Origin of the sequence: Ralstonia pickettii (assembly GCF_030582395.1) — a bacterium.
Classification (GTDB): Bacteria; Pseudomonadota; Gammaproteobacteria; order Burkholderiales; family Burkholderiaceae; genus Ralstonia; species Ralstonia pickettii_D.
The window spans coordinates 3325970-3382123 of the sequence record NZ_CP104381.1 but is presented as its reverse complement, the minus strand read 5'-3'; the positions used below and the strand labels follow the sequence as shown (position 1 = coordinate 3382123).

52 protein-coding genes, 1 pseudogene and 2 riboswitches (2 of these 55 only partly in view) are annotated in these 56154 nt (G+C 64.7%); of the genes and pseudogenes, 20 read left to right on the top strand and 33 right to left on the bottom strand.

Translation table 11 applies throughout. The annotated features are described in order from the left end of the window. Positions 1-738 carry the 5' portion of a lytic transglycosylase domain-containing protein gene (locus tag N5B55_RS16300; RefSeq protein WP_304538694.1) on the bottom strand. 1215 nt of this gene lie to the left of the window's left edge, so the window shows 738 of its 1953 coding nt (coding positions 1-738); it begins with the start codon at positions 736-738; its stop codon lies beyond the left edge, outside the window. 86 nt (positions 739-824) lie between these two features. On the opposite strand from N5B55_RS16300, the gene N5B55_RS16295 reads away from it, so the two are divergent. Together N5B55_RS16295 and N5B55_RS16290 are read left to right on the top strand one after the other, a co-directional pair. After that, the gene (locus N5B55_RS16295; protein WP_154207779.1) at positions 825-1418 is read left to right on the top strand and encodes a 5-formyltetrahydrofolate cyclo-ligase; all 594 of its coding nucleotides are present in this window, start codon (positions 825-827) and stop codon (positions 1416-1418) included. A 17-nt stretch (positions 1419-1435) separates the two neighbouring features. Next, a pseudogene (locus N5B55_RS16290) lies at positions 1436-2051 on the top strand (pyridoxamine 5'-phosphate oxidase family protein). 4 nt (positions 2052-2055) lie between these two features. Here N5B55_RS16290 and N5B55_RS16285 read toward each other — a convergent pair. The 10 genes from N5B55_RS16285 to N5B55_RS16240 all read right to left on the bottom strand — a co-directional run bounded on the left by N5B55_RS16285 (position 2056) and on the right by N5B55_RS16240 (position 12945). Next, positions 2056-2514: a TfoX/Sxy family protein gene (locus N5B55_RS16285; protein WP_015856053.1), complete on the bottom strand. Its 459-nt coding sequence runs from the start codon at positions 2512-2514 to the stop codon at positions 2056-2058. 30 nt (positions 2515-2544) lie between these two features. After that, entirely contained in the window at positions 2545-3375 is an 831-nt protein-coding gene (gene metF / locus N5B55_RS16280; RefSeq protein ID WP_015856052.1) for a methylenetetrahydrofolate reductase [NAD(P)H], read from the bottom strand. A 10-nt stretch (positions 3376-3385) separates the two neighbouring features. Then, positions 3386-3730, bottom strand: coding sequence for a phage holin family protein (locus N5B55_RS16275; RefSeq protein ID WP_004628357.1), 345 nt, complete (start codon positions 3728-3730; stop codon positions 3386-3388). Between the two features lie 55 nt (positions 3731-3785). Further along, complete coding sequence (gene ahcY, locus N5B55_RS16270) at positions 3786-5210, bottom strand: adenosylhomocysteinase (protein ID WP_065860055.1); 1425 nt, start codon at positions 5208-5210, stop codon at positions 3786-3788. 108 nt (positions 5211-5318) lie between these two features. After that, positions 5319-5392, bottom strand: a riboswitch (S-adenosyl-L-homocysteine riboswitch). Between the two features lie 237 nt (positions 5393-5629). Further along, positions 5630-5983 carry a hypothetical protein gene (locus N5B55_RS16265; RefSeq protein ID WP_304538693.1) on the bottom strand — a complete coding sequence of 118 codons (354 nt, stop codon included), beginning with the start codon at positions 5981-5983 and terminating at the stop codon, positions 5630-5632. Positions 5984-6021: 38 nt separating this feature from the next. Then, positions 6022-7137, bottom strand: a complete 1116-nt coding sequence (locus N5B55_RS16260; protein ID WP_304538692.1) for a T6SS immunity protein Tli4 family protein — start codon at positions 7135-7137, stop codon at positions 6022-6024. Further along, entirely contained in the window at positions 7134-7490 is a 357-nt protein-coding gene (locus N5B55_RS16255) for a hypothetical protein (protein WP_304538691.1), read from the bottom strand. The genes N5B55_RS16260 and N5B55_RS16255 overlap by 4 nt, the downstream gene beginning before the upstream one ends. A 70-nt stretch (positions 7491-7560) precedes the next feature. Next, entirely contained in the window at positions 7561-8670 is a 1110-nt protein-coding gene (locus tag N5B55_RS16250; protein WP_304538690.1) for a T6SS immunity protein Tli4 family protein, read from the bottom strand. Continuing rightward, on the bottom strand, positions 8667-10307 hold the full coding sequence (locus tag N5B55_RS16245) for an esterase/lipase family protein (protein WP_304538689.1): 1641 nt from the start codon (positions 10305-10307) through the stop codon (positions 8667-8669). Before N5B55_RS16245 ends, N5B55_RS16250 begins: the two co-directional genes overlap by 4 nt. A gap of 40 nt (positions 10308-10347) precedes the next feature. Further along, positions 10348-12945 carry a type VI secretion system Vgr family protein gene (locus tag N5B55_RS16240; protein ID WP_369812413.1) on the bottom strand — a complete coding sequence of 866 codons (2598 nt, stop codon included), beginning with the start codon at positions 12943-12945 and terminating at the stop codon, positions 10348-10350. Positions 12946-13556: 611 nt separating this feature from the next. Here N5B55_RS16240 and N5B55_RS16235 point away from each other — a divergent pair. The 5 genes from N5B55_RS16235 (at position 13557) to N5B55_RS16215 (ending at position 18542) form a co-directional block, all read left to right on the top strand. Next, complete coding sequence (locus tag N5B55_RS16235; protein ID WP_304538687.1) at positions 13557-15014, top strand: alkaline phosphatase; 1458 nt, start codon at positions 13557-13559, stop codon at positions 15012-15014. A 17-nt stretch (positions 15015-15031) separates the two neighbouring features. Next, complete coding sequence (locus N5B55_RS16230; RefSeq protein ID WP_304538686.1) at positions 15032-16426, top strand: alkaline phosphatase; 1395 nt, start codon at positions 15032-15034, stop codon at positions 16424-16426. Between the two features lie 75 nt (positions 16427-16501). After that, positions 16502-17197 carry a hypothetical protein gene (locus tag N5B55_RS16225; protein WP_304538685.1) on the top strand — a complete coding sequence of 232 codons (696 nt, stop codon included), beginning with the start codon at positions 16502-16504 and terminating at the stop codon, positions 17195-17197. A gap of 59 nt (positions 17198-17256) precedes the next feature. Next, positions 17257-18168 (top strand): bifunctional hydroxymethylpyrimidine kinase/phosphomethylpyrimidine kinase, encoded by a 912-nt coding sequence (gene thiD, locus N5B55_RS16220; RefSeq protein ID WP_304538684.1) that lies wholly within the window; start codon positions 17257-17259, stop codon positions 18166-18168. 14 nt (positions 18169-18182) lie between these two features. After that, the gene (locus N5B55_RS16215) at positions 18183-18542 is read left to right on the top strand and encodes a DUF4369 domain-containing protein (protein WP_065860049.1); all 360 of its coding nucleotides are present in this window, start codon (positions 18183-18185) and stop codon (positions 18540-18542) included. Between the two features lie 18 nt (positions 18543-18560). On the opposite strand, the gene N5B55_RS16210 is transcribed toward N5B55_RS16215, so the two are convergent. From N5B55_RS16210 to thiC, 8 genes are all read right to left on the bottom strand, one after another. Further along, the gene (locus N5B55_RS16210; RefSeq protein WP_304538683.1) at positions 18561-20159 is read right to left on the bottom strand and encodes a hypothetical protein; all 1599 of its coding nucleotides are present in this window, start codon (positions 20157-20159) and stop codon (positions 18561-18563) included. 9 nt (positions 20160-20168) lie between these two features. After that, positions 20169-22562: a T6SS effector phospholipase Tle3 domain-containing protein gene (locus N5B55_RS16205; protein ID WP_304538682.1), complete on the bottom strand. Its 2394-nt coding sequence runs from the start codon at positions 22560-22562 to the stop codon at positions 20169-20171. Between the two features lie 170 nt (positions 22563-22732). Further along, positions 22733-23212, bottom strand: a complete 480-nt coding sequence (locus N5B55_RS16200) for a VOC family protein (protein ID WP_027678719.1) — start codon at positions 23210-23212, stop codon at positions 22733-22735. A gap of 125 nt (positions 23213-23337) precedes the next feature. After that, the gene (locus N5B55_RS16195; RefSeq protein ID WP_304538681.1) at positions 23338-24492 is read right to left on the bottom strand and encodes a thiamine phosphate synthase; all 1155 of its coding nucleotides are present in this window, start codon (positions 24490-24492) and stop codon (positions 23338-23340) included. Continuing rightward, positions 24489-25316: a thiazole synthase gene (locus N5B55_RS16190; RefSeq protein WP_304538680.1), complete on the bottom strand. Its 828-nt coding sequence runs from the start codon at positions 25314-25316 to the stop codon at positions 24489-24491. The genes N5B55_RS16195 and N5B55_RS16190 overlap by 4 nt, the downstream gene beginning before the upstream one ends. A 9-nt stretch (positions 25317-25325) precedes the next feature. Then, on the bottom strand, positions 25326-25541 hold the full coding sequence (thiS, locus tag N5B55_RS16185; protein WP_027678722.1) for a sulfur carrier protein ThiS: 216 nt from the start codon (positions 25539-25541) through the stop codon (positions 25326-25328). Further along, on the bottom strand, positions 25538-26683 hold the full coding sequence (locus N5B55_RS16180) for an FAD-dependent oxidoreductase (protein ID WP_304538679.1): 1146 nt from the start codon (positions 26681-26683) through the stop codon (positions 25538-25540). Before N5B55_RS16180 ends, thiS begins: the two co-directional genes overlap by 4 nt. Before the next feature lie 13 nt (positions 26684-26696). Next, positions 26697-28604, bottom strand: a complete 1908-nt coding sequence (gene thiC / locus N5B55_RS16175; RefSeq protein WP_065860046.1) for a phosphomethylpyrimidine synthase ThiC — start codon at positions 28602-28604, stop codon at positions 26697-26699. A 99-nt stretch (positions 28605-28703) separates the two neighbouring features. Then, positions 28704-28805: riboswitch (TPP riboswitch) on the bottom strand. 215 nt (positions 28806-29020) lie between these two features. Between thiC and N5B55_RS16170 the strand changes: the two genes are divergently transcribed. The 4 genes from N5B55_RS16170 to N5B55_RS16155 all read left to right on the top strand — a co-directional run bounded on the left by N5B55_RS16170 (position 29021) and on the right by N5B55_RS16155 (position 34159). Continuing rightward, positions 29021-30169 carry an NAD(P)H-dependent flavin oxidoreductase gene (locus N5B55_RS16170; RefSeq protein WP_304538678.1) on the top strand — a complete coding sequence of 383 codons (1149 nt, stop codon included), beginning with the start codon at positions 29021-29023 and terminating at the stop codon, positions 30167-30169. A gap of 188 nt (positions 30170-30357) precedes the next feature. Next, positions 30358-32019 (top strand): acyl-CoA dehydrogenase family protein, encoded by a 1662-nt coding sequence (locus N5B55_RS16165; RefSeq protein WP_304538677.1) that lies wholly within the window; start codon positions 30358-30360, stop codon positions 32017-32019. Between the two features lie 124 nt (positions 32020-32143). Further along, positions 32144-33040, top strand: coding sequence for an amino acid ABC transporter substrate-binding protein (locus N5B55_RS16160; RefSeq protein ID WP_369812412.1), 897 nt, complete (start codon positions 32144-32146; stop codon positions 33038-33040). A 210-nt stretch (positions 33041-33250) separates the two neighbouring features. After that, positions 33251-34159 carry an amino acid ABC transporter substrate-binding protein gene (locus tag N5B55_RS16155; protein WP_065860042.1) on the top strand — a complete coding sequence of 303 codons (909 nt, stop codon included), beginning with the start codon at positions 33251-33253 and terminating at the stop codon, positions 34157-34159. Between the two features lie 307 nt (positions 34160-34466). Here the strand turns inward: N5B55_RS16155 and N5B55_RS16150 are convergent, their stop codons facing one another. Then, positions 34467-36197 carry a GMC family oxidoreductase gene (locus tag N5B55_RS16150; RefSeq protein WP_304538676.1) on the bottom strand — a complete coding sequence of 577 codons (1731 nt, stop codon included), beginning with the start codon at positions 36195-36197 and terminating at the stop codon, positions 34467-34469. Positions 36198-36547: 350 nt separating this feature from the next. On the opposite strand from N5B55_RS16150, the gene N5B55_RS16145 reads away from it, so the two are divergent. Next, positions 36548-37972, top strand: coding sequence for a coniferyl aldehyde dehydrogenase (locus N5B55_RS16145; protein WP_304538675.1), 1425 nt, complete (start codon positions 36548-36550; stop codon positions 37970-37972). A gap of 59 nt (positions 37973-38031) precedes the next feature. Continuing rightward, the gene (locus N5B55_RS16140) at positions 38032-38919 is read left to right on the top strand and encodes a LysR family transcriptional regulator (protein WP_304538674.1); all 888 of its coding nucleotides are present in this window, start codon (positions 38032-38034) and stop codon (positions 38917-38919) included. Between the two features lie 60 nt (positions 38920-38979). Here N5B55_RS16140 and N5B55_RS16135 read toward each other — a convergent pair whose 3' ends face one another. The 3 genes from N5B55_RS16135 to N5B55_RS16125 form a co-directional block, all read right to left on the bottom strand. After that, a complete protein-coding gene (locus N5B55_RS16135) occupies positions 38980-39264 on the bottom strand; it encodes a hypothetical protein (protein ID WP_012436805.1) in 285 nt (94 codons plus the stop codon). A 457-nt stretch (positions 39265-39721) separates the two neighbouring features. Beyond that, a complete protein-coding gene (locus tag N5B55_RS16130; protein WP_009239453.1) occupies positions 39722-39943 on the bottom strand; it encodes a hypothetical protein in 222 nt (73 codons plus the stop codon). Positions 39944-40052: 109 nt separating this feature from the next. Further along, a complete protein-coding gene (locus N5B55_RS16125; RefSeq protein WP_304538673.1) occupies positions 40053-40496 on the bottom strand; it encodes an acyl-CoA thioesterase in 444 nt (147 codons plus the stop codon). A 284-nt stretch (positions 40497-40780) separates the two neighbouring features. Between N5B55_RS16125 and N5B55_RS16120 the strand changes: the two genes are divergently transcribed. The 3 genes from N5B55_RS16120 to N5B55_RS16110 all read left to right on the top strand — a co-directional run bounded on the left by N5B55_RS16120 (position 40781) and on the right by N5B55_RS16110 (position 43297). Beyond that, positions 40781-41170, top strand: a complete 390-nt coding sequence (locus N5B55_RS16120) for an RT0821/Lpp0805 family surface protein (RefSeq protein ID WP_065860038.1) — start codon at positions 40781-40783, stop codon at positions 41168-41170. Between the two features lie 145 nt (positions 41171-41315). Then, entirely contained in the window at positions 41316-41981 is a 666-nt protein-coding gene (locus N5B55_RS16115; RefSeq protein ID WP_065860037.1) for a response regulator transcription factor, read from the top strand. Then, positions 41957-43297: an ATP-binding protein gene (locus N5B55_RS16110; protein ID WP_369812411.1), complete on the top strand. Its 1341-nt coding sequence runs from the start codon at positions 41957-41959 to the stop codon at positions 43295-43297. Before N5B55_RS16115 ends, N5B55_RS16110 begins: the two co-directional genes overlap by 25 nt. A gap of 18 nt (positions 43298-43315) precedes the next feature. On the opposite strand, the gene N5B55_RS16105 is transcribed toward N5B55_RS16110, so the two are convergent. Both N5B55_RS16105 and N5B55_RS16100 read right to left on the bottom strand, forming a co-directional pair. Further along, positions 43316-44179, bottom strand: coding sequence for a DMT family transporter (locus N5B55_RS16105; RefSeq protein ID WP_304538672.1), 864 nt, complete (start codon positions 44177-44179; stop codon positions 43316-43318). Positions 44180-44537: 358 nt separating this feature from the next. Continuing rightward, positions 44538-44810, bottom strand: coding sequence for a metal/formaldehyde-sensitive transcriptional repressor (locus tag N5B55_RS16100; protein WP_015856024.1), 273 nt, complete (start codon positions 44808-44810; stop codon positions 44538-44540). 318 nt (positions 44811-45128) lie between these two features. On the opposite strand from N5B55_RS16100, the gene N5B55_RS16095 reads away from it, so the two are divergent. Next, positions 45129-45437 (top strand): hypothetical protein, encoded by a 309-nt coding sequence (locus N5B55_RS16095; protein ID WP_304538671.1) that lies wholly within the window; start codon positions 45129-45131, stop codon positions 45435-45437. A 58-nt stretch (positions 45438-45495) separates the two neighbouring features. On the opposite strand, the gene N5B55_RS16090 is transcribed toward N5B55_RS16095, so the two are convergent. Continuing rightward, positions 45496-46392, bottom strand: a complete 897-nt coding sequence (locus N5B55_RS16090) for a LysR family transcriptional regulator (protein WP_178959661.1) — start codon at positions 46390-46392, stop codon at positions 45496-45498. A gap of 101 nt (positions 46393-46493) precedes the next feature. Here N5B55_RS16090 and tam point away from each other — a divergent pair, with 101 nt between their 5' ends. Further along, positions 46494-47273, top strand: coding sequence for a trans-aconitate 2-methyltransferase (gene tam / locus N5B55_RS16085; RefSeq protein WP_304538670.1), 780 nt, complete (start codon positions 46494-46496; stop codon positions 47271-47273). 86 nt (positions 47274-47359) lie between these two features. Here tam and N5B55_RS16080 read toward each other — a convergent pair whose 3' ends face one another. Continuing rightward, the gene (locus N5B55_RS16080; RefSeq protein ID WP_178959659.1) at positions 47360-48196 is read right to left on the bottom strand and encodes a bifunctional allantoicase/(S)-ureidoglycine aminohydrolase; all 837 of its coding nucleotides are present in this window, start codon (positions 48194-48196) and stop codon (positions 47360-47362) included. A gap of 138 nt (positions 48197-48334) precedes the next feature. Continuing rightward, positions 48335-49267, bottom strand: coding sequence for an N-acetyl-gamma-glutamyl-phosphate reductase (gene argC / locus N5B55_RS16075; RefSeq protein ID WP_304538669.1), 933 nt, complete (start codon positions 49265-49267; stop codon positions 48335-48337). 124 nt (positions 49268-49391) lie between these two features. Between argC and N5B55_RS16070 the strand changes: the two genes are divergently transcribed. Together N5B55_RS16070 and N5B55_RS16065 are read left to right on the top strand one after the other, a co-directional pair. Then, on the top strand, positions 49392-50267 hold the full coding sequence (locus tag N5B55_RS16070) for a LysR family transcriptional regulator (RefSeq protein ID WP_304539811.1): 876 nt from the start codon (positions 49392-49394) through the stop codon (positions 50265-50267). A gap of 173 nt (positions 50268-50440) precedes the next feature. Further along, the gene (locus N5B55_RS16065; RefSeq protein ID WP_304538668.1) at positions 50441-51742 is read left to right on the top strand and encodes an MFS transporter; all 1302 of its coding nucleotides are present in this window, start codon (positions 50441-50443) and stop codon (positions 51740-51742) included. A gap of 4 nt (positions 51743-51746) precedes the next feature. Here the strand turns inward: N5B55_RS16065 and N5B55_RS16060 are convergent, their stop codons facing one another. The 5 genes from N5B55_RS16060 to N5B55_RS16040 form a co-directional block, all read right to left on the bottom strand. Beyond that, the gene (locus N5B55_RS16060; RefSeq protein ID WP_065860027.1) at positions 51747-52178 is read right to left on the bottom strand and encodes a polyketide cyclase; all 432 of its coding nucleotides are present in this window, start codon (positions 52176-52178) and stop codon (positions 51747-51749) included. Positions 52179-52226: 48 nt separating this feature from the next. Further along, positions 52227-52664 (bottom strand): carboxymuconolactone decarboxylase family protein, encoded by a 438-nt coding sequence (locus N5B55_RS16055; RefSeq protein ID WP_304538667.1) that lies wholly within the window; start codon positions 52662-52664, stop codon positions 52227-52229. 79 nt (positions 52665-52743) lie between these two features. Beyond that, a complete protein-coding gene (gene pdxR / locus N5B55_RS16050) occupies positions 52744-54201 on the bottom strand; it encodes a MocR-like pyridoxine biosynthesis transcription factor PdxR (RefSeq protein ID WP_304538666.1) in 1458 nt (485 codons plus the stop codon). 71 nt (positions 54202-54272) lie between these two features. Then, positions 54273-55487, bottom strand: a complete 1215-nt coding sequence (locus N5B55_RS16045; protein WP_304538665.1) for an NnrS family protein — start codon at positions 55485-55487, stop codon at positions 54273-54275. Positions 55488-55507: 20 nt separating this feature from the next. After that, a protein-coding gene (locus N5B55_RS16040) for a globin domain-containing protein (protein ID WP_304538664.1) crosses the window boundary here: on the bottom strand, positions 55508-56154 show its 3' portion. Its footprint extends 556 nt past the window's final position; 647 of the gene's 1203 nt are visible here — the last part of the coding sequence; its start codon lies beyond the right edge, outside the window — the gene reads right to left on this strand; the stop codon is at positions 55508-55510.

The window sequence follows — 56154 nt, the reverse complement described above, 5'->3', positions numbered from 1 at the left end:
CGCCATGCGCGTCACGTTGGCCAGCGTGTCGTTGTCCACGCGATCGCCGTCCGGCAGCACCGCCGCAATGCGCGACGCCTGCGTGACAAGGTTCTGCTCCAGCGACAGCCGCGCCGCCCACGCCACATCCGCACGGGTGAACTGGTTGGACTGCGCCAGATAGCCGATCAGGTCGACACAGCCTTCGCCATAGCCCTTGGGATCCGACAGCGTGTTGCGCGCGTCGGCGGCTACGTTCTGGCCCTTCATCGCGCGCGAGAGCAGGGCATAGCACTCGACCTGCGTGTCGTCCTTCAGCACGAAGTTCGGGTACTCCGCGTCGAAGGTCGCCCAATCTCGCTTCTTGCCCAGCACGAGCAGCCAGTCGTTGCGCAAACGGTCGGCAATCGCCTCGCCCTTGTAGCGTTGCAGGAATGAGCGGATCTCGTCTTCCGGCGCGTCGGTGCGGGCATAGCCGCTGGCATCGTACAGCTGGGGCTTGATGCGGAAATACTGCACGTACGACTGGATCGGGTAATCGGCGAGGCTGTCCGCCAGCTCCCAGCTGCGCGACACATCGTTGCGGCGCGCCGCGTTGCGCAGCTCGACAAATGCATCGTCCGGATTGGCCGGAATGCCTTGCGGCGCCTGCCGCTTGGCGGCCATCGCCAGCGGCGTCGGGCCGACCACGCTCATGCCCACCACGCCCGCAAAAGCCAGCGCGACCGCGCGATATACTGCCTTGGCCTTCAATGTCATCTCCTGCCCCATCCAATCACTGTTAGGTCTGCCGAATTATCCCACGCTAGCCTTAGCGCCAATCCACCGGCGAGAGGCCACATCCGATGAGCACGCACGATCCGGCCAATCCCACCACGCCAATCGAATCGCGCCGCACGCTGCGCACCATGTTGCTCGATGCGCGCACTGCGCTGCCAGAGCGCATCGCTCACGATGCCGCACTGGCGCATCACCTGGCGGGGCTGCTCAACGCATTGCCCGTCAAACGCCTGGCCGCCTACTGGCCAACGCAGGGAGAGTTCGATGCGTTGACCGTGCTGCGCCACTGGTTGGCGGCCGACGCCACGCGCCATGCACTGCTGCCAGTAGTGACAGACAAATTCTCGCCCTTGCAGTTTCGGCGATGGACGCCCGATTGTGAAATGACGCCCGGCGCGTACAACATCCCCATCCCCCGCTCGGGTGAGATCGCAACGCCCGATGCCTTGCTGATCCCGTGCGTGGGCTTTGACGCGCAGCGCTATCGCATCGGCTACGGCGGCGGCTTCTACGACCGCACGCTCGCTGCGCTGCATGCCGCGGGGCACCGCCCGCGCACGATTGGCGTGGCATTCGAAGTGAACCGCGTGGAATCCATCGCGCCGCAACCGCACGACATTGCGCTCGACTGCATCGTCACCGAGCGCGGCGTGTTTTAACCCTGCACAGGAAGCCCATGTTCCACACGCTGAAAACCGTTGCCGACCTTGAAGCAGTGTATGGCGCGCCGAACCCGCGCTCGCTGCTCAAGGAGATCGACCATCTGAACGCCGACTACCGCGCGTTCGTGGAGGCTTCGCCGTTTATCGTGCTGTCGTCCGTGGGTGCCGGCGGCACCGATGCCTCGCCCAAGGGCGATGCGCCGGGCTTCGTCCGCATCCTGAATGAACGCCTGCTGGCGATTCCCGATCGGCCCGGCAACAACCGCATCGACAACCTGCGCAACATCGTCGAAGACGGCCGCGTGTCGGTGCTCTGCATCGTGCCGGGGCGTGGGTGAAACGCTGCGCGTGAACGGCACGGCGACCATCTCCGCGGATCCGGAATTGCTTGCGTCATTTGCGGTGCAGGGCAAGCTGCCGCGCAGCGTGATCCTTGTGCAGGTGCAGACCGTCTACTTTCACTGCTCGAAGGCGCTGGTGCGCTCAAAGCTGTGGGAACGCGGCGCGCAGGAAACCAAGCCGGCCGTGCCCACCGCAGGCAAGATCCTGCAGCACATCAGCGGCGGCGCGTTCGATGGCGACGCCTATGATCGCGAACTGCCCGAGCGCCTGAAGACCACGCTGTACTGAGCGTTCAGCGCTTGGCTGTCTTTTTTGCGGCGGCCTTCTTGGTCGCCGTTGTCTTTGTTGCCTTGGGCGCCTTGGCAGTCTTGGCTGCGGCGCGCTTCGGCTTGGCCGCCTTGGCATTGGCGTCGCGCAGTGCGGCCTCAATGGCCAGCCGCGCCCAGTCGCGCAATGGCTGTCCACCATCGAGCGCCTCTGCCGGCGTGCTTAGGTAGCCGGTCATGCTGATGGTGCGGCCGTTGCGCTCGTAACTGAACGGCGTGCATTTTTCAGCGAGAAAACGTTCGCGCGTGAGGTCGTCCACGCGCAGGTAAGACGTGCCGCGCAGCACCAGCGCAAACACGATGTCGTCGTAATACAGCGCCGCGCCGCTGAACATCCGGCGGGCGCGGATCTCGCCGATCTGTGCGGCGAGCGGCCGGAGTTCGTCAAGCAACCAGGCGATCAGCGGATCGGGTGCGGCGGCCATGACGATCTCCTTTGCCTTGCGCTATCAGCGTTACAAGCCCAGACGCTGCCAGATCGCTCGCGTAGAGCCGGCGGCATTGAGCGTGTAGAAATGCAGGCCCGGCGCGCCGCCCTGCAGCAGGCGGTCGCACATGGCCGTCACCACGTCCAGGCCGAACGCGCGGATCGATTCACGGTCGTCGCCAAAGCCTTCAAGGCGCTTGGCGATCCAGCGCGGCACTTCCGCACCGCACATCTCGGAAAAGCGCATCAGCTGCGACGAATTCGTGATCGGCATGATGCCGGGCACGATGGGCACGTCCACGCCGAGCTTGCGTGCGTCGTCGACAAACTGGAAATACGCGTCGGCGTTGAAGAAGTATTGCGTGATGGCGGAGTCCGCACCGGCCTTCACCTTGCGGGCGAAGTTCTCCAGATCGTGCCGGGCGGAGCGCGACTGCGGGTGGTATTCCGGATACGCCGCCACCTCGATGTGGAATGCCTCGCCGGTTTCCTGGCGGATGAACTCGACCAGCTCGTTGGCGAAGCGGAATTCACCGATCTCGCCCATGCCAGAGGGCATGTCGCCGCGCAGCGCGACGATGCGGCGGATGCCGTGTTCGCGATACGTATTGAGAATGCCGCGGATGCTCTCGCGCGACGACCCCACGCACGACAGGTGCGGCGCCGCCTCGATGCCTTCGCGCTGGATTTCCACCACGGCGTCGAGCGTGCCCTGCTGCGTGGTGCCGCCCGCGCCGAACGTCACGGAGATGAAGCGCGGCTTGAGCGGCGAGAGCTGGGCGCGCGTGTTGCGCAGCTTCTCGGCGCCTTCCGCCGTCTTGGGCGGGAAGAATTCGAAACTGAATTGACGATCTTGCATGACAGAAACCTTAAGCCTCGCGCAGCAACAGGCTCGAGAGCAGCCACGAGATCACGCTGTACAGGATGGAGCCCAGCAGCGCGGCGCCAAAGCTGGCCACCTGAAAGCCCGCCAGCAGGTTGCCGACAAACAGGAACAGCAGCGCGTTGATGATGAAGATGAACAGCCCGAGCGTGAGTAGCGTCACCGGCAGGGTGAGGATCACCAGGATCGGGCGGATCAGCGTGTTGACCAGACCCAGCACCAGCGCTGCGATCAGCGCGGAGCCGAAACCGTTGACGTGAATGCCTTTGAGCAGATAGGCGACAAGAAGCAACGCCAGCGCGTTGATGACCCAGACAGCGAGCAGTCTCATGGAGCAGTCCTCGGTGATAGTGCCGGCGGCGGGGAATGCCGCCGGCAGGTACGGCTTAGTAGCGGTAGTGGTCGGCCTTGTACGGGCCTTCCTTGCTCACGCCGATGTAGGCCGCTTGCTGGTCCGTCAGCTCGGTCAGTTGCGCGTTCAGCTTCTTCAGCTGCAGGCGCGCGACCTTCTCGTCCAGGTGCTTGGGCAGCGTGTAGACGCCCACCGGATACTTGTTCGAGCCCTTCACCGCTTCGGTCCACAGTTCGATCTGCGCGATGGTCTGGTTGGCGAACGAGCTGCTCATCACGTACGACGGGTGGCCCGTGGCGCAGCCCAGGTTCACCAGGCGGCCCTTGGCCAGGATGATGATCTTCTTGCCGTCGGGGAAGATCACGTGATCGACCTGCGGCTTGATCTCTTCCCACTGGTACTTCTCGACGGAGGCGATGTCGATCTCGTTGTCGAAGTGGCCGATGTTGCAGACGATGGCCTGGTCCTTCATCTTGGCCATGTGGTCGTGCGTGATGACGTGGTAGTTGCCCGTGCAGGTCACGAAGATGTCGCCGTGCTCGGCGGCGTAATCCATCGTGACCACGCGGTAGCCTTCCATGGCGGCCTGCAGCGCGCAGATCGGGTCGATCTCGGTCACCCACACCTGGGCCGACAGCGCGCGCAGTGCCTGTGCCGAGCCCTTGCCCACGTCGCCGTAGCCGGCCACGACCGCAACCTTGCCAGCGATCATCACGTCGGTGGCGCGCTTGATGCCGTCGACCAGCGATTCACGGCAGCCGTACAGGTTGTCGAACTTGCTTTTGGTGACCGAGTCGTTGACGTTGATGGCCGGGAAGCGCAGCTCGCCGCGCTGGGCCATCTGGTAGAGGCGGTGCACGCCCGTGGTGGTTTCTTCGGTCACGCCCTTGATGGCGTCGAGGTTGCGGCTGTAAAACGTTGCGTCCTTGGCCAGCTTTTCCTTGATGGCGGCAAACAGGAAGGTTTCTTCTTCGCTGCCCGGATTGGCAAGGACGGAGGCGTCCTTCTCGGCCTTGGCGCCCAGATGCAGCAGCAGCGTTGCGTCGCCGCCGTCGTCCAGGATCATATTGGGGGTGCCGCCGTCGGCCCATTCGAAGATGCGGTGGGTGAAGTCCCAGTATTCCTGGAGCGACTCGCCCTTGAACGCAAACACCGGCGTGCCCGTTGCGGCAATCGCGGCGGCAGCGTGGTCCTGCGTCGAGAAGATGTTGCACGAGGCCCAGCGCACGTCGGCGCCGAGTGCCTTCAGCGTCTCGATCAGCACGGCGGTCTGGATCGTCATGTGCAGCGAGCCGGCAATGCGCGCGCCCTTGAGCGGCTGGCTCGCGGCAAATTCCTCGCGAATCGCCATCAGACCGGGCATTTCGGTCTCGGCAATGGCGATTTCCTTGCGGCCCCAGTCGGCCAGCTTGATGTCGGCGACGAGGTAATCGTGTTTCAGTTCGGTGACAGCGTTCATTGGATCACTCCGGAAAAGAAGGGTGACCGCACGCGGGGAGATGACCACTGAGACGGGGCCCGTGCTGGGGCCCCGGATAGATGCGTTCTCGCCATCGTGTCAGCCACGATACTGCGAGCGCCGTTTGAACTTCCGAGCCTGGCGGTGGGACTGAGCCGACCGTTGCAACGCTCCTCGGAATGGGATGGATTGTAGCGGATTTGGGTGGGGAACTTCTACCGAGTCGATTGCGATTTTCAGGGGCAAAGTGCCTATGCGATCACTAAATTACTGACCGGCCCCACCGCCCGGCTCCTCACATGTTCCAGCGGGCTTATCGTTTACAGCAGTGTCCCAGCACTCACCTGACGACGGTGTACGCACCATTCCTCATCAAAAGCCGAACCCACAGCGAGGATGCGATTGCACGACGAACGCCATCAAGTAGCTACAACAAACAAGCCAACAGGAACTGCAGCGCCCATACCAATCACTGAAGTCCCTCGGCGAAGAAGCATGTATGGCTCAATTGAGAATGATGCCAAAATCGCTGCCAAATTTCCCAGTACGGCCATAGCTGAAACCCAAGGAACTGCAATCACAAACATGATCATGAGGGCGAGCGCGTACCCCCACCCGTCGGATCCGCATCCGAATGAATAATAGCCAGCGATTGCAACCCACACCGCAAACATCAGCGCCAGCGGAAGGAATATCGCCCATTTAATACGATGAAACATATCGGTATCGCAAAAACGTCTTAAAGATAATTCTCCGATTTCCGGTCGAGGCATGCGAAGTTTCGTCTGCGGCAACTGCCCACACGAACGCCTCAGCGTTTGGTCATGGCTTTGCCTGATGGACCAACCGCTCCCGGTCTCACCCGGATTGAATTCACGATCTTATCCCACAGGCGCACCGCGTCGTCGTTGTTCAGCGAGGTGCTAACGTATTCGCCCCCGTTGAGCTGGCCGCCGGTACTCATGCGCATTTGCATGCTTGGTTTCTCATAGGCAGGAAGATCACGCCGGGTTTCGACTACAAATATCTGTTGCTTGGCCTTCTGCTCGGTAAAGTCATGCAGCGATTCTTCTGCCTGCATTCCCGCCACTTGCCGGATACCTTTTCGCAGGGTATGAAAGCCCGCCCAAAACCCCGCTGGCGCACCCTCCATTCGCTCTTCGGCGCGCGCGTGCAACCCCTCATCTTGCTCAGTCAGTGCTTCTGTGTAGATATCGAAGCCCACGTCCTTGTGGAAGGAGCTGCCAAACTCGAATTTGCCGCGCTCGTCGTCGTGTTTGTCATTGAGCACAACGCCGTTGACACAAAAGCCCGGCCCCACTCTTTCTGCGTTGGTGTACGCACGCGTATTGGCGGCGAGATTCTTTAGGCGGGCCTCCACTATTTCGGCGGATTCGTTATATTCTCCGACGCGCGGCGTATATATGTTGGCCCCAAGCACAACGTACCGAACACCGTCTGCCAGCAGATGTATCTCGCTATAGAAAGACTGTGGTAACTGCGCATTGTCATAGCGCCGAATCAGTACAGCGCTCTTCCCCACCGGCGTAAAGGAGACCAGCATGGGCGCCTTTGTCGTCTCGTTCAGTTCCGCGCGCAACTCGCGCTTGCGCTCGCGTACGGCCTGCTCAAACTTCTCCCGCAATAGCGTCGGCTCGACTTCGGGCTGCCGTTGCTCGGGAACGACTACGTCAACGGTTCTAAAATTCTTGTCCCGCCCATAAAAGAGCCGAACATAGCCACCCGGCAAGCTGTCGGGAAACCGATGAAACTCTTCAGGCAGATCGATCAACATGCGACCCACGCAGTGGGTCTTGAATGGCTGGTTCAGGTTCATGGGCGGAAACGGGCTAGGGGTTGCGCGCTGGCAACCGGCAAGTAACAGGCTGGCAAAGAATGCGATGCAAACGGAACGGGCGGCCATCATGCGCTGGCCCTCTTCGGTTCGCGTGCTTGTGCAGTTAGTTTGACAATGGCGTACAACGTAGCCACACGGGCACTGTTGTCTTTATAGGCGGCGTCGTGCGCGAACCCCTTCAGTGCAAACCATTGTTTGACATTGGCCGCTCCAGCGGGCATCCGGCCCGAACTGGTGGGTACCGTGTCGTCTCCGCCGCCATCTTGCTTTGCGGCATGCAGTTCGTAATGGCTTCGCTTGCCTTGGCCGCCCACGTATTCCGGGGTACTCCCCTCTATACGCACCGTCTGCGGCGACATCTGCATCACGTTTTGCGGGCTTGGCTTGTGCGATCCATCATTTGGTTGCAGCCCTTTCTTCATGCGCCACTCGACATGCTCGAAGCTCCCTTGCTCGGGATCGGCGCCGTGGAATACTGTTGTTACCAAGGGTTCAGCGCTTACCTGTCTGTCCAACCGCACCCGGCCGCACTCGAATCGAATTCACGATCTTGTCCCACAGGTGCATGGCGTCATCGTTGCTCAGGGACGTGCTAACGTATTCGCCCCCGTTGAGCTGGCCGCCGGTACTCATGCGCATTTGCATGCTTGGTTTCTCATAGGCAGGAAGATCACGCCGGGTTTCGACTACAAATATCTGTTGCTTGGCCTTCTGCTCGGTAAAGTCATGCAGCGATTCTTCTGCCTGCATTCCTGCCACTTGCCGGATACCTTTTCGCAGGGTATGAAAGCCCGCCCAAAACCCCGCTGGCGCACCCTCCATTCGCTCTGCGGCGCGCACGTGCAACCCCTCATCTTGCTCAGTCAGTGCTTCTGTGTAGATATCGAAGCCCACGTCCTTGTGGAAGGAGCTGCCAAACTCGAATTTGCCGCGCTCGTCGTCGTGTTTGTCATTGAGCACAACGCCGTCGACACAAAAGCCCGGCCCCGCACTTTCTGCGTTGATATAGGCGCGCGTGTTGGCAGCGAGATTCTTTAGGCGAGATTCGACTACTTCGGCAGTTTCCCCATCTTCGCCATACATGCCCCCAATGGGATAAATCGCTGCCCCGAAAACAACATACCGAATACCATCAGCAAGCAGATGTAGCTCGCTCACGAAAACATCGCCCAACTGCGCACTTTCGTACCGTCGGATCAGCACGCCGTTCTCCCCAACCGGCCCGGAAGACACTAGCATCGGCGCCTTGGTCTTCTCGTTCAATTTCGCACGCAACTCGTCTTGGCGCTCACGCACGGCCTGCTCAAATTTTTCCCGCAAAAGCGTCGGCTCGACTTCGGGCTGCCGTTGCTCGGGAACGATCACGTCAACGGTTCTGAAGTTCTTGTCCCGCCCATAAAAGAGCCGAACATAGCCACCCGGCAAGCTGTCGGGAAACTGATGAAACTCTTCAGGCAGATCGATCAACATGCGACCCACGCAGTGGGTCTTGAATGGCTGGTTCAGGTTCATGGGCGGAAACGGGCTAGGGGTTGCGCGCTGGCAACCGGCAAGTAACAGGCTGGCAAAGAATGCGATGCAAACGGAACGGGCGGCCATCATGCGCTGGCCCTCTTCGGTTCGCGTGCTTGTGCAGTTAATTTGACAATGGCGTACAGTGTGGCCACACGGGCACTGTCGTCCTTATAGGCGGGTTCGTGCTTAAACCCCTTCAGGGCAAACCACTGTTGGACGTTCGCCGCGCCGGCCGGCATGCGGCCCGAACTGGCTGGGACTGTGCCGTCTCCGCTGCCATCCTGCTTTGCGGCATGCAGTTCGTAATGGCTTCGCTTACCTTGGCCGCCCACGTATTCCGGGGTACTCCCCTCAATACGCGCTGCCTGCGGCGACATCTGCATCACTGACTGCGGGTTGGGAGGCCGCGATCCATCGGTGGGCGACTGCCCGATCTTCATACGCCATTCGACATGCTCGAAGCTGGCCTGCTTGAGATCGGCGCCATGGAAGCCGTAGGTGTTTGCGTGGTAGCTGTTGATAATGCTGGCGTGAAACTCCTTGGCCTTACGTATATTCGTTACCGCATCAGTCCACTGCAAATTCGTTCCGCCCTCCGGTGCCAACCACTCCTCCTTGATCAAGCCCCACCACTTGTCCTTGATCCCGTAGATTCCTTCATAGGGATCGGCAATGGGGGGCAGCATGTCGGTACCGGACGGGTCTTTTACGCGCAGCCAGTGGTTGTTGTATTGCCCGGATGGCAGCAACTCGAGCGCGCCGGGGGATTGGGCGAACACAGCGGTCACGTCCTGGCCATTATTGCCGATCACGAGACCTGCTTTGTAATCCTCGTCCCACATGCCCACCTTGCAACGGCGGTACGCGACCGGCGCACCTGTGGTAGGCATAACGCCGTGCACAATGCCTGCAATCCTGCCGGCCATGCCTTGCAGTTGTGCACAGGCGCGCGCCACCAGTCCGCCCATGGAATGGGTGATCACGAGAACCTGCTCGCATTGCCCGAACCCTTGGTTGTGGGCCCGGATCACGCTTTCGATTCGTTTCTTGAGCGTCTGGGCAGATTCCTTGTTGTCTTGCAGCCAGTTGTAGCCGCATGCATACACGGGGTAGTGCCACCGCAGGGCCTGATTGATGTCGGACACGTGGCAAGGCTCAAACGGTTTGACTGCACCGAGCGCATGTCCGTTATTGTCAAAGGCTGCCTTGAGCGTCTCCTCCAGCTTCCGGTTGTAGGACTTAGTGCTGCTGTTAAGTGCCTCTTCCAACCACACCAGAAAGCTGTGGTAGCTCGCCTCACCCACCTCCCCCCAACCGCGTGCCATATATTCGGCCTGGCTGCGTATGCTGCCCGCAGGGCGCGAGGGAAGCGCACCCTCGTTGTCAACGACGGTCGTGCTGGGGTTCAGCGCGGCTTGCCGCTCGCCTGCCTTCTTGAAGATCATTTCTTTCGCCAGCCCTAAAGGCTTACCGCTCCCGGCTACATCATTTAACCGCCAGACAGCGGTCCCCTTGTCTCGCCCGCTCGGTTTGCTCTTTAGGTTGCTCCCCATAATGCCCGGCACAAAAATAATGGGCAGCACCGGTACCGGTTGAAGTCTCAGTTGAACCAGATCGGTCAGGTCAGTGGATGTCAGGTTCCAGCTATACCGCATCGACCCGTCGGGGCTGGGGTGGCCCGTTGCAACTCTGGGGCTTGTGGTCTTGTTTGGTTGGTCTGGCATGTCACTCATAAGCAGTTCTTTGGATTCTTTGGTTTGGCTCTCACAGAACACGTCCGAGAATGCGCAATTCCAGCGCTTCTGCAATCTCGCTGCGCTGTTGTAAGAGATGACCGTTATGGTCGGTCACGCCTGGAATCACGGTACCGTCTTGCCGGATGAGTTCGTAGCGATATTGGGCAAGTGGGGTACCCGCATCGTCCCGCAATTGGAAACTTTCATTGAAAGGGGTGTGGCTCCAGTCGTTCATGGCCGCAGAAATCCCCTGCGGCCCTGGCGCATCAAAGTCAGCGGTATGCGCATGCACGCGTGTCGGCCCAAAGATGTCCACGCAGCCGTCGGCAATGCGGATGCCGGCGTTGCCGCTCATGATCGTGATACCCGTCTTGGCGTTGAGCAGCACCGTGCCGTCAGTGGCCGTGATGACCACGTCGGTCTTGGCATTGACCTCGATGCTCTTGGCTTGTGCCTGCAGTACAAGTTGGCCCCGGTGGGCGATCGCCTTCCAGTCACCACTGTGGGCAAACAGGCTGATCCCAGTGCCGCCGTTGACAACGTACTGCTGACCAGCGGTGTATTGCTGGTTGAGCTTCGATATGGTGTCGATATGCTTGCCGGCGTAGCTGGTCAGCGTCTCGGGTGTAGCGAAGGCCATGCCGGCCGGGGCGTAGGCGCCGATGATGGGTTGGCCGCCCTGTCCTCCCGCGTCCTTGTGATTGTTGGCGCCCGCGTCCCAGTCTTCAATGGCTTGGGTGAGCTGGGATTGCGGATCGGTGTCGGTCTTGAGCGCTTCGTGCTGGCTGCTGTAGTTGCCCAGAGATTCGGCCGCCTCTAGCGCTGCGCGCATGCAACGGATAAATTCGTCGCGCGTAAGGTGGCCGCCAACGGCAGCGATTTGCCCCTCTGCGGTAAAGAACAGGCCCCTGCCTCCTCGCAGGCTGCCCTGGCCATCGGTGCGCAGATCGAAGCCCTCGCCCCGGGCATCCTTTCTGCCGGGGTTGCCGGGGACGCTAGTCAGATAGCCCAGGTTGAGTTGGGATGTCAGATGGTCAGACGACAACTGGGCCTGGATCTGGCCCTGCGTGTCGTCCATCAGCAGGTGGTTGCGCCGCTGCCCAAAGAGCTCTTTGCTGGCAACACCGGACAAGGCGTGCTGGGTGGGCAGACTCCAGGGCGGTGTGTTGAGCTGGTTGGGGACGCGCCCGACGATGATGGGCGTGTTCGGATCGCCGTTGAGGTAGTCAACGAGGACTTCCTGCCCAATGCGGGGAACGTGCATGGTGCCGAACTGGTCGCCCGACCAGCCGTTGGACACGCGCACCCAGGGTGACGAATTCTCGTCGTATTGGCCGTACCGATCCCATTCGAACTGGACTTTGACGCAGCCGTGGTCGTTGGTCCAGATCTCTTGGTTCTCCGGGCCTGTGACGACGGCGCGCTGGATGCCTTGGACGCGGCGCTTGTGCGCCGTGAGTGCGGGACGCAAGACTTCATCCGTCGGCTGTGCTTCGAAGCTGACGCGGCAGGTGTATTGCTGAGTGCCGCCGCTGTGGATGCCCACGTCTTCGAGCAACAGCTCGGTGCTCACAATCAGGACTTCGCGGTTGAGCGCGTCGTGGTCGTGGTTGGCAATATGATAGGTGTTGCCGGCCGTGACACCACGCAGATTGCCGACGCCACGCATGCGCCGGCCTTTGGCGCGGTGCGTTTCCATATGGATGCAGGCGTGCAGGCTGCCAATGTCTCGGCTGGCGTAGAGGCCGGGTTCGTATTCGTAGCGCTCGAACTCGGAGAACAGCGTGTCGCGCGGGAGGCTGTCGTCGGTGGTCAGATCGGCTTTGGGCTGGCGCGGGTCGTAGTCCTTGAACGTGACTTTGCCAGTGCACAGGCGGTTGATAGCTTCGAAGCGCGTGAGGTGCTCCTGGTCGACCTTAAAGCCTTGCGGGTAGATCGGCAAGGTGTGATATGCCGCACTGGGAAACTTGCGCCAGGCGCCCGATTCAGAAACGAGGACTAGGCGATGATGTCCGCCGTCGTGTTCGAAGAAGTAGCTGATGCCCCATTGTTCGGTGAGGCGTTGGATGAAGTGAGCGTCGGTTTCGCCGTGCTGCACTTCCCAGATCAGTTTGGGGTAGACGCTGGTGTCCAGACGCTTGTCGACGCTGAAGTTGTAGTCGGCGAGGACTTCATCGAGGATGTCGATGACGGTTCTGTTCTGGAAGGCTTTGTAGTCAGAGGTCCTCGTCGCCAACCAGAGCCAAGGACGCAGGGTGTAGCGGTAGCGCCGGTTGTCGTCCACGCCGCCGATGAGTTCGATGGCGGTGATGAGCCCGGTGATTTCTCGCGTTCCTGCACCGACGCCGCCAAGCAGGCCAGCGCCCATGCCGTCCAGTCCAATCGACAAAGTCATCTCGTGGCCGATGGCGGCATCCAGGTCGGATTCGAGCATGGATTGGTCGGCGGCGAGGGAGACGGGGCGCAGATCGATCGTGTAAGTGAACAGCTCGCTCAGGGCTTCGCGGCCAACTACGCGGACGAATTCAAGCTGTGGCACCCCGAGCAGGTCAGGAATCGCGCTGCTCGTCGCCCTGACTGTACGGTAGCTGCCGATCATGTTGGACATGCGTTCTGCTGCGCCCATCTCTGTGCTCCTCGTGCGTGAAACGCTAACTTCGTGATGACGTGCATGGTGTTGTGGTTAGCCGTTACGGTAACGCGCGTAGTCTTGGAAGCAAATCAGATTGACGAGCAACTGCGTTAAGAGTTGTCACGCACAGACTGCGCTCGACTGCTGCCTTCCCGGCATCCGCATCGCACAACCCATCATCGCTATAACCCGCATGTCATGGCTCTTGCGATGGCCGGGTTTAGCAGCCCACCAACTTCCAGACGGACAGTCGCCTTTCGCGCGGCGTTTTCATGTCCGGTGCTTGTGCACGCCTACCGGCATCCACCCGCCGGAATTTAGGCGCGGGTTTCTCGATGCCATCGGCGCGTTCGTGCTAACACCGCTGGAAGGCTGTCAGGTCAACCCTGAAACGTGGGAAGTGCTCACCGCCGTAGAACGGGCTGGCGAGAACCAGTAAGAATGAGAAAGACATATCCTCAGAGACGGGCTGGGGATATACGACGCGGCTGTCAATCCACCAGCGGGTCGGAAACCTTGCGATCCGGTTAGGAAGTGGCGCACCCGCATCACGGATGTGCAACACGCGGCCACCAAAGTGCCGGGCATCGTTCAGGGAGCCAACGATGCACAACCACAAACTTACGAAGTACGCCGCCGCCGTGGCAGCCGCCCTCGCCATGGCAGCGTGCGGCAGCGACGGCACGTCCAGCAACGCCGGCACTGCCGCGCCGGATGCCGGCACGCCCACCACGCCCGCCAAGAACGTCGTGTTCTTCCTGGGCGACGGCATGGGCCTGACCACCATGACCGCCGCGCGCATCTACAAGGTGGGCGAAGACGGCGAGCTGACCATGGACACGCTGCCGGAAACCGGCTTCGTGCGCACGTTCTCGAACAACGCGCAGGTGACCGACTCGGCGCCGTCGATGTCGGCCTACATGACCGGCGTGAAGATGAACAACGAGGTCATCTCGATGTCGCCGGACACGATGGCCTATGACGCTGGCGGCAAGGATTACCTCTCGGGCGCCGACAGCACTTGCCCCAGCGGCAACGGCAAGCCCGTCACGACGCTGCTCGAACTGATGAAGGCAGCGGGCTATGGCACGGGCGTGGTCACCACCACGCGCATCACGCACGCCACGCCGGCCGCCACGTATTCGCACATTTGCCATCGCGACGGCGAGAACACCATCGCCGCGCAACTCACGCCGGCCGGCAAGGGCTTCAACGCTGCGCTGGGCGATGGTGTGGACGTCGTCTTCGGCGGCGGCCGCAAGCACTTCCAGCCGACCACGGCAGGCGGCGCACGCACCGATGGCCGCGACCTGATCGCCGAACTCAAGGCGGGCGGCTACCGCTATGCCAGCAACAAGGCCGAATTCGACACGCTGCAAGCCACCGACGGCAAGGTCGTCGGCCTGTTCACCAGCAGCCACATGTCGTACGACCTGGATCGAGACCCGAGCAAGGAACCGAGCCTGGGCGAGATGACCAACAAGGCCATCGACGTGCTGGCCGCCAAGAAGAAGGGCTTCTTCCTGATGGTGGAAGGCGGCCGCATCGACCACGCGCTGCACGAGACCACCGCCCGCAAGGCGCTGCAGGACACGGTGGCGTTCGACTCCGCCATCCGTGGCGCGATCGACAAGCTCAACACGATCGACCCGGGCCTGAAGAACACGCTGATCGTCGTGACGGCTGACCACGACCACACGCTGGTGCTCAACGGCTACGCCAAGCGCACGGGCCCGACCAGCGACAGCAACCCCGGCGTGCTGGGCCTGCTGAAGAACTACGTGACGGGCGCCAACGCCACCGACACGGGCGGCAACCCGTTCACGATCATCGGCTTCGGCACCGGAGAGAACCGCCCGGCCACGCGCGGCGCACTGACCGATGCCGCCGTGTACGACAAGAGCTACCACCAGGAAGCCGTGATCCCGGTTGCACCGGGCGGCGAAACGCACGGCGGCACCGATGTCTTCATCGGCGCACGCGGCCTGGGCGCCGAGCGCTTTACCGGCACGATGGACAACACCGAGGTCTTCGGCCTCATCAAGCAGGCCGTGGGTCTGTAAGAGGGAGAGGGCACATCATGAACACGCAATCGAACCGTATCCTGCGCGCCACGCTGCTGGCGCTGGCAGCCGGTGCCTGCGCCCAAGCGCACGCCGCCGGTGAAGCCAAGAACGTGATCTTCTTCCTGGGCGACGGCATGGGCCCGACCACCGTCACCGCCACGCGCATCTACAAGGTGGGCGAGGCCGGACGCCTGACGATGGAATCGCTCAAGCGCACGGCACGCATCAAGACGTACTCCAACGATGCGCAGACCACCGACAGCGCGCCGTCGATGTCGGCGTACATGACCGGCGTGAAGATGAACAACGAAGTCATCTCCATGTCGGCCGACACCAAGGCCAGCGACGCCACCGGCAAGGGGTACGTGAGCGGTGCAGACAGCACGTGCCCCGCCAACAACGGCACGCCGGCCGTGACGCTGCTCGAACTCGCCAAGGCTGCCGGCAAATCGGTGGGCGCGGTGACAACCACGCGCGTCACGCACGCCACGCCGGCCGCCACGTACTCGCACATCTGCCACCGCGACGGTGAAAACCAGATCGCCGCGCAGGGCACGCCCGGCAACGCGCTGTACAACGCCGCGCTCAAGGACGGCCTGGACGTGCTGCTCGGCGGCGGCCGCCGTCACTACCTGCCGCAAGGCACGACGGGCAGCAAGCGCACCGACGCGACCGACCTGACCGCGCAGTTCCAGACCGCCGGCTACACCTACGTGACCACTGGCACGGCACTGACGGCCGTCAATCCGGCCACGACGAACAAGCTGCTCGGCCTGTTCAACCTCGACCACATGAACTACGAGCTGGACCGCAAAAAGAACAATGTGGATGAGCCCAGCCTAGCCGACATGACCGAGAAGGCCATCCGCGTGCTGCAGAAAAACGGCAAGGGCTACTTCCTGATGGTGGAAGGTGGCCGCATCGACCATGCGCTACACGGCACCAATGCCAAGCGCGCACTGGAAGACGCGGGCGCGTTTGACGAAGCCATCAAGCGCGCGCTCGGCACGGCGGATCTGTCAAACACGCTCATCGTCGTCACAGCCGATCACGACCACACGATGACGATCAACGGCTACCCCCGCAAGGGCAACCCGATCCTGGGCGTGTCGAACGACATCAAGACCGGCCAGCCGCAATTGGCCGCCGACGGCCTGCCGTACACCACGCTGGTGTTCGGCAACGGCGGCACAACGCGCAAGGCCACCCGCGACAACGTGGCCGCGGTCGATACGGCTGCAGACGATTACCTGCAGGAAGTGGGTGTGCAGCTCGGCACGCCTGGTTCGGAAACGCACGGCGGCGGGGATGTGATGCTGTTCTCCTCTGGTCCGGGCAGCGCACCGCTGAAGGGCACGCTGGACAACACGAAAGTGTTCGGCGTGGTCAAGACGGCCATGGGCCTCTGATTCCTGCGTTTCCATTGATGCGCATGCCGAGGCAATCGGCATGCGCTTTTTTCGTTTCAGCCTGACCGCATTCGTATGACCCGATCTGTCCGCATTCTGTTTTCGTTTGCCCTCGCTGCGCTCGCTGCCACGGCACAGGCCGCCGGGCCGGCTTCGTCCCACTCGCTGACCGCCCTGCGCGTCGAACACCGACTGTCGTCGCTCGGCACCGACGGCATCCAGCGCGACGTCCGCTTTGCAGAGCGCGTCTATCGCCAGGGCGACCGTGTCTGGATCGCGCGCGAACTGCCGCCCGCGTCGGCGCACGCCGAGCATGACCACGCCAACGCCCACGCCGGCCACAAGCACGCCGATACCGACACCGCACCGCGCTGGATCGAACGCGACGCCCAGGGCACGCTGACCGTGCGCGTGGTGAGCGAATCGCAACAAAAGAACTACGCGGTGGAACCTGCCGAATATTCCAATATTGGCTTCGACGGCTCGTGGGCGACGGCGTATCACTTGCTCGACCCGGCCGCGCTCAAAGGCATGCGCGCCGAAGGCCCGGTACGCAATGGCGTGCAGACCTACCGCTCGACGCAGGGCGAGCGCACCGTCACCGTCGATTGGGACGTGGCTGGCCAATACCCGCGTCGCGTGGAATCGCGCAACGCCACCGGCACCCAACGCAAGCTCACTCGCGTGACGGCATTGCCGGCGCCCGCCGCAGCCCCGTGGGAGCGTGCCCAGCGCTACACTGCCGCCGATTACACCGACCTGATGGACTGACCCTTCGGTCGGTGCGTGATAGCGCTATAGTGCGAACACCCCCAACGTTTGCACGCGCCATGACGATCACCGACCCGACCCTCGCTGCGTTTGCCGCTCCCGCCTCGCACGTGCCGCGCGTGCTCACCATCGCCGGTTCGGACAGCGGTGGCGGTGCGGGCATCCAGGCTGACCTGAAGACGTTTGCCGCGCTCGGCTGCTACGGCATGTCAGCCATCACGGCCATCACCGCGCAGAACACGCTGGGCGTGACGGCAGTGGAATCGCTCACCCCCGACATCGTGGCCGCGCAGATCGACGCCGTGGCAAGCGACATTGGCGTGGACGCCGCCAAGACCGGCATGCTGGGCACGCCGCAGGTGGTGGAAGCCATTCTCTCGGCGCTGGACCGCCACCCGATCGCCAACCTCGTCGTCGATCCGGTCATGGTCAGCACCAGCGGCGCGCAACTCGGCAGCGATGCCACGGCACAGGCGATGGCGAAATGGTTGTTCCCGCGCGCGCTGCTCGTCACGCCCAACCTGCCGGAAGCCAGCGCGCTACTTGGCCGACAAGTGCGCACGGCCGACGACATGCTGCCCGCCGCGCGCGACCTGCTGGCGCTCGGTCCCCGCGCCGTGCTGCTCAAGGGTGGGCATCTGAGCGCCGCTTCCAACGCGGGCGAAGACGGCGTGCTGCAAGACGTGCTTGTCACCGCCGATGGCACCGAACGCGTCTACGCCCATACCTACATCGACACGCCGCACACGCACGGCACGGGCTGCACGCTGTCCGCCGCCATTGCCGCACATCTGGCACGCGGCGATGCGCTGCAAGTCGCCATCGAAGCCTCGCTCGATTACCTGCTGCACGCAATCGGCGCGGGCCGGCACCTAGCCCTCGGGCGGGGGGCGGGTCCGTTGAACCACGGGTTCGCGCCGCGGCCGCTCGCAGCGCCGCGTTCGCTCGACGTGGATGTCGAGGAAGACTGATCAGGGGAGCCGCCATGAAACGCCTGCCGATCCCGCGGGTGCGCTGCCTGCCAGTGGCAGCGCTGTGCGCCCTGCTCGGTGCCTGCAATGGCTACATCAGCCTGGGCTCGCCCATCGGCAGCGCCTTCTCGATTGGCGGCACGTTGTCCGGGCTGCCCGGCGGGCAGTCGATCGTATTGCTCAACAACGGCCGCGATTCGCTCACGCTGGCCGCCAACGGCCCGTTCGTGTTTGGCGGGCTGGTGCCGTTCGACGGCAGCTATGTGGTGACGATCAGCACGCAGCCCCCATCGGCCAACTGCGTGGTGACCAACGGCAGCGGCAGGGTCAATGGTGACGTGAACAATGTGCAGGTGACGTGCCAGGCGCGTTGAACCTGTCTCGTACCGGTTTCATTGAACGTTGGCCTTATTGCCGTCGGTCCGCTCTCCAAACCACGCCCAATACGCCCGGTTCTCGCCTCGTGCACGCGGCCAGTACGTCACCGGCGGCTTGGGTTGCCAGCCCGGCGGCGGCCCGATCAGCACTGCCCAGCTATCGGTCGCATCGGCCACGCTGGTGACGACGGCGCTCTTGCCGCTCTGGTTTGCGTAAGCCGCCGCAAACGCGGCATTCACGGCAAAGCTGGCTGCCCGCGCGGGCCCCTCCATATGTTCAGCTACGCTGTGCACGTTGTCGATCTGGTCCAGGTCGGGCCACTGCTGATGAATCGCGGCGCGCAGCGGCCCCATCAACGAGGTGACATTGCCTGCATGCCTGGGCACGTCGTAGTAGACGCGTTCGACAGGATGCTGTTCTGCGGCCTGTGCCTGCACGGCTTGCATGAGACCGGTCCACGCGCCGCCGGGATTGGCGGCCTTGTTGCCGATGGCGCCTTGGTGTTGATGCGGGGTGTAGAACGAGGCCAGTGCTGTGTAGCCCCAGTCGGCGCTCGGGTGGCCGAGGATCAGCAGGGCGGTGTTTTCGTTGGTCTGCTCGCCCATGGGGTAGTTGGGCGCGTCTACGTTCCATACCCACGCCAGCTTGTCGGGGTGTTGTGCCAGGAACTTGAGGGCGTCTTGCAGGTTGTAGAAGCCGACGTTGGTGTCGCCTGCCGACACCGTGACGTTGGGTAACTTGCCTTCGGGGTTGAGCAGCATGCTTTTGGCTTGGGCATCGCTCGCGATCTCGTGAAACACCAGCCGCCGCACTGCCTGCAGTGACAGGGTGCGCTCGCCAATAATCATTTCTGGAAAGACGCGCGTACCGCGCACGGTCCTACCCCTGTCGTCTTTGTGCAGCGTGACCCAGTAGTCGCGCATACGTTCTTCGGCATGGGCGGCGTCGTAGGCGAGGATGCTGGGCGCGGGCATGCCCATGGCCTTTTGCTCTTCAAGAAGGTCTTTCTGGCCCGTACTGGGGTGAGTGTCGTCAAGGTAGGTTGGCGTGTTCAACCACTCGCGCGGCAAGCCAAAGAACACGTTCGGGTCGAAGTAGTTCGGGCGGCTGGTACCCCGCTTGAGGGAATAGAAGTAGTTCGGGTTTTCCAAATAGTCGTTGAAGGTGAGCAGCGGGGCGGTAATCAAATCACTCAATGCCGTCTCGAATCTGTCACGCTTCACATGCGGCAAATCCTCTAGGTTCTTGTAGCGAGCCACGCCACTGGTCACTTGGCCCACTGCATCGCCCAGCTTGAAGCGCTTCGCCTGCAGGTCGTCGTCATTGGGCTGTGCGAGCCCTTGTGCCCACAGCAGATTCCATTGGGTTGGGTAGTCCCGCCACATCAGCGGGTTAAGCCATTGCACCCCCAGCAAGACGGCGGCGGGGCTCTGGGCCGAATCGCCTTGTTGTGCTTGCGTTTGCATGCGCGGCCAGGCGATGGGTTGGCGGTAGTAGGTTTTGTTATTGGGCATCTGGACTCCGGATTGACAGGCAGAAAGCAACAAGCAGGCGGCTGCGAGCACGTGGGTGACGGCACGCCGATAAACGATGAGATGAAATGAATCGCGCATGTGGTTTCCTCAGGCGTAGCGTGGTCCGTCTGGCGGCATGTGGTACGCATCTAAGCGCCCCGGATTGCGCGCGTCGTCAATGGCGATAGCCCTGACAGCGCCCTTGGTAGCCGCTAGGTTTTTGTGTTGCTCCAACGGGCCGTTGTCGTAGAGCGCCGCCTTCGTGCCGTAGTACGTGAACTCGCTGTCGTTCTTGAGATCGCGCCCCGGTGGGTACTCGTCATCGTCCATCGGCTTGCACCACCGCCAATCTGCCATCCGCCGCAACTGGTTCATCAACAACTCATCGAAGTGGCACATGCCCACGTCCACGTCATAGGCGAGCACATGCTCCGCATGCATGGCGTTGGTGAGGATGGTGGAGTGGTTGGTGGCTTGCGCGTCTTCACCGTCCTTCATCAGGGCGGTGCGCTCTTGCTGTTCGAAAGCGCCAAACGTGGTGCCGCGCAAGGTGTGGTGTTGTGCGGCGTTCATCTTCTTGACGTCGTCTTCCGCAAAGGGCGCGCCCTTCCTGGCGGTGCCGTCGTCGTTGTAGAGTTCGCGCCGCGCGCGCTGGCGCACCCCCGCGTTCTGGTCGTAGCGCATGGCGGCTTCGCTGGCGGCATTGCCGTGGCCGGTCTTGCGTTGCTCGGCGTAGGGGTCGAACTGGCCTTCAGGGATGCTCCGCTTGCGGTTCAGCGCATCGCTGGCGGATTCCTTGTGCGCGTTGAAGGGGCCGATGGTGCGCACGCCATCCGGATGTGAGGTCTCGCCGGGTCGGGGCCTGCCGTGCGGCAGGTAAACGGCCTGGGGCACGATGCCGCCGCTGGGCACCTTGGGGGCATTGACCAGCACGGTCCAGTCATCCGCTGGGTCGGCATTGACGTGGGTGGCGCCCTTGAGGGCTTGGCCAGCCCACATGATGGCTTGGATCGGAACGCCGGCTGCGCTGGCGACAAGCTTGCCCCAAATGCTCTTGCGCGAATCACCCCAGATCCTGGCGAAGGAAACACTCGCGGTGTCAGGGGACGGCGTCCAGAAGGTGGGGTTGGTGTTCCGCGGTTTGAAGGTGCCGGTGGTGTCATCCCAACCGCTGCCCACATCGGCCGGTGTGGCGCCGATGGTGTCATGCCAATAACGGTAACGGTAGCCGGGTTCTGCGCCCACCTTGTACGGGGTGCCCGGCTTGGTTTGCGCCCACACGCGTTGGAACAGAATGCCCTGAGCCCCGGTGGCTTGCACATCCTTGTCGTTCAAGCCAAGCCAGCCCATGCCCTGCACCGGTGAGACAGAGATGACGCGGTCGTGCGGGCAGCAATAGAGGAAGACGCGCCCCCGGGTCTGGTGGTCAGCGCTGTCCTGTGCGGCAGTGCGCGGGGTGTCGCCATTCTGGGGGCACGCGTTAAATCCGAGCTGATCCACGGCGTGGTGGCTGTAGTGTTGGGCCCGGGCCTGGAAGTGGCGCACGATGTCGAAGAAGCCCTTGAGGCCGGCAACGCGCGCGTCGTAGGTGACGCGGCCTGCGCCATCAAATTGGCTGAAGTTATCCAGGCGACTACCGCGCAGGCTGTAAGGCGGGTTGGCGAGGACGTAGGTGTCGGCTACGCCCAATGATTGGAACTCGGGATGGTTAGCTCCGAAGTAGGCAGACGCCAAGCCCACCATGTTGCCCTGGCTATGGCAGACGACGGTGACGGGGCAATCGCGTTCGAAGATGTCGCGGTGCAGCTCGCGGATGCGAGCGACCAGCTTGGCTAACCGCCACGCGGCAAAGGCCTGGTAGTGGCGCGTGGGCGCGCTGTAGATTTGCCGGTCGCTGGTTTGCAGGTGCTGAAGTTCAAACAGACCGCCCAAGACTTCGCTGTCAGTGCCCTTGCCGAACAGATCTGGCAGAGCGGAGGCGCCATTGACGAACGGACCGCCGCCCCAGGCGTTTTTCTCGTCGAGCAGAATATTGCCGCCCACACTGGCAAGCTCGTTGCGGACGGTGCCATCTTCCTGGACGACGTCTTCGCTGCTGGCTTTGTAGCCCCAGCGGAAACGGATGACGGGGCTGGTGCCGCTGCCCGGTTCAATGAAGGTGTTGGCTTTGAGGTCGCGGCGTATATAGCCGTCTTCCGTCACCTCGGCTGTATAGCGCATGGGACGCAGCTTGCCGCTCTCCTTGGGGTAGGCCATTTGTCCGTCATTGCGTTGCAGGCGGGCATTGAGCCCCTTGCAAAGGCCTTCCTCTGCGGCATCGAACCATTCGCCGGTGGAGTTGACGCCATGCACGAAGATGATGACGCCGGGCAGTGGTGCGGGATAGACGACCTTGCGGCATAGGCCGCCGGGCAGGGTGATGTCCGTCACCTTGATGCCGTAGAACGAGCGACGGCGGGCGGTGACGGTAGTTTCGGGCAGAGCCTGTTCAAGGATAGTCATCGTGCAGGACCTCAGGGTGGAAGATGCGAATGCACACAGATCCACCAGTGTCGGAGCGTCGCGCACGAAATCGACGAGACTCAACACTCTTTGACGTCATCGCCTCCGAGGCCCGCACGAGAAAAAAAAGCGCGGCTCTCGTCCGCGCTTTTTTCTTTGCATCGCCGATGTCAGGCCGATGCCGCCGCCTGCTCCTTCGTCCACTTCTCCATGCGTTTTGCCATCTCGTCGGGCGCCACGTCTTCGACATGCGTGGACACGGTCCACACGTGGCCGAACGGGTCTTTGAGCGTGCCGGAACGGTCGCCGTAGAACTGGTCCACCACGGGGCGGACTTCCGTGCCGCCGGCCTTCAGCGCATTGGCAAACACGGTGTCGACGTTGGGTACGTAGATCATCATGCCGACCGAGGTGCTCTGCAGCGTGTCGGGGCTGGCGCAAGCCATGTTGGGGAATTCATCGGCCAGCATGATGGGCGAATTCCCGATGCGGATTTCTGCGTGCGCGATGGTGCCGTTGGGGCCGTTCATGCGCATGATCTCGGTGGCGCCGAAGGCCTGCTTGTAGAAGTCGATGGCGCGCGCGGCGCCTTTGATGCTCAGGTACGGGGTGACGCTGTGGTAACCCTCGGGAATGGGCTGGACCGCCATGTCTTGTCTCCTGCAGCGTGTGTTGGAAAGCCGCTGCGGCGGCAACCGCAGCGGCGCACGAACAGGATAGGTCAGCGAAAACGCGGGTGCGCGGCGCAAGCGCACAGACGTGCGGCGGACGATGCTTACGCGCGCACGTGCGCCGCGAACGTCGCTTGCAGTGCGTCCACCGCAGCCGGCACATCGGCCGCCTGGGTGATGGCGCGCACCACCGCCACGGAGCCCACGCCCGATTCCAGCACGCGCGGCATCGCTGCCAGGTCGATGCCGCCGATGGCGACCAGCGGCGGCGCCGGCACGCGCGTGCGCATGGCCGCCGCGTACGCGAACAGGCGGCCGAGGCCCTGCGGCACGGTCGGCATGGTCTTGGTGGGCGTGGCGAACACCGCGCCCAGTGCGAGGTAGCTCGGGTTCAACGGTGCGACGCGCAGCATTTCGGCAAAGCCGTGCGTGCTGATGCCAAGGCGCAAACCGGCCGAGCGGATCGCCACGAGGTCGGCATCGTCGATGTCTTCCTGGCCGAGGTGAATGCCGTAGATGCCGCTGCCGGGCACCTGCGCATGCACGTCGAGCGCGACTTGCCAGTGGTCATTGATGAACAGGCGCGTGGCGCTGCCGCGTGCGGCGGCTTCTGCGCGGCGCACTTGGTCCACCACGGCCTGCGCGTCGTCCGACTTGAAGCGCAACTGCACCGTCGGCACCTTGAGCGCGACGAGGCGCGCCACCCAGTCCGCATCCGGCACGACGGCGTAGATACCGAGCTGCGTCGGGCACGGCGCAAAGGCAAGGTCGGCTGCGGTCGGGCACGGCAACGCCGGTTCGAGCACGCGAGGCAAGGCATCGAATTGCGTGGGCCAAGCGAGGGCATCGGCATTGCCTTCGGCAATCCACGCGCGCGCCACGCACAGCGCATCGCGCGGTTCGAATGCCAGCGCGAGTGCCGCACCGAAGATGGCGACGAAGCGCGCATCGAATGCATCGCCTTGCGCCGCAGACGTGAAGCGGTACATACCGAGGCGGTCGTACACGGTGTCGATGCGCTGGTCGCCTTCCACTGCAGTTAACACAACAGCGGCGCCAGCAGAGCGAGCGCGTTCGGCTTGCGCCGTATCGGTCGTCAGCAGGACCGTGGCGGCGCTCGTGGCTTCGTCGGCGCGGTCGGTCACGCTCCAGGCGTGCGGCGCGCGACCGAAGGCTTCGGTATGGCGATCGACGATCTGCGCAGCAAGGGCTGCGGCTTCGGGCCACGCGGCGGAGAAACGCAGGGCAGACAGGCTCATGCGCTTCTCTCTTCCGCATGCCAGAACGGCAGGCCGACGACGGGCGTGCTGGCCTGCGCGACATCACGCTCAGGCATCGGGCCCGACAGCCGCGCAAGGCGGCCGGCCTGCGTGGCCATCGCAAACGCCTGCGCCATCGCCACCGGATCGCCGGCTTGGGCGACGGCGGTGTTGAGCAGCACGGCGTCGCAGCCCCATTCCATCACCTGCGTCGCGTGCGACGGCACACCCAGGCCCGCATCGACGATCAGCGGTACGTTGGGCAGGCGCTCGCGCAGCAGGCGCAGGCCGTACGGGTTGGTGGGTCCGCGGCCCGTGCCGATGGGTGCGGCCCACGGCATCAGCGCCTGGCAGCCGACGTCGAGCAGGCGGCGGCACAGCACGAGGTCTTCGGTGCAATACGGCAGCACCTTGAAGCCGTCCCGGATGAGGCGTTCGGCGGCGGCCGGCAGCGCGAGCGTGTCGGGCTGCAGCGTGTAGTCGTCGCCGATGACTTCGAGCTTGATCCAGTCCGTCTCGAATACTTCACGCGACATCTGCGCGAGCGTGTAAGCCTCGTCGGCGGAATAGCAGCCAGCGGTGTTCGGCAGCACCGGCACGCCGAGTTCGCGCAGCATCTTCCAGAAGCCGGCGCCGCCCTCGGGCGAGCCCGCGCTCTGGCGGCGCAGCGCCACCGTCAGCATGGCCGGGTTGGAAACACGCACGGCGTCTTCCAGCGATTGCGGCGACGGGTAACGTGCCGTGCCGAGCAGCAGGCGCGAGGCGAAGGTTTCGTCGTAGAGGCGCAGCGGGTCAGCCACGGCGGACAGGTTCGTAGTGGTCATCGAAGACTCCTAGCCGCCCACGACGGGCTGCACGAGTGCAATGCGGTCGCCTGTCTTGAGCGCGTGCTGCGCATGGCGCGCCTTGGGCACGAAATCGCCATTCACGGATGCGGCAAATGGCGGCGCGATCTGCAGCTGCGGCGTGGCAGCACCAATGGCGTCGGCCAGCGTGCTGCCCGCAGGCAGCGCGAGCGACAGGTCGTTGAGGGTGACGTTCAGCGTCATGGCAAAACAGGTTCGGGGGATGCGGCATCAGCGAACAGCCCGGGCCATTCGCTGTGATCCGCATCGATGGTGCGGCCGTCCAGCAGCGCGCGTGCAGCGGCCACGGCAGCTTGCGTCACGGCAGGGGCAATCATGTAGCCGTGCCGGTACAGGCCGTTGACCGATAGCGTGCGCGCGCCATCCCAGCGCAGCGCGGGGCGGTGGTCCGGCAGCGTCGGCCGGCACTGCGTGTTCAGCTCGAGCACGCGGGCCTCGCCAAACGCGGGGTGCACGGCGTAGGCCGCAGAAAGCAATTCCAACGTAGAGCGCACGCTTGCCGGCGACATGTCGTCGGATTCCAGCTCAGTCGCGCCAATCACGTAGACATTGCCCGGCTTGGGCGCGATGTACAGCGGGTAGCGCGGATGCAGCATTCGCACCGGCCGCGTGAGCGACACATCGGGCGCATGGATGCGCGCCACCTCGCCCCGCAGGCCGCGCAAGCGCGGCCACTGCGGCTTGGCACCGAGGCCACGGCAATCGAGCACGAGGCGCGCGCCCAGCCCCGCAGCGGCCAATGCGCCGGGGCTCGGGTCGGCAACTTCCGTGTTCCAGCGCAACTGCACGCCCAGTGCTTCCAGCTCGGTCGCCAGTGCATCCAGCACGCCGCGCGGGTCAAGCTGACCTTCGCCCGCCAGATACAGCCCCTGCGTGAAGCGTTGCGCGAGCAGCGGCTCCAACTGCGCAATGCCCGCTGCATCCACGGCGCGCAGATCGGCGGCCACACGCTCGGGCGGCGCGGCATTGCGCACGTGGCTGGCAAACAGCGATGCCTCTCCACGGTCTGCGGCATGCCACACCACGAGCGTGCCAGCCTCCTGGAAGAAGACCGGCGTGCGCAGCTTCGGCAGCCAATTGCGCCACAGCGCCAGGCTTGCCAACCCCAAGTCGACGACGAAACGATCCGCCACGGCCGCTTCGGCCAACGGCGCGAGCATGGCGGCAGCCACATATGCAGCGGCAGCGCTGCCGTCGCGCGGGCCGCGCTCCACCACCGCAATGCGCGCGGGCGGCACGCCCGTCTGCGCGAGTTGCCACGCGCAGAGGCGGCCAGCGAGGCCACCGCCGAGGATCGTTACGTCAAATGAAGTCGAGGTTGGCATTGCACCGCTTGGCTTAGCTGTAGATCTTGCTGCCGCTCTTGCGGAACTCGATCGACTTTTCTTCCATGCCCGCAGTTGGGTTAACTGCGGCGGCAGTGGCGTTGGAATCGAGCGTGGCCGCGTAGTCGCGCACTTCCTGCGTGATCTTCATCGAGCAGAACTTCGGACCGCACATCGAACAGAAGTGCGCGATCTTGGCGCCTTCGGCCGGCAGCGTTTCATCGTGGAAGGCGCGCGCCTTCTCCGGGTCGAGGCCGAGGTTGAACTGGTCTTCCCAGCGGAATTCGAAGCGCGCCTTCGACAGTGCGTTGTCACGCAGCTGCGCGCCCGGCCAGCCCTTGGCAAGGTCGGCCGCATGCGCGGCGATCTTGTAGGTGATGATGCCTTCGCGCACGTCTTCCTTGTCGGGCAGGCCCAGGTGCTCCTTGGGCGTGACGTAGCAGAGCATGGCGGTGCCGTACCAGCCGATGTTGGCCGCGCCGATGCCGCTGGTGATGTGGTCGTAGCCCGGGGCGATGTCGGTCACCAGGGGCCCAAGCGTGTAGAACGGGGCTTCGAAGCAGTGCTTCAGCTCTTCGTCCATGTTGGCCTGCACGCGCTGCAGCGGCACGTGGCCCGGGCCTTCGATCATGACCTGCACATCGTGCTCCCACGCCTTCTTGGTCAGTTCGCCCAGCGTGTGCAGCTCGCCGAATTGCGCGGCGTCGTTCGAGTCGGCAATGCAACCCGGGCGCAAGCCATCGCCCAGGCTGAACGACACGTCGTACGCCTTCATGATTTCGCAGATCTCGTCGAAGTGCGTGTACAGGAAGTTTTCCTTGTGATGCGCCAGGCACCACTTGGCCATGATCGAACCACCGCGCGAGACGATGCCCGTGATGCGGTCGGCCGTGAGCGGCACGTAGCGCAGCAGCACGCCCGCGTGGATGGTGAAGTAGTCCACGCCTTGTTCGGCTTGCTCGATGAGCGTGTCGCGGAACATCTCCCACGTCAGGTCTTCAGCCACGCCGCCCGTCTTGTCCAGCGCCTGGTAGATGGGCACCGTGCCGATGGGCACCGGCGAGTTGCGCAGGATCCATTCGCGCGTTTCGTGAATGTGCTTGCCGGTGGACAGGTCCATGATCGTGTCGGCGCCCCAGCGAATCGCCCACACCATCTTTTCCACTTCCTCAGCCAGCGACGAGGTGACCGCCGAGTTGCCGAGGTTGCCGTTGATCTTCACGCGGAAGTTGCGGCCGATGGCCATCGGCTCCAGCTCGGTGTGGTTGATGTTGGCGGGGATGATCGCGCGGCCGGCGGCCACTTCGGCACGCACGAATTCCGGCGTGATGTCTTCCGGGCGCTGCGGCAGGTTCGCACCGTACGAGAAGCCCGGATGCTGCTTGAGCAGCTGGCGGTACTCGGGCTTGTCTTGCAGTGCCTGCAGGTTCAGCGATTCGCGCAGCGCGACGTACTCCATTTCCGGCGTGATGATGCCGCGGCGCGCGTAGTGCATCTGGCTCACGTTGGCGCCGGCCTTGGCGCGGCGCGGCTTGGAGATGTGCGAGAAGCGCAGGTGCGCCGTGGCCGGGTCGTTGGCGCGCGTCTGGCCGTATTCGGACGACAGGCCCGGCAGGATTTCCGTGTCACCACGTTCGTCGATCCATTTGGCGCGCAGCGGGGCGAGGCCAGCCTTCAGGTCGATGTGTACGTCCGGGTCGGAGTACGGGCCCGAGGTGTCGTACACCGGCACCGGCGGGTTCAGCATCTCGCCCTTGTCGGTGCGCGTGGCGGTCTGCTTGATGGTGCGCATCGGCACGCGGATGTCCGGGCGGCTGCCGACGATGTAGGTCTTGCTGGAGGCCGGATAGGCGAACTTCTGGTCGAGCTCGGACTGCAGCGAGTCGAACGATGCGGCGGGGGCGTTTTTGGCTTGGGGCATGGTCTCGTCCTTGATTCTGTGGCCTGGTGGTGCAGGCAGTGGACGAAACCGGGAGAGGTGGCGTGACCCGAAGAACCGAGGGGGTAGCTGCCAGAGACTACGCGGTGTTCTGAAACTTCCCACGCCGGTACGAACCGGATCGGGTGCGAAGGGACTCTCTCAGCCGCACGGCCCATCCGTACGGCACCCCTGTTTCATCCAACGAGGCTGAATTTAAGCACAGGGCCGCCGGCGTTGCCAGCACGAAAAGCCGAGAGAGGGCGCTTGGCGCGTCATTTCAGTCCAAACCGCCGCGCAATGTGCGGCGGCACGCACCAGCAGGGCTCGCCTTGATCTTGCGCAACCCCGCCGCGTTTCACCTATGCGACGCTCAATCCCTTTTCTATTGCATTGCGGCACGGCCGCTGGGAGTTGTCATGCTGGAGCGTCGGTTCACACTGGCGGGGCGCAGCCTCGTACCGATCGTGCAGGGCGGCATGGGCGTGGGTATTTCGGCGCACCGGCTGGCCGGCGCCGTGGCGCGCGAAGGCGGCGTGGGCACCATCGCCAGCATCGACTTGCGGCATCACCACGCAGACCTCGTCGCCGCCACCGAGAAATCCCGCGACAAGGACGCCATCAACGCCGCCAACCTCGTCGCGCTGGACCGCGAGATCCGCGCCGCGCGTGAAGCCAGCCAAGGCAACGGCATGATCGCCGTGAACGTGATGAAGGCGGTGGAATCCCACCCGGCGCTGGTGCGGCAGGCGTGCGAGAGCGGCGCCGATGCGATCGTCATGGGCGCGGGGCTGCCGCTCGATCTGCCGGAAATGACCGCCGAGCACCCGAAGGTTGCGCTGATCCCGATCCTTTCCGACTCGCGCGGCGTGGGCGTCGTGCTCAAACGGTGGATGAAAAAGGCGCGACTGCCCGACGCGGTGGTGATCGAACACCCGTCGCACGCGGGCGGCCACCTGGGCGCAGCCCGCATCGAAGATCTACGCGACGAGCGCTTTTCGTTTGCCCGCGTGCTGGACGAATGCCGTGAGTTATTCGTCAAGCTGGGGCTGGCTGCGGAACAGATTCCAATCATCCTGGCGGGCGGCATCGATTCGCACGCCAAAGTGAAGCACTGGCTCGACAAGGGCGCCGCTGCCGTGCAGCTCGGTACGGCGTTTGCGGTGACGGAAGAGGGCGATGCGCACGTGCGCTTCAAGCGGGTGCTGACGGGTGCGGAGCAAGGCGATATCGGCGAGTTTGTCAGCGTGGCGGGGCTGCCCGCGCGGGCCGTGATGACGCCTTGGCTGTCGCGTTATCTGTCACGCGAAAGCGCGCTGCAGGCGAAAGCCAAGGTGCGGGATTGCCTGCAGGGGTTCGATTGCCTGCAGACGTGCGGACTGCGGGATGGCATCGGCAAGGTCGGGCAGTTCTGCATTGACCTGAAGCTGGCGCAGGCGCTGCGGGGGGATGTGGAACGTGGGCTGTTCTTCCGCGGGGCGGGGAAATTGCCGTTTGGGGAGGCGATTCGGCCGGTGCGGGAGTTGATGCATTACTTGTTGACGGGGGAGAAGCCGGTCGCTTCTTGATGTGGTTTTTTTTGCTTGTGGTGCATCCCTTGTTTCAGCCCCGGCAGGGTACGAAACACAGATAACCCACCAAGTCAAAAACCCAACGCCTCAATACATCTCGTATAGAAATCCCCCTCCACCCACCCCCACCGCCGGTGGTCTACCATGGCCCACACACCCAAAAGCGCCACGCCAGGAGACCCCAAATGCCCACAGAGGCCACCCACCGCGTCTTCAACCAGGTCCCGGACCTGACCGGCTTCAACCCCTTCACGTCCGACACCACGCTGCAAGGCGCGCTCGAACGCCTGGGCGGCGGCTGGAACGCCAGCGCGCTGCAAGCGTTCGGTGACCAGCTCGGCGCGCCCGAGACGCTGCAGTGGGCTGCGGAGGCCAACACCTATCACCCCGAACTCCACACCCACAGCCGCACGGGAGAGCGCATCGACGCCATCCGCTTCGACCCCGCCTGGCACGCGCTGCTCGGCCTGATGCGCAGCCAGGGGCTGCAGGCCCTGCCGTTTGCCGAGCCGCGCGCGGGTGCATGGGCGGCGCGCACCGCCGGTTACTTCATGCAGGCGCAGATCGAATCCGGCACGCTGTGCCCGGCGACGATGACGTTCGCCAGCATCCCCGTCCTGCAGAAAGAGACCGCGCTGTTTGCCGATTTGGGCCCGCGTCTCTACGCCCGGGAGCACGACGCACGCGATCTGCCGTGGCGCCAGAAGACCGCCATCCTCGTCGGCATGGGCATGACTGAAAAGCAGGGCGGCTCCGATGTGCGCAGCAACACCACGGTGGCAACGCCCTTGCGCGGCGAGGGCCGTGGCGCGACTTACGCCATCACCGGCCACAAGTGGTTCTTCTCTGCGCCGATGTGCGATGCGCACCTGGTGGTCGCGCGCATGGGTGCGGAAGACGGCCCGCTGTCGTGCTTCTTCGTGCCGCGCTTTCGTGACGATGGCAGCAAGAACCCGATCCAGATCCAGCGCCTGAAAGACAAGCTCGGCAACCGCTCCAACGCCAGCAGCGAAGTGGAGTTTCGCGGCGCCGAGGGCATCCTCATCGGCGAGGAGGGTCGAGGCATTCCGACCATCATCGAGATGGCGACGCACACGCGGCTCGATTGCGTGATCGGCAGCGCGGCCATCCTGCGCCACGCGCTGATGCAGGCGCTGCACCACGCGCGCCATCGCATGGCATTCGGCCGCCTGCTGGCCGACCAACCGCTGATGCGCAACGTGCTGGCCGATCTGGCGCTCGAATCGCAAGCCGCGACCTTGCTGATGATGGAGCTTGGCAGCGCGTTCGAGCGCGCAGACGTCGATCCGCTAGCCGCGGCGTGGAAACGCATCGTCACGCCCGCCGCCAAGTTCTGGGTCTGCAAGCGCGCCATCGAAGCGACCGGCGAGGCGATGGAAGTCTGGGGCGGCAACGGCTATGTCGAAGAAGGCCCGATGGCGCGCCTGTACCGCGAAGCCCCGGTCAATTCCATCTGGGAAGGCTCGGGCAACGTGATGTGCCTGGACGTGCTGCGTGCCATCGCCCGCACGCCGGACGACGCACTGCGCCTCGTGCACGACATTGGCGAGCGCGCGCAGGGTCACCGTGCCGTGCGTGCCGAACTGGCCGCGCTGCAGGCAATGCTGCATCAGCCCGGCGACATCCAGGAAACCTCCGCCCGCCGCATCGCGCAAGGGCTGGCGCTCACGGCACAGGCCGCGCTGATGCTGGCCCACGCCCACCCGGACGATGCCGAACGCTTTGTCGCCAGCCGCTTCCACCACCAGCATGGCCGCGTGTTCGGCACGCTCGACGGGCACGCGCAGGAGCTGGGCGCCGTGCTGCAGCGCGCGTGGCCTGTATGAATACGCTGTGAAGGGAAACGCCGGCAGGCCGGCGTGAAAGCGGGATGAAAGATCACATCGCCTAGGGTTGGGGAGCCGCGCGAGCGCGCCGGCACCAGAAAAATAACCAGACAGGAGACATCCCGTGCCGCACCCGACCCGCGCCTTGCTCGCGGCCGGCCTGGCGTTGTGCGCTTTCCAGGCGTTGGCCCTACCCACCACCAGCCCCGTACTTGACCGCATCCGCGATACCGGCGCCGTCCGGCTGGCGTATCGCGAAAACTCCGTGCCGTTCTCCTATGTCGATGGCGGTAAGCCGGTGGGGTATTCGATCGACCTCTGCTCACGGCTGGTTGAGGCGCTCAAGGTGGCGGTCAAGCGGGCCGACCTGAACATCCAGTACGTGCCGGTGACGCCCGCCACGCGCATTGCCGCCATCACCGAGGGCAAGGCGGATCTGGAATGCGGCTCAACCAACAACACGCGTGAGCGGCGCGAGAAGGTAGCGTTCACTATCCCGCATTACATTGCCAGCAGCCGCATGCTGGTGAAAACCAGCTCCGGCATTCATCGCTGGGAAGACCTCAACAACAAGACGGTGGTGTCCACGCGCGGCAGCACGAACGGTGGGCAGATCCGCGCGATGGCCGATGCGCGCGTGCTCAAGGTCAACGTGGTGGAAGCCCGCGACCACACCGAAGCGTTCGGCCTGGTGGTGGCCGGCAAGGCCGATGCGTTTGCGATGGACGACGTGCTGCTCTATGGCTTCCGGGCCACGTCGCCGAACCCGGCGGACTACGCGGTCGTCGGCAGCAACCTGGCTGTAGCGCCGTACGCGATCATGCTCAGCAAGGACGACCCCGAGTTCAAAAAGGTCATCGACTTAGCGATGTCACGCATGATCCTCGATGGCGAGGCGGAAAAGCTTTACAAGAAGTGGTTCCAGCAGCCCATTCCGCCCAATGGCGTAAAGCTGGAGATCCCGATGAGCTTTCTGCTGCGCGACTCGTTCAAGTTCCCGACCGACAAGGTGGCGGATTGACGCAACGCCCCGCCCACCATGCACCGGAAAGGTGCTTGAGGGTATACCCGTAATCAGCGCATAATGCGCGCCCATGGCGGCGCGTGACATTGCTTCACGTTTTGGCATTCCCGGGGGAGTGACGGCGCGCACGCCAGAGCTGCGCCGACAGGGCAACAGCGCAGCCAGTCGTGCCACTAGAGCCCTAACCCTCTCCCAGGACCTTTGACGATGTCGTTTCCCGCGCGCACGTGGCTGCTGGCCGCGCTTGCCGTTCCCGCTGCTGTTTCCGCCGCATTCTTCTCACCCGACGTTGCTGCTGCCTCCCCGACGCTCGATCGCATCCGCGACTCCGGCACGGTGCATGTGGGGTATCGGGAAGACTCCATTCCGTTTTCGTATCTCGATGGCACCAAGCCGGTCGGCTACGCCATCGACATCTGCTCGCGTCTGATCGACTCGCTGCGCACGTCGCTCAAGCGCCCCGACCTGAAGGTGCAGTACGTGCCCGTCACGGCTGCCAACCGTCTGGACATCATCGCCACGGGCAAGGCCGATCTTGAGTGCGGCTCGACCAACAACTCGCCGGAGCGCCGGCAGAAGGTGGCCTTCACGATTCCGCACTACATCACCAAGGGGCGCATGCTGGTGAAAGCGAACTCGCCGATCCAGCAATGGGAAGACCTGAACGGCAAGACGGTGGTAGCCGCGCGCGGATCGACCAATGCCGACCTCGCACGCAAGCTCAACGAGACGGGCATGACGATGCAGGTGGTGGACGCAAATGACCTGCGCAGCGCCTTCGCCATGCTGACCGACGGTCGCGCCCAGGCCTTCGCGGGTGACGACATCCTGCTCTCGGGCATGCGCGCCATGGCCAAGAACCCGGCCGATTACCGCCTGGCGGGCAAGACGCAGCTCGTGTCGTCGTACGCGATCATGCTGAGCAAGCAGGATCCGGAGTTCAAGAAGCTGATCGACCAGTCGATGACGCGGCTGATTGTCGACGGCGAGGTGCCGAAGCTCTACAAGAAGTGGTTTCAGCAGCCGATTCCGCCGAATGGGGTGAATCTGGATGTGCCGATGAGTTATTTGCTGCGGGATTCGTTTAATACGCCTACGGATAGTGCTGGGAACTGAGGCGGGCAGCTGTTTTCCCCTGGCGGGGGTGGGCGCTTGTGGTGCATCCCTTGTTTCATCCCCTGCCGGGGCTGACTCACTTTCTTTGTCTTGCCAAAGAAAGTAAGCAAAGAAAGGCGCGCCCAAGATGGCGACTTCCCCTTGAATTTCTGTGACCGTGCGGGGAAGGAGGCAAACTCGCTGCGCTCAGACAGGCCTCCTTCCTTTTTCCGCCCGCTCACAGAAATTCAAGGCGCCATCTAGGGCTCCAACGGCCACACCGTTGGTATGCGGAGGGCGGCGCGGCCGCTCGTCGCCCTCGCTGTTTTCAGTGCACCTCGGCCGGTGCTGCTTGCGCCGGGGTGCTGCCCACCACATTCAGGGTCGGGCGCCCGCCCTGGCGGATCAGGTCGGATGCGCGCTCGGCAATCATGATGATTGGGGCGTTGGTGTTGCCGCCGATGAGCGTTGGCATGACCGAGCCGTCGATCACGCGCAGGCCCGTGACGCCGCGCACGCGCAGTTCGGGGTCGACGACGGCCATGCCATCGTCTGCGCTGCCCATCTTGCAGGTGCCGACGGGGTGGTAGATCGTGTCGGCGTGCTGGCGGATAAGGGCGCGAACGGCTTCGTCGTCGGAGCCATCGCCGCGGATGTTTGCCGAATACAACTCACGGCCGCCCAGGTCGGCCAGCGGGCGCTGCGCGAAGATGCTCTTCACGGCGCGGAAGCCGGCGAGCATGCCGGCCATGTCGTCGGGGTCAGAAAGGAACTTTGGATCGATCAGCGGTGCGTCGCGCGTGTCGGCGGAGGCCAGGCGCACTTCGCCGCGGCTCTTCGGGCGCAGCACGCAGACGTGGCACGAATAGCCGTGGCCGTAGTTGAACGTGCGGTTGTGGTTGTCGGCCATGGCGACAACGAAGTGCAGTTGCAGATCGGGATCGGCCAGATCGGGCCGGCTCTTGATGAAGCCGCCGGCTTCAGCAAAGTTGGTTGCCAGCATGCCGCGACGCTCGCGCCGGTAGCGCAGGATCTCGCTCAGCATGCGGGCGCTGCCGCGCGCGGAATAGCCGATCAAATCCAGGTTGAAGACCTTCTTGTGCAGGATGATGTCGAGGTGGTCCTGCAGGTTCTGCCCGACGCCGGGCAGGTCGTGTACGACCGGAATGCCCAGCGAGCGCAGATGCTCCGCCGGGCCCACGCCCGAGGCCATCAGCAACTGCGGCGACCCAAACGCGCCCGATGAGACGATCACCTCGCGGCGCGCGCGCAACGTTTCTGTGCGGCCCGCACGCTCCACCACCACGCCTGCCGCGCGCTTGCCTTCAAAGACGATGCGCAGCGCCTGCGTGTCGGGCATCACGGTGAGCTGGCGGCGGTTGCGGCTGAACGTGGCATCAGCCTTGTCGCCGCCGTGCAGGTAGGCACGTGCGGCGTTCCAGCGCTCGCCGTTGTATTGCGTCACCTGGTACGGACCGACGCCTTCCTGGTCGGGGCCGTTGAAATCGTTGTTGAGGCGGTAGCCTGCCGCCACGCCGGCCTCGACAAAGCGCTGGGCGATCGGGTTGCCGGTGCGCAGGTCGCTCACGTGCAGCGGGCCGGTACCGCCGTGCAGCGCGTCGTCATCGCGGCCGGCAAACCGCTCGTTGCCTTCGGAGCGCTTGAAGTAGGGCAGCACATCGCTCCAACTCCAGCCGGTGCAGCCGAGCGCGGCCCAGTGGTTGTAGTCGCTGGGCGTGCCACGGATGTAGATCATCGCGTTGAGCGACGAGCTGCCGCCCAGCCCCCGCCCGCGCGGCTGATAGCCCTGGCGGCCGCCCAGCCCCGCTTGCGGCACGGTCTGGAATCCATAGTTGCGCTTGTTCTTGAACGGCAGCGACGCCGCGCAACCGGCCGGCACCCAGACTGAAAGATGATGGTCGTGCGGGCCGGCTTCGAGCAGCGCGACAGTCACGTCCGGGTCTTCGGTCAGCCGGCTGGCAAGCGCGCAACCGGCCGACCCCGCGCCGACAATGACGTAGTCGAAGGTGAGCGCGGAACTCTGCGATTCGGTGGCCATGGGTGTCTCCGGATGGTTTTCTAATGGGCGAGCGACGCCGCCGGCTTATTGCCGGTCACGAATTCACATCCTAGGCGCGCCGGCTTGTTTGAAACGACCGGGCTTACCCGCATTAGAGGCATCGCTCGATGTCATGCAGCAAGGCGGCAAGAGACACCTCTGCAAACGCCGCACGGGCGCCAACAGCGGAATATTGCGACGCAGCATTTCAACGCTGGCACACGGTTGCGCGCGCTCCCGCAAGCCGGGCATGCCGCACACCGGGCGACCGTATCAGGCCGCCGCACGGGCGTCTGGCGACCATACTGCTTTGCAATTGCGCCGATCCGCCAACCTTGCCCGGAGCCCCCATGCAACCTGCCGATCTGCCCTCCCCGCATCTGTTGCGCATGCAGCAAACCTTTGAGGCCATGCGCGCCGCACACCAGGGCGACATGCTGCCCGCCTGGGCCGTGCGTCGTGATCGCCTGATGCGTCTGAAGCGCCTCCTGATGGACAACCGCGACGCCATTGCCCAGGCCGTCAGCGCAGACTTCGGCAACCGCTCGCGGCAAGAGACCGACCTGCTGGAAATTTTCCCGAGCGTGGACGGCATCAAGCATGCGCTGTCGCACGGCAAGCGCTGGATGCGCGTGCAGCGGCGCGGCGTGAGCCTGTGGTTCCGGCCCGCCAGCACGCGGCTGATTCCTCAACCGCTGGGGGTGGCCGGCATCGTCGTGCCGTGGAATTACCCGATCTACCTGACCGTCGGGCCGCTGGTGTCTGCGCTGGCCGCGGGCAACCGGGCGATGGTCAAGCTCTCGGAATACACGCCGCGCTTTTCCGCCCTGTTTGCCGACTTGGTCGAGCGCAGTTTTGCGGCCGATGAAGTGCGCGTCATCAATGGCGATGCGGCGGTGGCCGAGGCCTTCTCGCGGCTGCCGTTCGATCACCTGCTGTTCACCGGCTCCACCAACGTCGGCCATCACGTCATGCGCGCGGCCGCCGACAACCTCACGCCCGTGACGCTGGAGCTGGGCGGCAAATCGCCCACGCTGATCGGGCCGGATGCGGACTTTGACCGCGCAGTGGAGCGCACGCTGGTCGGCAAACTGCTCAACGCGGGGCAGACCTGCGTGGCGCCCGACTACGTGCTGCTGCCCGCCGGCACCGAACAGCGCTTCATCGATTCCGCCCGCAAGCTGGTCGGCAAGATGTACCCCGACATGGCCCGCAACCCCGATTACACAACGCTCATCAGCCCGCGCCACTTCCAGCGCATGGCGAGCCTCGCCGACGAGGCCCGCGAGCTGGGCGCACAGGTGCTGCACCTTACCAACGTTGCGCCCAACGACGCCACGCGCCTGTTCCCGCCCGCGCTCATCACCGGCGGCACCGACGACATGCGCGTCATGCAGGAAGAGATCTTTGGCCCGCTGCTGCCACTGGTGCCGTATCGCACGCTGAACGAAGCGATCGACTACATCAACGCGCGCCCGCGCCCGCTGGCGCTGTACCTGTTCGAGCGCAGCAACAGCACCGTCGACCGCGTGATGAGCAGCACCATCGCCGGCGGCGTCTGCATCAACGAAACCCTGCTGCACGTGGCGCAGGACGACCTGCCCTTTGGCGGCGTAGGCCCCAGCGGCATGGGCGCGTATCACGGTATCCACGGGTTCGAGCGCTTCTCGAAGATGAAGCCGGTGTTCCGGCAATCGGCCATCAACGGGCTGGGCCTGTTCCGTGCGCCGTACGGCAAGACGTTCGAGACCATGATGAAGCTGCTGGTGCGCTGAAAAAGTCATTAGCAACGATGAGGTATTCGCCGCCAAGCATTAGCTCCTAGAATGCAGCGATGGCCAAGAACCTCGACATCACCCTCGTGCGCACCTTCATTGCCGTGGCGGAAAACGCCAGCATGACGGTGGCCGCCAACGCGCTGCACCTCACGCAGGGCGCCATCAGCCAGCAGATCAAGCGGCTCGAAGACGCCTTCGAATGCCGCCTGTTCGAACGCGACGGCCGTCGGCTGGAACTCACCCACGCGGGCGAACGGTTCCTCGGCCGCGCCAAACGCCTGCTCGCCCTCAACGACGAAATCTGGGCCGACATGGCCGCCCGCCCGCTGCAGGGCCCGGTGCGCCTGGGTGTGCCTTACGACCTGGTCGGCACCGTTTTCCCGCCGATCTTCAAGGCATTTACCGAAGCGTGGCCGTCGGTGGAATTGACCATCGTCTGCGGCACCTCGCCCGAGCTGGCGGAAGGGATGGCGCGCGGCGAGCTGGACTTGGCCGTGGTCGAAGCGCCGGTGGATGAGGCCACGGGTGAATGCCTGTGCGTGGAACGTCTGGTGTGGGTGGGCCCGCGCGGCGGCAACGTGCATGCAAAGCGGCCGCTGCCCCTGTCGATGGTGGATGAAAACTGCGCCTTCCGCGCCCGCGTGCTCAAGGCGCTGGGCGAGCACGGCATCGAATGGCGCACGGTGTTCGAGAGCGGCAACATCGAAGCGACCACCGCCACGGTCCGCACCGGGCTCGCTGTTACGGCATGGCTGACACCGACGGTGCCGGCGGACTTGGACATTCTCGGGCCCGAAGCCGGCCTGCCCGAGCTGCCGATGTTTGCGATCAGCCTGCTGGTGCCCGCGCAAGGCGCGAGCCAGGCAACACAAGCGCTGGCGCAATGTATTCGAGACGGATTTTCTACGCGGCAGAGCGCGCTGGAGCGCAAGCGCGCGGCTTGATCTGCGATCGGCTGCCTATCTGGCATCCCCGGCCCGCCCCGGGGATACGTCCATCTGTTGTTATGCGGCGGTGATCTGCCGGCGCTCGATGGCGGCCAACACCTCCCATGTGTGCGGATCCACGTCGCTCCCCCCGAGCGACATCGACAGATAGGCGTCGATGGCATCGATAAAGCCTTTCACGAATGCCGGCGGATACGCGTGTTCCGAAAAGTACGTGAGCTGCTCGCGCAGCCTGCCGGGCCGGCAATGCCCAGGGTCGCGCATGACGCTGTGTGTGCGGCACAGAAACGCGCGCGCTGACACCGCGCCATCTAGGTAGAGGCGGTTTTTGGTCAGCGACATGCGGCACCTCCCGGTTGGGTGGGAAGCCTGCAGCGCCAAGGTGGGGGGGAAGGGTAAGACGCGGGGCGATGCCCGCTGAGTGCGGTAGCCATGTGGCCTCCGGGGATAGGTTGATGGAGGCTCGCCGCTCGCTGCTAAACGAGGGTGGCGGGCCTGACGACGGCGTTAGCAGACCGGCCCTATCCCAGCTACCGGCAGACCCGAAGGTCTCACCGCCCGGCCCGCCATGAAACACATAGGCGTGCACAAGCACCGGACACAAAAATGCCGCGCGAAAGGCGGCTGTCCGTCTGGGAAAAAGGGATGGGCTGCTAAACCCAGTCACCGTTGGTGCGGTGACGGTGGGGATTATATGTGCCCGTATGGCGGCAAGGACCCGCGTCGAACGCACGGCACCAAAAAACAAAAACCCCGCCAACCGGCGGGGTCCCCAAATCCTTTTGAGCCTGCAAGCCAATCAAGCCTGTGGCGCTGCCCCATCTTCCGGAGCCGCCTCGGCGCCTTCGGCCTTGGCTTCGTCCTTCTTTTCGATCATCTCTTCCAGTGCGCCCGCGCCCTTGAAACCGGCGACGGCCGCGACGGCCTTGGTCAGCAGGCCGGCATCCGGATCGACTTTCTCGGCGGCTTCAACGGCGGCGACGGCGCCGGCGATCTTGCCCACTTCATCCAACAGTCCCATGGTCACCTCCGCGTGATTGAACGGGAGAGCCATCTTCCCACCGGCTGATGGCGGAAGTGCAAGCAAAGTTAAAAATTTCTGGCGGACGTTCGTTTGCGTACCGCGGGCATCACTCTGCTTCTGCGCCGGCAGGGGTGGCGGTGAGCGCAGCTAGGCGCTGGCGGGCGCTGTCGGTAATTGGACTCGACTGGCGCGTCGCCACGTCGATCTGCACGATCACCGATTGCGACGTGGCGGCGCACTGGCCGTTCTGGAAGATGGCCTGCTCGAGCTTGACCGAGCTGCGGCCGACGCTCGCCACGCGCGTGCCGATCTGGACGGAGCCGGGCCAGAGCAGTTCGTTGCGGAAGTCGAGCACAAGCTGCGCGATGACGAACTCGCAGCCGGGTGCGGCCAGCGGACTCTCGGGCGAGAAGAGCATCTCCACGCGGCCCGTCTCCAGGTAGGTGGCGAAGACGGCGTTGTTGATGTGGCCCTGGCGGTCGGTGTCGCCGTAGCGGAGCTTGTCGGTCGAGTGCAGGGGGTAATCGGAAAGGGAGGGCGTGGTCGTCATGTGGAGCGCGGCGTCTGGGTCAATCTGCACATTCTGCCTGCCTTCCGGTGCAAGCGCTGACGGCGCGAGCGCGCCATGGCGGTTCCATTGGCTCGTATCAACGGGACGTTTTCAGCCGTGCTTGCCTCATGACGCGGAGCGCGGAGCTCAACCCCGCTGGGCAGCCCTTCCGCAGCGGCCAGCCGTTGCTGCCGGCGATGGAAACGAGCGCGCATTGTCACCGCAGGCCGATGCGGCATGGTTTAGGATGAAGGCACCTTTTTCGTCACATCCTGGGAGACCCCATGTCGCATCGCCGCCGTCTTGCGCTCGCCTTCGCGGGCGCCGCACTGTTTGCTGCCGCCACGCCTTCGTTTGCCTATTTCCGTAACGTGCTTGCCAGTACCATCATCGGCTCGATGAGCCCGACGGAGTTGAAGTCGTTCACCAAGGCCATCGGCGATGTGCTGAAGAGCACCGCCGACAACGCGCCCACGCAATGGAGTTCGCCCGCCACGGGCAGGCAACCTGCGGTCGACGCGACCATCACACCGCTGGAATCCAAGACCGAAGCCGGCCAGCCGTGCCGCCGTCTGCAGAGCGAGCTGACGCGCGGCAGCAGCAAGGAGCAGTGGACAGCCTGGCTATGCAAGCAGCCGAGCGGAGAATGGAAGTTGCGGCGGCTGGCGCAGTAAGGCATCGGCCACCGGGCGGCTATGGGTCACCTAAGTCTGCCTCGGCAGACTGGTGCGCAATCTCCATCCATCGCTCCAGAGAATCCGCCGGTATGCAGGCGCGGCGTGGTGCGCTGCAATCGGCCTGACCGTTCCCCAACACTGAATGCGAGTCCTCCTCGTTGAAGACGACCCGATGATCGGCGCGGCCGTGGAAGCGGCGCTGCAGGACGCCGCCTATGCGGTTGACTGGGTGCGCAACGGCCAGACTGCATTGGATGTGGCCGCACATCAACACTACGACCTGCTGCTGCTCGATCTCGGCCTGCCGGGAAAGGACGGCCACGCGGTGCTCGGCAGCTTGCGCGCCCGCGACAATCCGGTCCCCGTGTTGATCCTGACCGCGCGGGATGCGGTGGATGAGCGTGTACGCGGGCTCGACGGCGGTGCGGATGACTACATCCTCAAGCCATTCGAAATGGTCGAACTGCTCGCTCGCATGCGCGCCGTCCTGCGCCGCAAGGGCGGGGCAGCGAGCCCCGTGCTGACCAACGGCGTGCTGACGCTCGATCCGGCCGCACATGAAGCGCGCATGGGCGATGGCGAACCGGTACGCCTGTCCGCGCGCGAGTTTGCGTTGCTGCAGGCGCTCATGCTCCGGCCGGGCGCCATCCTTTCGCGCACGGAATTGGAAGAGCGCATCTACGGCTGGGGCCACGAGGTGGCGAGCAACGCGGTCGAATTCCTCATCCACGCCCTGCGCAAGAAGCTCGGCGCGCAGGCCATCAAGAACGTCAGGGGTGTGGGATGGATGGTGCCCAAGGGGCAATGACAGCGGATGCGCCTTCAGGTGCGTCCGTGCAGCGGCGGCTGTCGGTGTGGCTGTCGGTGATCATCGTCGCCGTGGCCGTGCTGGCCGGAGGCTTTGCGTTTGCTTCGGCTTTTCGCGAAGCGTATGCGTTGCAGGACGACGTGTTGCGCCAGGTCGGAGCGATGTTCGACCCGGAACATCTTCCCGCGCCGGGCAACCCGGCCAATGAGCCCAAGGTCTCGGACACGGAGGCGCGCGTGATCGTCCAGGTGCTGCCGCCGGCTGGCGGTGCGCCCACCGCCGACACCCCCGTGCTCACCGACGGCATGCAGACTGCACGCCTCGGCGCGAGACAGTACCGCGTGTGGGTCCGCACGCTGGTCAACGGACAGCGAATCGCCGTGGCGCAGGAGACCGCCGTGCGCGACGAAACCGCCCGCGACAGCGCGTTGCGCACTTTGATGCCGTTCCTGATCCTCGTGCCCATCCTGCTGCTGGCCGTGGCCCACGTGTTGCGCAAGATGTTTGCGCCCATCAAGCGGCTGGCGCATGAGGTGGACCAACGGGACGAGCGGCAACTGCACGCCATCGCCCCTGAAGTCGTGCCCGACGAAGTGCGCCCGTTCGTGGTCGCCATCAACCGCCTGCTCGCGCGCGTGCAGCAGTCCATGGACGCCCAGCACCGCTTTGTTGCCGATGCCGCGCACGAACTGCGCACCCCCCTGTCCGCACTGTCGCTGCAGGCCGAGCGGCTCGGGCAGGCTGCGATGTCACCCGACGCGCAGGCGCGTCTTGGCACGCTGCGCCAGGGCATCGAGCGTAGCCGTGGGCTGCTCGAACAGCTCCTCACCCTGGCGCGCGCGCAAGAGGCCACCGGCGTGCCAACGGGCACCGTCTCCGTCCAAAGCGTGTTCCGCAGCGTGCTGGAAGACCTCATGCCGCTTGCGGACGCCAAACAGCTCGACATGGGCGTCACCACCGAAGCCGATGCACGCGTCCATGCCAGCGAACTCGATCTCTTTGTCGTAGTGCGCAACCTGGTGGACAACGCGATTCGCTACACGCCGGAAGGCGGGCGCATCGACCTGTCGGTCGCCAATGACGCGCACGTTGTGTCGATTGCCGTGCAGGACACCGGGCCCGGCATCCCCCTAGAAGAGCGCGCGCGCGTGTTCGACCCGTTCTATCGGGTGCTCGGCAATGAGGCGACCGGCTCGGGGCTCGGGTTGTCGATCGTGAGTACGGTGGTGCGGCGACTCGGCGGGGAGGTGGAACTCGGCGAGGCGGATGATCGTGCCAGCGGGCTGCGGGTGACGGTGCGGTTGCCGTCCGCCTAGCGGCAACCGCACACCAATCTACCGCCGCACCCGGAATACCACCGCCAACCCCAGCAGAATCATCGCCATCCCCGCCACTGCAACGGGCGCAAGGCGATGCCCCAGCACAAGATCATCCAGCAGCGCCGTGACAACCGGCACGAGGTAGAACAAGCTCGTCACGTTGACGAGGTTGCCGTGCTGCATGAGCCGGTAGAACAGCAACTGCGCACCCACCGACATCACCACGCCCATCCACAACAAGGCAGCGATGCCGGGCAGGCTGGGCATGAATACCAGCGATTGCGCGGGATGCGCGATGGCGAACCCAACGCACAGCACGAGGCTCACCGCGTTCTGCAGCGGCAGCGTATCGATCGGCGACTGGTTCAGCAGCTTCTGGCCGATGGCGCCCAGCGTCATGCTGAGGAGCGCGGCGAACGCATAGCCGAGACCGGCCATTGGCACTTGGCGCGCGTCGGCCCCGCCCACCACCAGCGAGAGGCCGCCCAACGCCAGCAAGAGGCCGGCCATCCGCCGTGCAGACCACGTGCGCTCGGTCGCCAGCAGCGTGAGCAGCGGCTGCACGCCGAGCACCGTGGCCAGGAGCCCGGGCGTGAGGCCGCGGTCCAGCGCAAGCAGATAGCAGATCGAATAGCCGCCGGTCAGCAATGCACCGGTGGCGGCGACCTTCAGCCGTGAGCCGGGCGCCGGCCACCACCGCCCCCGCCCGAGGCCAAGCCCCGCCAGCACCAAAGACGCGAGCGCAAAGCGCCCAACCAGAAACGCGAACGCGGGGACATGCTGCACCCCGATCTCCGCAAAGATTGCACCGCTGCTCCACAGCAGCACGAATAGAACCGTCGCGCCGGACCCTGCCAGCGCGGCTTGCATGGAAGGCATTCCACTCACCTGTCGAAAAGAGATGTCGGGTTCCGGCGCGCAGGCAAGCGCCTGCCTCGGGCGTGTGCCCGAGCCTGGTTCAGGTCAACCGGAAACGAAGCGGCTGAAAGTCAGCCGAATGCGGGCAGATGTGGCGGCGGCGGCGCGCCGACGTCGTAGCCCGAAGAGACGACAGGAGGAGGGAAGGGCCCGGGCTGCACGCAGGGGTCATCCACGCGGGCGCGATGGCCGGCAACGAGGAGGGTGGCGTGAAGTCGGGGCATGAAGACGAAGATTCGGAAAGCTTCAGAAAATCGGAATTGGCCGATGGCGTTTGCGCAGCCTATCGGGATCGCGCGCATGGTGCAAGGGCGGCACGCTACTTGAGATACGATTTGATCACTTGCATCACCGCGTCGAGGTCTTGCTGGCGCTGCGCCTCGGCGGGCTCCTTGACAACGTGATCTGTCAGGTGGCCCTCGATGACCGCGGCCATCAGCCCGTTCACCGCGCCGCGAATGGCGGCAATCTGCTGGAGGACGGCCGTGCAATCGCCCTCTTCGGCGAGTTGTTTTTCAAGCGCGGCGGCCTGCCCCTGAATACGCCGGACGCGCGCCTGCAGCTTGGCTTTGTCGCGGATGGTATGGGCCATGGGTCGGATATCGAGGTGATGTGAATGATGTGCGAGGGTAGCATCCCAGTGGCGTCTACGTCGGGTGGCTGGGCCTGCACAGCTTGATGCAGCGGCCGCAACAGCCGCAACATCCACGCGTTTTTCGCGAGGGCCGCATCCACTGCCGCACGGGCTGCGTATCTGCAGGTACAGGCTGGTGCGGCATTTTTTCGTCGATGCAGTGTCAGGTTTGCAGGTGCACCGCGACCAACCTGTGGGACGCAAGCGGCCACGCGCCGCCGGCGATCCGATGGGATGCCGCCTCCGGCGGCACGTTCACCGTACGAGGAGTTCACCATGCACACCCGCCGCATTACCCTGGCCTTGCTTGCCACCCTTTCCGCTTCTGCCGCACTGTTCCTCGCACAACCGGCTGCTGCCGCGCAGGCCAAGTACGATCCGTATACGCAAGGCGCCGTCGACAAGACGGACCCGTTCACGCAAGGTGCCGACCGCCAAGCCGATACCTACGGTTATCTGTCGTGGAAGTACGATCGCTTCGATCCGTATGCGCAGGGCGCGGATCGGCAAACCAGCGCACATGATGTGCTCGCATGGCGCGGCGATACGCGCTACCCCGGCACGTCGGACGGCGCCAGCGCGTGAAGACCGCGTACGGCATGAGAGGCGGGCGCAGTGAGACACGGCCCCCTCTGTGCCGGCATCACGTCGGCGCTGTTGCCCCTTCGACGATTCGGTCATACAGCGCGCGCGCCGCAGGCGACAACTGCGCCGCCTTGCGCGTGACGAGCACCAGCGTGCGCGACACTTCCGGTTCGACGAGCTCGACCGTGCGGATCATCGGATACGCATTCTTCTGAATGGCGAGCCGTGGCACCACCGCCGCGCCCAACCCTTCCGCCACCAGCCCGAGCGCCGTTGAGCTGCGCTGTACTTCGTAGAACGAATGCAGCGTCACGCCGCTCGCCTTGAGTGCGCCGTCGAGCAGGCTGCGGTTGCCGCTGACCTCGCCGGCAAAGATGAGCGGGTGGGGCTGCAAGGCTTGCCATCGGATGCGGCGGCGCTTGGCCAACGGATGATCGTCGCGGCAGACCAGGACGTACGGATCGTTCGTCAGCGGCACGCTCACCAACTCCGGATGCTGATCGCCTGCAATGCTGATGCCGAACTCGGCCTCACGCCGCAGCACGGCTTGCAACACAGACGCCGAGGCGTGGTCGAGAATCTTCACGCGATCGTGCGGGCGGTGCTCGGAGAACGCGCGCAAGATGCGCGGGAGGTATTGCACGCCCACCGTCGGCACGCAGGCGATCGTGATGTCGCCGCGCTGGCTCAGGCCGGTCTCGCGAATCTCCGTGAGCGCGTCGGACAGCTCATTGAGCAGCCGCCGCGCCTGCGGCAGAAAGCGCTGACCGATTTCCGTCAGCTCCGTCCGGCGCGTCGTGCGCTCCACCAGTGCGACACCCAGAAACGCCTCCAGCTTGCGCAGGCGCTGCGTGATGGCGGTCTGCGTCACGTGCAGCGTTTCAGCGGCTTGCGTAAAGCTGCCGCACTCCGCAATTGCCACGAATGCCTGCACGCCGAGCGTATCGATTTTCATTAGATAAGTGAATGAATTCCAGCAATGAATTCATTTTACTGATCTCCGGTCATGCCACAGAATGCCCGTGTTCGATCGCAACCCCGGCAAGGAGAGCCCGCATGACCACGCAGCACGATTGGAGCGCAGATCAGTATGTGCGGTTTGAAGAAGAACGCACGCGGCCTGCCCGGGACTTGCTGGCCGCCGTGCCGCAAACGGCCATCCGCAGCGCCATCGACATCGGCTGCGGGCCAGGCAATTCCACCGAGGCACTGATGGCGCGCGCGCCCGGCGCGGCCGTCCGCGGGTTCGACACTTCGGCCGACATGATCGAGGCCGCGCGCAAGCGCCTGCCGCACGTGGATTTCGAGATCGCCGACATTGCCACGTGGAACCCGCCCGATGCGTTCGATCTGATCCTGGCGAACGCCGTGCTGCAATGGTTGCCCGATCACGGCACGCTGCTCCCGAAATTGATCGGCAAGCTGACGCAGGGCGGCCACCTGGCGGTGCAAATGCCCGACAACCTGGACGAGCCGACGCACCGCCTGATGCGCGAGGTGGCTGCCGACGGCCCGTGGGCCGGCAAGCTCAAGGGCGTCGAACGCACGGAGCGGTTTGACCCACGCCGCTACTACGCCATGCTGTCACCGCTGTGCCGTCGGGTGGACGTATGGCGCACCACGTATTACCACCCTCTGCGGGGTGGCGCGGATGCGGTGGTGGAATGGCTGAAGGGAACCGGCCTGCGCCCCTTCCTCGCGGCCTTGAACGAAGCCGAACGGCCCGTCTTCCTCGCGCGCTACCGCGATGCCATCGCCGCCGCCTATCCGGCACTCGACGATGGCACGGTGCTGCTGCCGTTTCCGCGCCTGTTCATCGTGGCGACGCGCAAGTAGGCGCAATCGCAGAAGCAGAAGCGCCGCCATGAAAAAAAGCCCGACGGCAAATACCGGCGGGCTTTTTTATCCGACCTCTGCGTCGCTTAACGCGACGGGTTCAGGGTCAGGTTCATATGACGGTTCACATCCTTGTACAGCAGATAACGGAAGCGGCCGGGGCCACCCGAATAGCAGGCCTGCGGGCAGAATGCGCGCAGCCACATGAAATCACCGGCTTCCACCTCGACCCAATCCTGGTTCAGGCGATAGACAGCCTTGCCTTCAAGCACATACAGGCCGTGCTCCATCACGTGGGTCTCGGCAAACGGAATCACACCGCCCGGCTCGAACGTGACGATGTTGACGTGCATGTCGTGGCGCATGTCGCTCATGTCGACAAAGCGCGTCGTCACCCAGGCGCCGTTGGTGCCCGGCATCGGGATCGGCTCGACGTCCTGTTCGTTGGTCACGAAGGCTTCCGGCAGGGGAATGCCATCGACGACCTGGTAGTGCTTGCGGATCCAGTGGAAGCGCACCGGGGCGTCGCTCACGTTGTGCAGCGTCCAGTCGGCGCTCGGCGGAATGAACGCGTAGCCGCCCGGCGTGAGCGTGTGCTTCTTGCCTTGCAGCGTCAGCTCGGCTTCGCCTTCAACGACGAACAGCACGGCTTCGGCGTTCTTGTCTTGCTCGGGCTTGTCGCTGCCGCCGCCCGGGTTCACTTCAACGATGTACTGCGAGAAGGTCTCGGCAAAACCCGACAGCGGGCGGGCGATCACCCACAGGCGCGTGTGGGTCCAGAACGGCAGCCAGCTCGTGACGATGTCGCGCATCACCCCCTTGGGGATCACCGCGTACGCCTCGGTGAACATCGCGCGATCGGTCAGTAGATCCGTCTGCGGCGGATGGCCGCCATGCGGCGCGTAATACGTGGTTTTAGACATGTTGCATTCAGGCAATGGGTTGGTCCGGCCCCGAGCGCAAACAGCAACAGGCGGTTCGTACGCGGGCGGCGTTGACGATAGCGAAGTCGCCCACAATCGACCAATTAAATGTTGCGATGCCTTCCATTCGATTTGCCACTACTGCGCCAGCATCAGATCGAGGTTTTGCACCGCCGCGCCGGAGGCGCCCTTGCCGAGGTTGTCGAACACCGCCGTGAGCAAGACCTGACCGTGGTCGTTGGCGAACACGCCCAGGCGCATGTCGTTGGTGCCGTTGAGCGCTTGCGGATCGAGATGCGGCAAGGCAGACGGTGCCTGCAGCGGCATCACGTCCACATGCCGCGCGCCAGCGTAGTGGTCTGCCAGACAGGCATGCAGCGCAGTCGCATCAACGCCGGCGTTGAGCAGACGCAGCTCCAGCGGCACCGTCAGCACAATGCCCTGGCGATACGCGCCGTAGGCCGGCACGAACATCGGCCGCTGCGTGAGCCCGGCGTGCAGTTGGATCTCCGGCGTGTGCTTGTGCGCGAGGCCCAGCCCGTACACCTGGAACGGCAAGGCATGTGCAGCGTCCGGCCCCTCGTAGGTTTCCACTGCGGCGCGACCACCGCCCGAATAGCCGGACACCGCATGAATGCTGATCGGATAATCCGCCGGCACAAGGCCCGCTTGCACGAGCGGGCGAAGCATCCCGATGGCGCCGGTCGGGTAGCAGCCCGGGTTGGTCACGCGCGACGCCGCGGCAACGCGTTGGGCTTGCCCTTCGCCCATCTCCGGAAAGCCGTACACCCAGCCCGGCGTGGTGCGATGCGCGGAGCTGGCGTCGATCACGCGCACGCTCGGGTTGACGACAGCCGCGACCGCCTCGCGCGCGGCCGCATCGGGCAGGCACAGGATGGCGATATCGCAGGCGTTGATGGCTTCGGCACGGCGTTGCGCGTCTTTGCGGGCGTCGGCGGGAAGCGTCAGCAGTTTCAGGTCTTGCCGCTCGACGCGGCTGCGCAGGCGCTCGTGGATCTGCAGGCCGGTGGTGCCTTGGTCGCCATCAATGAAGACGAGGGGCGTGGACATGGCGGGGCGCTCCCAGGGAAAGAAGTTGGTGATGAATGCGAGCCCCCATCTTCGAGCGCGACCTAGAATAGGAAAAGTTGAATTTCACAACTGTCACATTCAGCTTTTCTGAATCATGTGAGAGATCAGCCTGGACCGCCTGCGCACCCTCGTGGAAGTCGCCGGCCGCGGATCGTTTGCCGACGCGGCGCGGGCCCTGCATCTGGCAGCGCCCACCGTGAGCCTGCATATCGCCGAGCTGGAAGATCGCGTGGGCGCGCAACTTCTGTCACGCAAGCGCGGGCAGGTGCAGCCCACCGCCATTGGCGAGGTGATGGTGGAGCGCGCGCGCAAGCTGCTCGCTGATGCCGAGCAAGCGCTGGACGATATCCAGCGGCAAGTGCAGGGCCTGAGCGGGCGCGTGCGGCTGGGCGCCTCCACCGGCGCCATCGCCCACTTGCTGCCGCAGGCGCTGGAGGTGCTGCGGCAAGACCACCCCGGCATCGACGTGCAGGTGGCGGTGCTGACGTCGCAGGAAACGCTGGCGGGGTTGGTCGATGGCGCGCTCGACATTGGTCTCGTGGCGCTTCCGCAATCGCAGGTGGCGGGGCTCTCCATCAAGCCGTGGCGGCGCGATCCCGTGATGGCCTTCCTGCCAGCGCACTGGTCGAACCCGGCCCGCATCACGCCTGCGTGGCTTGCGGCGCAGCCGCTGATCCTGAACGACGCCACCACGCGGCTTTCGCGCCAGACGACCGAATGGTTCGCCGCGGATGGCCACCACCCTGTGCCGCGCATCCAGCTCAACTACAACGACGCCATCAAGAGCCTGGTCGCGGCCGGTTACGGCGCAACGCTGCTGCCGCATGAGGCGTCTGCGGCGCCGTCGGATGCGCGCATCGCCATGCGGCCGCTGCGCCCGGCGCTGTGGCGTGAACTCGGCATCGCGCACCGCGCCGGCCACGTCGAGCGATCGACGCAACATGTGTTGGACGTGTTGTGGCGGCTGCGGGCGAAATAGTCCATTGCGCGCGGAGGCAGCGACGACGCGCAGAATTTCGCCGAATAAAGTTTGACTTCTTGTGTCACGACAACTATCGTAAGATATGTTTTATGACACAACACGGCGTGTCGGCCGTCTGGCTCCTGTTGCCAGCCGCGTGCGCCGCTTCCTCCCTTTCTTCGATCGCCCTCATGCCTTTACTTGATCCCTCGCGCGAGCGCCGGCTGCTCTGGCTGCTCGCGCTCACGCAGTTCACCGTCATCATGGATTTCATGGTGATGATGCCGCTTGGTCCGCAGATCATGCACACGTTTGGCATCGGTCCGGCGGCGTTCGCCACGGCCGTGTCGGTGTATTCACTGTGCTCGGGTGCCTCCGGCTTGCTGGCCGCCACCTACGTCGACCGCTTTGACCGGCGCCGCCTGCTGCTGACCGTCTACGGCCTGTTCACGCTGGCCAACCTGGCCTGCGCGCTGTCGGGCAGTTACAGCATGCTGCTGTTCGCCCGTGCGTTTGCGGGCGTCACGGGCGGTGTGCTCGGGTCGATCATCATGGCCGTGCTGTCGGACGTGATTCCGCCTGCGCGGCGCGGCGCGGCCACCGGCGTGGTGATGTCGTCGTTTGCGCTGGCGGCCATGGCGGGCGTGCCCGTGGGCATTGCCATTGGCGCGCACTTCGGCTGGTCGGCGCCGTTCTTCCTGCTGACGGCGCTCACGATGCTGATCTGGCTTGGCGCGCGGCAGACCGTTCCGCCGTTGGCCGAACATCTGGCAGGCAACCGCAGCCAGACGCTGGGCGAGGTGCTCTCCGGCCTGTGGCGATTGCTCACCAACCCGGGCCATCTGCGTGCGTTCGTGCTGACCTTCGTGATGATGGGCTCGCACATGCTGGTGATTCCGTTCATCTCGCCGGTGCTGGTGGCCAACCACGGGGTGCCGCCGCAAAACCTGTCGTGGCTGTATGTGGCGGGCGGCGCGGCGTCGTTCTTCAGCTCGCGTGCCGTGGGCAAGCTGGCCGACCGTTACGGCCGCCGCCGCGTGTTCGTGGGCGCCGCACTGCTGGCGTTCATCCCGGTGCTGGTGATGACGCATCTGCCCGACTGGCCCTTCATCGGCATGCTGCTGTTCTTCCCGTTCTTCATGGTCACCCTCTCCAGCCGCATGGTCCCGATGCAGGCATTGATGACCACGGTGCCGGCCCCGCAGGTGCGCGGTGCGTTCCTGTCGGCCAACAGCGCGGTGATGTCGGTCGGTACCGGCGTGGGTGCGTGGCTGGGCGGGCTGCTGCTCTCCGGCGGTGCCGGCGGCCGCATCGAAGGCTATGGCCTCAACGGCTGGCTGGCGGTGGCGGCCGGGCTGTTCTGCGTGTTCTGGGTGAGCCAGGTGAAGGGATCGGATGCGCAGGGCGACCCGTCGCTGGCTGCATCTCCGGCATCCGCCGGCGCGTCCGGTCCGCAGGCGGTGCCGCAAGCCCGGCAGGCAGAGAAGGCCTGAGCGGCTATTCGGCTTCCAGCACCGTCTTCAGTTTCACCAGGTCACGCTGCACCCATTCGGCATCGGCGTCGAACTGCGCTTCGTCCATGTTGGGCTGCTGAAACAGCGTGAGGGACACGGTGGTACCCGCGCCGTTGCGCACCACGCGCAGCGGCACGTAGATGGTCGATCCGTCCGGCAGGCGCACCCAGTGATCGGCAATGCCGAATTCATTGGGCGGGCTGAAGCGGATGAACACGCTGCCTTCGTCGCTGCTGGGCGCAGCCTTGGCAATCCATTCATCGGGGGCCGCGCCCGAGCCCTGCGTTCCCGGGGCGAGCCCTTCCGACAGCCCGGTCGCCCAGATCGGAAAGTTCAGCGGCTCGGCCAGGAACATGGCCACGTCATCGAAGTGGCGCTCGATGTTGATGCTCAGGGTGCGGACGTTGTGCAGCATGTGGCCTCCGGGTGCGGCGCTTGCCGTGCGAGGCAGTATATGCGGCGCTCAGGCGGGCAGCTTGCGAAAGCTGATGGCCAGGCGGTTCCACGTGTTGATGGTGCTGACCAGCAGCGTGAGGTCGACCAGCTCGGCATCGGAGAACTGTGCGCGCGCGGCCTGCCAGACGTCGTCGGGCACGCGCGTTTCTGCGACAAGAGTGACGGCTTCCGTCCACGCCAGCGCGGCGCGTTCCCGGTCGGTGAAAAACGGCGTTTCATGCCAGACGGACACGGTGGCCAGCCGGCGGTCGTCTTCACCGCCCTTGCGCGCATCGGCGGTATGCAAGTCGACGCAATAGGCGCAGCCGTTGATTTGCGAGGCACGCAGGCGCACGAGTTCAGTCAGCGGTTTTTCCAGCGTGCTTTTGGCGAGCGCTTTTTCCAGGCCCATGACCGCCTGGATGCCGGCGGGATTGCTTTGATAGAAGTCGAGGCGGGGTTCCATGAGAGGGCTCCTGTGCTTGAGAACTGGAGCCAGTGTAGGCACCGCAGTGGCACCTTGGAATCGCCAATCCCCGCGAATATCAGGTAGCCACCTTGGCCAGTACTTCCGCGAGCTTGCCGAGCCCCGCGTCGATCTCCGCAACGTCGACGTGGCCATAGCCGATCATAAGCCCGGGTTGCGCCGGCCGCGCCACGAACATCCTCGCCGTGCCGTATAGCCCGAGGCCCACACGCTCTGCCAGCTTGACGAGTTCGGCTTCCGCCAGCGGCGCCTGCAACTGCGCCGCCATGTGAATGCCCGCCGACGAGGGCACGGGCGTCAGCCACGGTGCCAGCGGACCCCGCAGATGCCGCAGCAGCGCATTGCGGCGCACGGCGTATTCCTTGTGCATGCGCCGCAGGTACTTGCCGAAATCGCCGTCGAGCATGAATTTGGCGAGCGCCGCCTGCATGAGCGATTCAGTGTGCCAATCGGCCACCTGTTTGGCGTGCCGCAGCGGCGCCACCAGCGAACCCGGCGGCACCACGTAACCAATGCGCAGCTCCGGAAAAATCGTCTTCGAAAACGTGCCCACATAGGCCACGCAACCGGCGGTATCCAGGCTCTTGAGCGATTCCATCGGGCGGCCGTCGAAGCGGAATTCGCTGTCGTAATCGTCCTCGATGATGAGCGCGTCATGGCGCTGTGCCCAGTCGAGCAGTTGCGCGCGACGCCCGAGGCTCATCGGCATGCCCAGCGGAAACTGGTGCGACGGTGTCACGTAGACGAGCTTGGCGCGCTTGGGCAGCGCATCGACGACCAGGCCTTCGGCGTCGACCGGCACCGGCACGACGTTGGCACCGAGGGCCTGCAGCGCAATGCGCGCGGGCGGGTAGCCCGGATCTTCGATGGCGACGGTTTCACCCGGGCGCACCAGCACGCGGGCGATCAGGTCGATGGCCTGCTGCGCGCCATGCGTGACGACAATATCGGCCCAGGCACAGACCACCGCGCGGCTGAATGCGAGATAGCGCGAGATGGCCAGCCTCAGCGCCTGATCGCCAGCCGGGTCGTGATACCCGCCGCGCCCCCGCGCCTGCTGGCGCAACGCGTGCGCAACACAGCGGCGCCACACGTCGAACGGGAAAAGGCGCTTCTCCGTCACCCCGCCGACAAAATCGTGGACGATATTCTCGCGCGGCAGGGGCAGCACCGCCGGCATGGTGTTCCACGGCGTGTCGAAGATGCGTGGGGCTGGCGCGGGCGACGCAAGTTGCGCCGCAGGCGAGACGGCTGGCGTGCGGACGCGCAATCCTTCGGTGGCTTCGGCCACGAAGGTGCCGGAACCGGCGCGCGTGCGGAGATAGCCCTCGGCAATGAGGCGCTCGAACACATCGAGCGTGGTCTTGCGCGATACACCGATCTGCAGCGCCAGATCCCGCGTGGAGGGCAGGCGCTCGCCCGGCACGAGCCGGCCGTCGAGGATGGCGGTGCGAAGTTGTCGATAGAGCTGGCCGGCAAGGTCATGCCGACCGTGGATCGTCAAATGGACATCCATCGTGGGCGCGGTGTGCGAAGGGCTGCACCATTCTACGGAAGCCGCGAGCGGCAGAAAGAAGAGCGCGGGGCTCAGCCTTCCCGGCCGTCAGCCCGCGGCGCCATCAGCCATGGCGTGTAGCGCCACAGGTACGCCACGAACGCGGACATCCATAGCATGCTCGCCGCGCCGGTCCACACCTCGCGCGGCAGCAACGCGGGACCCGCCACGCGCACGAGTGCAGCCAGCGCGATGGCACCGTAGGCGAAATGCTCTGTCCGGCCAGTGCGCAAAATCCGGCCGGTGTGACCCAACGCGGTGCGCGTGATCATGGCGACGATGGCGCCACCGATGGCCCCCGCCGTGAGCGCATGCAGCGCCGTGGAACGGTCGCCGCAGCCGAGCGCCGCAGCGGCCAACATGACGAACCCGATCGGCAGGAAGGCATATGCCACGTGCAAGATCGAAACGATGGGCGTACGCAGCGTACGGCGCGTGTCCCAGCCGGCCCAGCGCACGCCTTGCACGACTGCTGCCGCAGCAAACACGATGGCCGGAACAAGCCCTTGAAGCGGCGTCGCAAACATGAGCACCGCCAGCGCTGTCGCCGGCACGATGGCGCGTTCGGCCCACCCCACGCGGCGCACGTTCACCCCGGGGACCGCGTTGGCTGTGAACATGGGGATGACGCGCCCGCCGATCACCGTGACAAACAGGCACACCAGCCCGGCGGCCGCATCGAGGCAACGCAACGCGGCCAGCGGCGCCCCCAGGGCCAGCGCTGCATGAAACGCCGCGTTGACACCACCGAGCCCCAGCAACGCGATCGACAAGCCGTAGTTGCGCGTGTTTTTTACGCGCAGCAGGATGCGCAGAAACGCCACGCCGCATGCCGGCAGGAACGCGACGTCTGCCGCCACAGCCAGCGGCACGGGGCCCGTCCACATCAGCACGCGCGCCGCCAGCCACAGCCCAGCCAGCGCGGCGAGCGGCGCGCCTTGCGGCGTCTGCAAGCCTGTCCAGTTCTTGCCTGCGGTGAACAGGAAACCGACCACCACCGCTGCCGCAAAGCCAAACACCATTTCGTGTGCATGCCAGAACAGCGGCGCCATGGTGGCCGGGCCTTCCGTCGACGGCAGTACGCCCAGCAGCAACGCCGCCCACAACGCCATACCCAGCGCAGCAAAGGCCGCTGCCAGCAGATAGAACGGCCGGAAGCCGAGTGCGAAGACAGCCAGCCCCGTGTAAGACGCGCGGCTTGCCGGGTCGGGCTTGCCGATGGTGAGGACCGGGGCTTGGCGTGGCATGGTGATTTCCGTGGTTCAGGTCAGAGGATGTCGTCCAGCAGGTCAGGGCCGAACACTTCGCGGTGGATGCGCTCCGACGGGACGCCGCTGGCGAGCAGCGCCGCACGCTGCGCCTGCATGAACGGCAGCGGGCCGCAGAGATAGAAGTCCGCGTCCGCGTTTTCGCGAACGAAGGTGTCGACCGTCATGCGGCCGGGCTGGGCTGGGCGCTGCGCGAATTCCGCATCTTCACCGGACTCCAGGAACACGTGTGCCTCGAACGCCGGGAGTGCTTGCGCCGCACGCTCCAGCTCGTCGGCGTGGGCAACATGCGAGGCCGCACGGCCAGCGTGGCTGAACACGATCCTGCGCTCGCTGTTCTGCTGCGCGAGCGTGTTGAGCGCCGAAATCATGGGCGTGATACCCACACCGGCCGACATCAGCACGATCGGGTTGCCGGTCGCCAGTTGCGGCACAAAGTCGCCGTACGGTTGGCTGACCAGCAGGACGTCGCCTTCGCGCGCATTGGCGTGCAACCAGCTCGACACGGTGCCGGCGGGGCGGTTGGCATCGCCCGCATCACGCTTCACCGAGATGCGCCACGTGCGGCCATTCGGTGCATCCGACAGGCTGTACTGGCGCTGCTGGAGCACCCCGGGCGCAAGCTCCACTTGCACCGAGATGTATT

Bases quoted from the DNA above. Each gene is read 5' to 3' on its own strand.
- N5B55_RS16295 (WP_154207779.1), top strand. From the start codon at position 825: ATGAGCACGCACGATCCGGCCAATCCCACCACGCCAATCGAATCGCGC.
- N5B55_RS16285 (WP_015856053.1), bottom strand. From the start codon at position 2,514: ATGGCCGCCGCACCCGATCCGCTGATCGCCTGGTTGCTTGACGAACTC.
- metF (WP_015856052.1), bottom strand. From the start codon at position 3,375: ATGCAAGATCGTCAATTCAGTTTCGAATTCTTCCCGCCCAAGACGGCG.
- N5B55_RS16275 (WP_004628357.1), bottom strand. From the start codon at position 3,730: ATGAGACTGCTCGCTGTCTGGGTCATCAACGCGCTGGCGTTGCTTCTT.
- ahcY (WP_065860055.1), bottom strand. From the start codon at position 5,210: ATGAACGCTGTCACCGAACTGAAACACGATTACCTCGTCGCCGACATC.
- N5B55_RS16265 (WP_304538693.1), bottom strand. From the start codon at position 5,983: ATGCCTCGACCGGAAATCGGAGAATTATCTTTAAGACGTTTTTGCGAT.
- N5B55_RS16260 (WP_304538692.1), bottom strand. From the start codon at position 7,137: ATGATGGCCGCCCGTTCCGTTTGCATCGCATTCTTTGCCAGCCTGTTA.
- N5B55_RS16255 (WP_304538691.1), bottom strand. From the start codon at position 7,490: ATGAAGAAAGGGCTGCAACCAAATGATGGATCGCACAAGCCAAGCCCG.
- N5B55_RS16250 (WP_304538690.1), bottom strand. From the start codon at position 8,670: ATGATGGCCGCCCGTTCCGTTTGCATCGCATTCTTTGCCAGCCTGTTA.
- N5B55_RS16245 (WP_304538689.1), bottom strand. From the start codon at position 10,307: ATGCCAGACCAACCAAACAAGACCACAAGCCCCAGAGTTGCAACGGGC.
- N5B55_RS16240 (WP_369812413.1), bottom strand. From the start codon at position 12,945: ATGGGCGCAGCAGAACGCATGTCCAACATGATCGGCAGCTACCGTACA.
- N5B55_RS16235 (WP_304538687.1), top strand. From the start codon at position 13,557: ATGCACAACCACAAACTTACGAAGTACGCCGCCGCCGTGGCAGCCGCC.
- N5B55_RS16230 (WP_304538686.1), top strand. From the start codon at position 15,032: ATGAACACGCAATCGAACCGTATCCTGCGCGCCACGCTGCTGGCGCTG.
- N5B55_RS16225 (WP_304538685.1), top strand. From the start codon at position 16,502: ATGACCCGATCTGTCCGCATTCTGTTTTCGTTTGCCCTCGCTGCGCTC.
- thiD (WP_304538684.1), top strand. From the start codon at position 17,257: ATGACGATCACCGACCCGACCCTCGCTGCGTTTGCCGCTCCCGCCTCG.
- N5B55_RS16215 (WP_065860049.1), top strand. From the start codon at position 18,183: ATGAAACGCCTGCCGATCCCGCGGGTGCGCTGCCTGCCAGTGGCAGCG.
- N5B55_RS16210 (WP_304538683.1), bottom strand. From the start codon at position 20,159: ATGCGCGATTCATTTCATCTCATCGTTTATCGGCGTGCCGTCACCCAC.
- N5B55_RS16205 (WP_304538682.1), bottom strand. From the start codon at position 22,562: ATGACTATCCTTGAACAGGCTCTGCCCGAAACTACCGTCACCGCCCGC.
- N5B55_RS16200 (WP_027678719.1), bottom strand. From the start codon at position 23,212: ATGGCGGTCCAGCCCATTCCCGAGGGTTACCACAGCGTCACCCCGTAC.
- N5B55_RS16195 (WP_304538681.1), bottom strand. From the start codon at position 24,492: ATGAGCCTGTCTGCCCTGCGTTTCTCCGCCGCGTGGCCCGAAGCCGCA.
- N5B55_RS16190 (WP_304538680.1), bottom strand. From the start codon at position 25,316: ATGACCACTACGAACCTGTCCGCCGTGGCTGACCCGCTGCGCCTCTAC.
- thiS (WP_027678722.1), bottom strand. From the start codon at position 25,541: ATGACGCTGAACGTCACCCTCAACGACCTGTCGCTCGCGCTGCCTGCG.
- N5B55_RS16180 (WP_304538679.1), bottom strand. From the start codon at position 26,683: ATGCCAACCTCGACTTCATTTGACGTAACGATCCTCGGCGGTGGCCTC.
- thiC (WP_065860046.1), bottom strand. From the start codon at position 28,604: ATGCCCCAAGCCAAAAACGCCCCCGCCGCATCGTTCGACTCGCTGCAG.
- N5B55_RS16170 (WP_304538678.1), top strand. From the start codon at position 29,021: ATGCTGGAGCGTCGGTTCACACTGGCGGGGCGCAGCCTCGTACCGATC.
- N5B55_RS16165 (WP_304538677.1), top strand. From the start codon at position 30,358: ATGCCCACAGAGGCCACCCACCGCGTCTTCAACCAGGTCCCGGACCTG.
- N5B55_RS16155 (WP_065860042.1), top strand. From the start codon at position 33,251: ATGTCGTTTCCCGCGCGCACGTGGCTGCTGGCCGCGCTTGCCGTTCCC.
- N5B55_RS16150 (WP_304538676.1), bottom strand. From the start codon at position 36,197: ATGGCCACCGAATCGCAGAGTTCCGCGCTCACCTTCGACTACGTCATT.
- N5B55_RS16145 (WP_304538675.1), top strand. From the start codon at position 36,548: ATGCAACCTGCCGATCTGCCCTCCCCGCATCTGTTGCGCATGCAGCAA.
- N5B55_RS16140 (WP_304538674.1), top strand. From the start codon at position 38,032: ATGGCCAAGAACCTCGACATCACCCTCGTGCGCACCTTCATTGCCGTG.
- N5B55_RS16135 (WP_012436805.1), bottom strand. From the start codon at position 39,264: ATGTCGCTGACCAAAAACCGCCTCTACCTAGATGGCGCGGTGTCAGCG.
- N5B55_RS16130 (WP_009239453.1), bottom strand. From the start codon at position 39,943: ATGGGACTGTTGGATGAAGTGGGCAAGATCGCCGGCGCCGTCGCCGCC.
- N5B55_RS16125 (WP_304538673.1), bottom strand. From the start codon at position 40,496: ATGACGACCACGCCCTCCCTTTCCGATTACCCCCTGCACTCGACCGAC.
- N5B55_RS16120 (WP_065860038.1), top strand. From the start codon at position 40,781: ATGTCGCATCGCCGCCGTCTTGCGCTCGCCTTCGCGGGCGCCGCACTG.
- N5B55_RS16115 (WP_065860037.1), top strand. From the start codon at position 41,316: ATGCGAGTCCTCCTCGTTGAAGACGACCCGATGATCGGCGCGGCCGTG.
- N5B55_RS16110 (WP_369812411.1), top strand. From the start codon at position 41,957: ATGGATGGTGCCCAAGGGGCAATGACAGCGGATGCGCCTTCAGGTGCG.
- N5B55_RS16105 (WP_304538672.1), bottom strand. From the start codon at position 44,179: ATGCCTTCCATGCAAGCCGCGCTGGCAGGGTCCGGCGCGACGGTTCTA.
- N5B55_RS16100 (WP_015856024.1), bottom strand. From the start codon at position 44,810: ATGGCCCATACCATCCGCGACAAAGCCAAGCTGCAGGCGCGCGTCCGG.
- N5B55_RS16095 (WP_304538671.1), top strand. From the start codon at position 45,129: ATGCACACCCGCCGCATTACCCTGGCCTTGCTTGCCACCCTTTCCGCT.
- N5B55_RS16090 (WP_178959661.1), bottom strand. From the start codon at position 46,392: ATGAAAATCGATACGCTCGGCGTGCAGGCATTCGTGGCAATTGCGGAG.
- tam (WP_304538670.1), top strand. From the start codon at position 46,494: ATGACCACGCAGCACGATTGGAGCGCAGATCAGTATGTGCGGTTTGAA.
- N5B55_RS16080 (WP_178959659.1), bottom strand. From the start codon at position 48,196: ATGTCTAAAACCACGTATTACGCGCCGCATGGCGGCCATCCGCCGCAG.
- argC (WP_304538669.1), bottom strand. From the start codon at position 49,267: ATGTCCACGCCCCTCGTCTTCATTGATGGCGACCAAGGCACCACCGGC.
- N5B55_RS16065 (WP_304538668.1), top strand. From the start codon at position 50,441: ATGCCTTTACTTGATCCCTCGCGCGAGCGCCGGCTGCTCTGGCTGCTC.
- N5B55_RS16060 (WP_065860027.1), bottom strand. From the start codon at position 52,178: ATGCTGCACAACGTCCGCACCCTGAGCATCAACATCGAGCGCCACTTC.
- N5B55_RS16055 (WP_304538667.1), bottom strand. From the start codon at position 52,664: ATGGAACCCCGCCTCGACTTCTATCAAAGCAATCCCGCCGGCATCCAG.
- pdxR (WP_304538666.1), bottom strand. From the start codon at position 54,201: ATGGATGTCCATTTGACGATCCACGGTCGGCATGACCTTGCCGGCCAG.
- N5B55_RS16045 (WP_304538665.1), bottom strand. From the start codon at position 55,487: ATGCCACGCCAAGCCCCGGTCCTCACCATCGGCAAGCCCGACCCGGCA.